Here is a 57671-nt window from a genome sequence, read left to right as displayed (position 1 = left end):
GTATATAACCTTTATCTGTCTGGTGCCTGAATTCATGACAATGGCATGGCAAACGCCATTCTACTTCGGCGGTACATCAATTTTGATTATCGTTGTTGTTATCATGGACTTTATGGCACAAGTACAGACTCACCTGATGTCTCATCAGTATGATTCTGTGCTGAAAAAAGCGAACCTTAAAGGCTATGGTCGATAAGGTCAGTTTACGGAGTTGAGCAATGAAAGTACGTGCTTCCGTTAAGAAAATATGCCGTAACTGTAAAGTTATTAAACGTGCTGGTGTAGTACGCGTAATTTGCAGTGAGCCTAAGCATAAGCAAAGGCAAGGTTAAGTAAACAGCGTGCAGGCTGAGTTTTCTCGGCCTGTGTTTTTAGTAGTGATTTGGTCTTCGTTTGAGTATCCTTACGGGCTCTTCAAACAGATGATTACCAAATTCGAATATAGGAGATGTGTTAGTGGCCCGTATTGCTGGCATTAACGTCCCTGATCATAAACATGCAGTTATTGGTTTAACAGCTATTTATGGCATAGGTAAGACTCGCTCTAAGGCTATCTTAGCAGCGACTGGTATCGCCGAGACCACAAAAATCGGTGAACTTTCAGACGAAACTCTTGACGTATTGCGTGATGCAGTTGGCAAGTACACCGTTGAAGGTGATCTTCGTCGTGAAGTTACTTTAAATATCAAGCGCCTAATGGACCTTGGTTGTTATCGTGGCCTACGTCACCGTCGCTCTTTACCACTACGTGGTCAAAGAACTAAGACTAACGCGCGTACCCGTAAGGGTCCTCGTAAGCCTATTAAGCGATAAGGGGATAGTATTATGGCTAAGACACCAATTCGTCGTAAAAAGGTTAAAAAACAAGTTGCTGATGGTATGGCTCATGTTCATGCTTCTTTCAACAACACTATTGTAACGATTACCGATCGTCAAGGTAATGCACTATCATGGGCTACTGCCGGTGGTTCAGGTTTCCGTGGTTCACGTAAATCTACTCCATTTGCTGCTCAGGTTGCTGCAGAGCGTGCAGGTACTGCTGCTCAAGAATACGGTTTAAAAAATCTAGAAGTTTTCATCAAAGGTCCAGGTCCAGGTCGTGAATCTGCTGTACGTGCTTTGAATGCTGCTGGCTACCGTATTACCAACATTACTGACGTGACGCCAATACCACATAATGGTTGTCGTCCACCGAAGAAACGTCGCGTTTAACAATAGGTTAGGAGAAATAACATGGCAAGATATTTGGGCCCTAAGCTCAAGCTGAGTCGTCGTGAAGGCACTGACCTGTTCCTTAAGAGCGGCGTAAGAGCTATCGACTCTAAGTGTAAACTTGAGACTGCACCTGGTCAGCATGGCGCTCGTAAAGGTCGCTTATCTGATTACGGTTTACAATTACGTGAAAAGCAAAAAGTACGTCGTATCTACGGTGTATTAGAAAAGCAATTCCGTAACTACTACAAAGAAGCTGCTCGCCTTAAAGGTAATACAGGTGAAAACTTGTTACAGCTATTAGAGCAACGTTTAGACAATGTTGTATATCGCATGGGTTTTGCTAGTACACGTGCAGAAGCACGTCAGTTAGTAAGCCATAAAGCGATTTTAGTTAATGGTCGTGTTGTGAATGTTCCTTCATACGTAATTACTCCAGAAGATACTGTTGTAATCCGTGAGAAGTCTAAAACACAAGCACGTATCATCGCTGCTCTAGAGTTGGCTGAGCAACGTGAAAAGCCGACTTGGGTTGAAGTTGACGGTAAGAAATTGGAAGGCAGCTTTAAGCGTCTACCTGAGCGTTCAGATCTGTCTGCGGACATTAATGAACAACTAATCGTCGAACTTTACTCTAAGTAAAGTTAAGAGTTAAGAGAGGATAAAATGCAGGGTTCTGTTACAGAATTTCTAAAACCAAGGTTAGTCGATATCGACGCTATCAACCCAACACGTTCTAAAATAGTTTTAGAACCACTTGAGCGTGGCTTCGGTCACACTTTGGGTAATGCCTTACGCCGTATACTGCTTTCATCTATGCCTGGATGTGCAGTAACTGAAGTTGAAATCGACGGTGTATTGCATGAGTACAGCGCGAAAGAAGGCGTTCAAGAAGACATCATTGAAATACTACTAAACCTAAAAGGTTTAGCAGTAACGTTAGAAGGCAAAGATGAAGTTTTTCTGACCCTGGCTAAATCTGGTGTAGGCCCTGTGACTGCGTCAGATATTCAGCACGATGGCGATGTAACAATTGCTAACCCAGATCATGTTATTTGTAATTTAACAACAAATAACAGCGAGATCAGCATGCGTATTCGTGTTGAACGTGGTCGTGGTTATGTGCCGGCATCTAGTCGTTTATCCTCTGATGACGATGAGCGTCCAATTGGTAGATTGTTGCTTGATGCATCATTTAGCCCAGTTGAACGTATTGCGTACTCGGTTGAATCAGCTCGAGTTGAGCAACGTACAGATTTAGACAAGTTAATCATTGATATGGAAACAAACGGCACTTTAGATCCAGAAGAAGCGATCCGCCGTGCGTCTACTATCTTAGCTGAGCAATTAGATGCATTCGTAGATTTACGTGATGTAACTGAGCCAGAAGAGAAAGAAGAGAAGCCAGAATTCGATCCTATTCTACTTCGTCCAGTTGATGATCTTGAACTAACAGTACGCTCAGCAAATTGTTTGAAAGCCGAGCAAATTCAATATATCGGTGATTTAGTTCAGCGCACTGAAGTTGAGCTTCTTAAAACGCCTAATTTAGGTAAGAAGTCTCTAACTGAAATTAAAGACGTGCTAGCTTCACGTGGACTTTCTCTAGGCATGCGCCTAGAAAATTGGCCACCTGCAAGTTTAGCTGAATAATCTAAATCACTATATTAGTTTAGTTAGAAGGATAGGGTCATGCGCCATCGTAAGAGTGGTCGTCAATTAAACCGTAACAGTAGCCATCGTAAAGCGATGTTTAGCAATATGGCAGGTTCTTTGGTGAAACATGAAATCATCAAAACTACTTTGCCTAAAGCGAAAGAGTTACGTCGTGTAATTGAACCTTTAATCACACTGGCTAAGACTGACAGTGTAGCAAATCGCCGTTTAGCGTTTGCTCGCACGCGTGATAATGAAGTTGTTGGTAAGTTATTCAGTGAAATCGGTCCACGTAACGCGGATCGTCCAGGTGGTTACACTCGTATTCTTAAGTGTGGCTTCCGTACTGGTGATAATGCACCAATGGCTTATATTGAACTAGTTGGTCGCCCAGCGACTAGCGAAGCAGTTCAAGAAGACGCACAGTCTGCAGAGTAAGTCTTAAAGAAACCTAAAAGCCGAGCTTATGCTCGGCTTTTTCTTGCCAAAAATTTGTTAATCTATATGAATCAGTAATTACCTTCTATATATGATCATTTACGAGTACTGACTCATAGATTCTAAATTGATAAATTGTTTTAACACCTGCTTTAATATCCCTACCTAGTTAAGGATTATCTTCACTATATATTGTTCGTTTATAGCTACTATATAATACAGCTGCAAAACTTAGATTATCCAGTAGAGCGGCTCCTACGAAGTTTATATTTATAAATCTGCTTATAAGACATAACGTGTACTCATTTATCTATATACCTAATATTAAGAATCTCATAGGTTAAGTATTACGACCTAAGTAAACTTATTTCTTAATATTATAAAACTATGATTAAGCATAGCTCGATCAATTCAATTTTTGCCTTTCGATTACTTTAAATGATTTTAAGTAATACGCGTCTTCTCATATTGGTTAGTTATTCAGCATAGATAATCCAAATATGTCTTTATTCATTAGTAGTTGCCATAATTTTCATTTCAAATAGCTCTATAAATCTCTTAACGATAGTAGTTTAGTTGTGTTTTTGAGCGTTTAGCTCAAATACCCAGCGAACAGCAGTTTATTTCAAGTTTTCTTTAAAAAACAGTTGATCTGTTTTCGGATCTCCCTATAATGCGACCCCACTGAGACGAGAACTACTTAGAGAGTTAAATAAAACTTCGGTTTTAAATCTTCCAAAAAGAAAGTTTAAAACAAAGTATTGACTCGAAAAATAAAGGATGTATTATACGCATCCCTTGAGACGCTAAAGCGAATCAAAACGTTCTTTAACAATATAAAGCAATCATCTGTGTGGGCACTCGTACAGATTGAGTTCTAACAGCCAAACTGCTTACTCTTTATGGGTAATTAGCGAGGCAAACAAATTAGAGTCTCAATTGAAAACTGAGTGACCAACAGAAGTAACTTATTTATAAGTTGCTTCGGCACAGTCAATTCAATATCGAAAGATATTAAAATAAATTCAGAATTCATTGAGCTGTCGAAAGACATAAAACTTTTTAATTGAAGAGTTTGATCATGGCTCAGATTGAACGCTGGCGGCAGGCCTAACACATGCAAGTCGAGCGGTAACAGAGAGAAGCTTGCTTCTTTGCTGACGAGCGGCGGACGGGTGAGTAATGCTTGGGAACATGCCTTGAGGTGGGGGACAACAGTTGGAAACGACTGCTAATACCGCATAATGTCTACGGACCAAAGGGGGCTTCGGCTCTCGCCTTTAGATTGGCCCAAGTGGGATTAGCTAGTTGGTGAGGTAATGGCTCACCAAGGCGACGATCCCTAGCTGGTTTGAGAGGATGATCAGCCACACTGGGACTGAGACACGGCCCAGACTCCTACGGGAGGCAGCAGTGGGGAATATTGCACAATGGGCGCAAGCCTGATGCAGCCATGCCGCGTGTGTGAAGAAGGCCTTCGGGTTGTAAAGCACTTTCAGTCAGGAGGAAAGGTTAACGGTTAATACCCGTTAGCTGTGACGTTACTGACAGAAGAAGCACCGGCTAACTCCGTGCCAGCAGCCGCGGTAATACGGAGGGTGCGAGCGTTAATCGGAATTACTGGGCGTAAAGCGTACGCAGGCGGTTTGTTAAGCGAGATGTGAAAGCCCCGGGCTCAACCTGGGAACTGCATTTCGAACTGGCAAACTAGAGTGTGATAGAGGGTGGTAGAATTTCAGGTGTAGCGGTGAAATGCGTAGAGATCTGAAGGAATACCGATGGCGAAGGCAGCCACCTGGGTCAACACTGACGCTCATGTACGAAAGCGTGGGGAGCAAACGGGATTAGATACCCCGGTAGTCCACGCCGTAAACGATGTCTACTAGAAGCTCGGAGCCTCGGTTCTGTTTTTCAAAGCTAACGCATTAAGTAGACCGCCTGGGGAGTACGGCCGCAAGGTTAAAACTCAAATGAATTGACGGGGGCCCGCACAAGCGGTGGAGCATGTGGTTTAATTCGATGCAACGCGAAGAACCTTACCTACACTTGACATACAGAGAACTTACCAGAGATGGTTTGGTGCCTTCGGGAACTCTGATACAGGTGCTGCATGGCTGTCGTCAGCTCGTGTTGTGAGATGTTGGGTTAAGTCCCGCAACGAGCGCAACCCCTATCCTTAGTTGCTAGCAGGTAATGCTGAGAACTCTAAGGAGACTGCCGGTGATAAACCGGAGGAAGGTGGGGACGACGTCAAGTCATCATGGCCCTTACGTGTAGGGCTACACACGTGCTACAATGGCGCATACAGAGTGCTGCGAACCTGCGAAGGTAAGCGAATCACTTAAAGTGCGTCGTAGTCCGGATTGGAGTCTGCAACTCGACTCCATGAAGTCGGAATCGCTAGTAATCGCGTATCAGAATGACGCGGTGAATACGTTCCCGGGCCTTGTACACACCGCCCGTCACACCATGGGAGTGGGTTGCTCCAGAAGTAGATAGTCTAACCCTCGGGAGGACGTTTACCACGGAGTGATTCATGACTGGGGTGAAGTCGTAACAAGGTAGCCCTAGGGGAACCTGGGGCTGGATCACCTCCTTATACGATTTAGAACTTATTTGTTCGTAGTGTCCACACAGATGATTGTTAATTAGTGCTTGTCCTTCGGGATAACTAATTAATATGCTCTTTAAAAATTTGGAAAAGCTGATAATAAAATTCTGATAGATACATTGTATTTATCAAGAGTTTTCAAAAGTAAAAAAAAGAATGGTAGCAGTACCATTCAGTGCCATTTAATTAACTCTTATGAGTTGATTGATTGGTATCTACTTTAGTATTCAATATTGACTTCTGGCGAAGTTAAACTGTCACACAACAAAGACCCGTTTGGGTTGTATGGTTAAGTGACTAAGCGTACACGGTGGATGCCTTGGCAGTTGGAGGCGATGAAGGACGTATTAACTTGCGATAAGCCTAGTCAAGCTAGTAAAAAGCACTTGAGACTAGGATTTCCGAATGGGGAAACCCACCTGCTTGCAGGTATCGTTAACTGAATACATAGGTTAACGAGGCGAACGCGGAGAACTGAAACATCTAAGTACCCGTAGGAAAAGAAATCAACCGAGATTCCGAAAGTAGCGGCGAGCGAAATCGGAACAGCCCTTAAGCTTATTATGTGTTAATGGAAGGCTGCTGGAAAGCACCACGATACAGGGTGATAGTCCCGTACATGAAAAGACATTTTAAGTGAAATCGAGTAGGTCGGAGCACGTGAAACTTTGACTGAATATAGGTGGACCATCATCTAAGGCTAAATACTCCCAACTGACCGATAGTGAACCAGTACCGTGAGGGAAAGGCGAAAAGAACCCCTGTGAGGGGAGTGAAATAGAACCTGAAACCGTGTACGTACAAGCAGTAGGAGCCCACGTGTTGGGTGACTGCGTACCTTTTGTATAATGGGTCAGCGACTTATATTTTGTAGCGAGGTTAACCGATTAGGGTAGCCGTAGGGAAACCGAGTCTTAACTGGGCGAATAGTTGCAAGGTATAGACCCGAAACCCGGTGATCTAGCCATGAGCAGGTTGAAGGTTGAGTAACATCAACTGGAGGACCGAACCCACTAACGTTGAAAAGTTAGGGGATGACTTGTGGTTAGGAGTGAAAGGCTAATCAAACCGGGAGATAGCTGGTTCTCCCCGAAATCTATTTAGGTAGAGCCTCGGACGAATACTTACGGGGGTAGAGCACTGTTAAGGCTAGGGGGTCATCCCGACTTACCAACCCTTTGCAAACTCCGAATACCGTAAAGTAATATCCGGGAGACACACGGCGGGTGCTAACGTCCGTCGTGAAGAGGGAAACAACCCAGACCGCCAGCTAAGGTCCCAAAGTCATAGTTAAGTGGGAAACGATGTGGAAAGGCCCAGACAGCCAGGAGGTTGGCTTAGAAGCAGCCATCCTTTAAAGAAAGCGTAATAGCTCACTGGTCGAGTCGGTCTGCGCGGAAGATGTAACGGGGCTAAACTATGCACCGAAGCTGCGGATTCATCTTAGGATGAGTGGTAGGGGAGCGTTCTGTAAGCCGTTGAAGGTGTACCGGGAGGTATGCTGGAGGTATCAGAAGTGCGAATGCTGACATGAGTAACGATAATGGGAGTGAAAAACTCCCACGCCGGAAGACCAAGGGTTCCTATCCCATGTTAATCAGGGTAGGGTAAGTCGACCCCTAAGGCGAGGCCGAAAGGCGTAGTCGATGGGAAACAGATTAATATTTCTGTACTCGATATAATTGCGATGGGGGGACGGAGCAGGCTAAGCAAGCATGGCGTTGGTAGTCCATGTGAAAGTGAGTAGGGCGTTTGTTTAGGTAAATCCGGACGAACATTAAACCTGAGACACGAGACGAGTCACTAAGGTGATGAAGTTGCTGATGCCATACTTCCAGGAAAAGCCTCTAAGCTTCAGATTATATGGAATCGTACCCCAAACCGACACAGGTGGTCAGGTAGAGAATACTAAGGCGCTTGAGAGAACTCGGGTGAAGGAACTAGGCAAAATCGTACCGTAACTTCGGGAGAAGGTACGCTCCTATCTGTGATGAGACTTGCTCTCTAAGCGGACGGGAGCCGCAGTGACCAGGTGGCTGGGACTGTTTATTAAAAACACAGCACTGTGCAAAATCGCAAGATGACGTATACGGTGTGACACCTGCCCGGTGCCGGAAGGTTAATTGATGGGGTTATCCTTAGGGAGAAGCTCTTGATCGAAGCCCCGGTAAACGGCGGCCGTAACTATAACGGTCCTAAGGTAGCGAAATTCCTTGTCGGGTAAGTTCCGACCTGCACGAATGGTGTAACCATGGCCACGCTGTCTCCACCCGAGACTCAGTGAAATTGAAATCGCAGTGAAGATGCTGTGTACCCGCGGCTAGACGGAAAGACCCCGTGAACCTTTACTACAGCTTGGCACTGAACATTGAACCTACATGTGTAGGATAGGTGGGAGACTTTGAAGATGAGACGCTAGTTTTGTTGGAGTCAACCTTGAAATACCACCCTTGTAGTTTTGATGTTCTAACGTTGGCCCCTGAATCGGGGTTACGGACAGTGCCTGGTGGGTAGTTTGACTGGGGCGGTCTCCTCCTAAAGAGTAACGGAGGAGCACGAAGGTTGGCTAAGTACGGTCGGACATCGTACGGTTAGTGTAATGGTAGAAGCCAGCTTAACTGCGAGACAGACACGTCGAGCAGGTACGAAAGTAGGTCATAGTGATCCGGTGGTTCTGAATGGAAGGGCCATCGCTCAACGGATAAAAGGTACTCCGGGGATAACAGGCTGATACCGCCCAAGAGTTCATATCGACGGCGGTGTTTGGCACCTCGATGTCGGCTCATCACATCCTGGGGCTGAAGTCGGTCCCAAGGGTATGGCTGTTCGCCATTTAAAGTGGTACGCGAGCTGGGTTTAGAACGTCGTGAGACAGTTCGGTCCCTATCTGCCGTGGGCGTTTGAGAATTGAGAGGGGTTGCTCCTAGTACGAGAGGACCGGAGTGAACGAACCGCTGGTGTTCGGGTTGTCATGCCAATGGCATTGCCCGGTAGCTACGTTCGGAACTGATAAGCGCTGAAAGCATCTAAGCGCGAAGCAGGCCTCGAGATGATTTCTCACTAGAGCTATAAGCTCTCTGAAGGGCCGTTGGAGACTACAACGTTGATAGGCAAGATGTGGAAGTGCTGTGAGGCATTAAGCTAACTTGTACTAATTACCCGTGAGGCTTAACCATACAACGCCAAACGCGTTTTATGTGACAGTTCAAGCAAGAAGTTAATATAACTAAAGTAGATATTACTGAAGAACGACTTAAAAAATATTATCAGATATTTTCCAAATTCAGTTAATTTGTAGTAATACGAATTAACGCCCTAATTTGCTTGGTAACAATAGCGTTTTGGACCCACCTGACCCCATGCCGAACTCAGTAGTGAAACGAAACAGCGCCGATGATAGTGTAGCATTTGCTATGTGAAAGTAGGACATTGCCAGGCTCCTAATTGTAGAAAGCCCGAATCTAACGATTCGGGCTTTTTTACGTCTGCAGAAAAGTAAAACTTAAGCTGGAAAGTACTAGGGATAATCTCGATATTGTGAAAGAGCGCAGTTTTAAGCTAGTGCGTAGTTAGATTTATTACCAAGCCATCTATTTATAAGCGCATCGACTTGTTTTGGGTGCTGTATTAGCATTTGCTGTGCTATTGGCCTGACTTGATTTAAAGTATGTTTGTCGCGGGTTAGATCGGCAATTTTAAATTCAGCTAAACCGGTTTGTTTAGTGCCGAGCACTTCACCCGGGCCGCGGATCTCTAAGTCTCGCTCGGCTATAACAAAACCATCGTTACTATCTCTTAACACGCCTAGGCGCTTTTGCGCTGTATGTGAGAGAGGTGCATGGTATAAAAGTACACAATGCGAAGCGGTAGCTCCACGCCCCACTCGACCACGTAGTTGGTGTAATTGTGCTAAACCTAAACGCTCAGGGTTTTCTATAATAATCAAACTGGCATTAGGTACATCTACTCCTACCTCAATGACTGTGGTTGCGACTAAAACATGAATATTACCAGCTTTAAACTCACTCATAATGGCTTGCTTTTCTGCAGCTTTCATTCGTCCATGTATAAGGCTTACGTTTAGCTCTGGTAAGGCTTCTTTTAATTGCAGCGCACTATCTTCGGCGGCTTGGCATTGCAGCACTTCTGATTCATCGATGAGCGTACATACCCAATAAACTTGCCTGCCTTGCTCATGGCAGGCTAATTTAACGCGCTTGATAATATCGCCTCGACGAGTGTCTGGTAATGCCACTGTTGTTATGGGTGTGCGACCCGGTGGTAATTCATCTATTACTGAGGTCTCTAAATCGGCATAAGCGGTCATTGCAAGTGTGCGAGGTATAGGTGTTGCTGTCATGACTAGTTGATGCGGGTAGCAGTCGCCAAAGCGGCCTTTTTCACGCAGTGATAATCGTTGATGAACACCAAAACGATGTTGTTCATCGATGATAATAAGCACGAGGTTATGAAACTTCACCTCGTCTTGAAATAGCGCATGGGTACCGACGATCATTTGCGCCTCACCGGAGGCTATCTTTTCAAGTGTAGTTACACGCTCTCTACCTTTAGTTTTACCGCCAAGCCAGGCAACTGTTATGCCTAATTGGTTAAACCAGTTATTAAAGTTAATCCCATGCTGCTCGGAGAGAATTTCGGTAGGAGCCATTAAAGCTACTTGAAAACCTTGTGCTATAGCAGTCAATGCACTTAATGCTGCTACTAATGTTTTACCTGAGCCAACATCGCCTTGTACTAAACGCATCATAGGATAGGGCTGTTGTAAATCACCTTTAATCTCGGCTACTACACGACTTTGTGCATTGGTTGGATCAAAAGGGAGTTGCGCTAAAAATTGGCTTTCTAGTGCGTTGTTAGAATCTAAGCTGACTGCTTTAACTTGTTGCCCTTGTTGGCGTATTTTTAACAAGCTGAGGTTTTGCGCTAGTAACTCTTCAAAAACGAGCCGCTGCTGAGCCGGATGGGTACCTTGTTCAAGTGCAATTACGTCTATGTCGTTAGGCGGGCGATGTAATAGTAGTAAGGCATCACTTAGCCCTAAATTAGAAGGTTGCCATTGCGCCGGAAGTAACTCTTCTACTGAATATTTTTGCAATAGATTAATAGCTTGATCGCTAAGTGCTCTAATTGATAATTGCTTTAAACCTTCTGTGGTTGAATAAACCGGAGTAAGCGTTGTCGCCGTAGGCTGCTCATTGGGTGTGTCGCTTATGCTATATTCCGGATGACTCATTTCAAAGCCTACACGGCCACGGCGAACTTCACCAAAACAACGTATTATTTTTCCTGCACTGAGGGCGTTTTTTTGTGCCGCGGTAAAATTAAAAAACCGTACTGTAAGTCTGCCGGTGCCATCGTTTATTTGGCAAACTAGCATGCGCCTTTTACCAAAAGTGATTTGGCTTGTTTCAATTGTTGCTTCCACGCTTACATGGCTGTGCAATGAAAGCTCGTTTATAGTATAAAGCCGGGTGCGGTCTTCATAGCGAAGAGGTAAATGAAACAGCATGTCTTGTACTGTAGAAATACCTAGCTTTAACAATCGCTCGGCCATTTTAGGGCCAACGCCTTTGAGTTCTGTTATTGGGTATTGGCTTAAGCTAGGTTTAGACAAGGTGGGCTCAAATCTTATTATTTGTAAGTGAGTTAAGTGTACTTATAGTGCGACGTGGCATCAAGCATGTTTTAAAGCTTGCCAAAACTGTTCATCAGCCACTATTTCACCGTGCTCATCGAGTGGTGGGTAGGGAAGCCTTTTTAGCTTACATTGCCGAGCAATAATAGGATGACACCCTTCAAAAAAAATGGGATGTTTAATTTCATCACTCAACATATTGCGATTATAAAGCCCTGCAAGTTCGCGCTGACGTTGTGCTTCAAAGAGTATTAATGCAGCAGCAACGGATACATTAAGTGATTGCACCATCCCTTGCATGGGTATAATAATGTTTTGATCAGCGTATTTTAAAGCTTGCTCTGAGATCCCCGTTTTTTCTTGGCCAACAATAATGGCGGTTGGCTTGGTGTAGTCTATTTCTCTAAAATCAACGGCATCGGTTGATAAGTGAGTTGCGAGTATTTGTATATCGGGATTACGAGCACGCATGGCTGTTGCCGCATCGTTAATATTTTTATGTAAATGTGTTTCCAGCCAGTTTTTACTACCACCAGAGGTATTATTAGTAAGCCATTTTTGATTTTCTGGCCATACGGCATGCACATGATGACAACCTACGGCGTCTGCACTTCTTACGATAGCGGAAAGGTTATGGTGTTTATGCACGTCCTCTAAACACACTGTTAGGTCAGTTTGTCGGCGCGAAAGTACGTCTGCGATTCTTTGATAGCGAGTTTGCTGCATGATTATCCTCTTTTTCAGTAATTATACGAGATTTTTAGTGTTAAGGCATTACTGTGCGGCTAATTGGGTTTTGTAGCGATATAAGAGTTTCTGTTGATTGAATAGCTTCAATTGCTTGTATTTTATTTATCAGTACATCTTGCAGATGATCGATTGAGCGAGTCATTACTTTGATAAAAATACTGTAGTTACCAGTGGTGTAATAAGCTTCAACAACTTCCTCTAGTGCTTCGAGTTTAATTAGAGTTTGCGGATAATCGCGGGCACTATTTAAGTTAATTCCAATAAAACAGCACACATCATAGCCCAGTTGCTTGGTGCTAATAGTTAATTGAGTTCCTGTGATGATCCCCGCTTGCTTCATTTTTTCAATACGAACATGAATTGTGCCGGCACTTACATTAAAACGTTTTGCTAATTCTGCGTAGGGTGTGCGTGCATTGGCCATTAATGCATGCAGAATCTGTTTATCGAGATTATCGATTTGATAATATTCCATTACTTTTACACTCTTTGATTGTTGAATCTTAATCTTTTATAGCATTTAATTGATGGTTTTAATACGTTAAAGCTATTTTTATTGTTGGTTATTGAATTAAATAATTAAATTGTTACGATAACCATATTGAAGCGTTATTTAAGACGCAATGAGTTACGAAAGTACAATAACTGGGAATGAGGCCAATTATTATGAGTTCACTTTATGTGCAGCAGCAGCAGCAAATAAGTCAAGTTAAGCATTTTTTTTCACAGCAACTAGAGCAGCAATTAGGATTAATAGAAGTACAAGCTCCTATACTTGCTCGAGTGGGCGATGGCACTCAAGACAACTTAAGTGGCCATGAAAATGCGGTAGCTGTAAATATAAAAGCTATTCCAGATAGCCGTTACGAAGTAGTGCACTCACTTGCAAAGTGGAAACGTAAAACATTAGGAGATCATAGCTTTTCTCATGGTGAAGGCATTTATACACAAATGAAGGCGTTACGCCCAGATGAAGACTCGTTGAGTCCTATTCACTCAGTATATGTTGATCAATGGGATTGGGAAAAGGTGATCTGCCAAGATAGCGAGCGCACACTAACTACACTTAAAAAAACAGTTGAAGCAATCTATACCGGTATTAAAAAAACGGAACAATTTGTTAGCGATAAATTTGGTATTACACCATTTTTGCCAAGCAGTATTACATTTGTACATAGCGAAGAGGTGCGAGAAATGTACCCAAATTTTAGTGCTAAGCAACGAGAAAAAGCGATTGCACAAGAGTACGGGGCGGTATTTTTAATTGGCATTGGTGGTAAATTGAGTGATGGTAAAATTCATGATGTAAGAGCACCAGACTACGATGACTGGTCAACGCCAACCTGTGACAAATACGCAGGATTAAATGGTGATATTTTAGTGTGGAACCCATTATTAGAAGACGCATTTGAGCTATCTTCAATGGGGATCCGCGTTAGTCCAGATGTGTTGCAAAAACAATTAAGTATGACGAGTGACGAAGACCGTTTAGAGTTTGATTGGCATAAGGCATTAATACAAAATAAATTTCCGCAAACAATTGGTGGCGGTATTGGTCAATCTCGTCTTGTTATGTTGTTATTACAAAAACCACATATTGGCCAAGTACAAGTGAGTGCATGGCCGCAGCACACTCATGCTGCATTCGATGGCTTGTTATAAATAATAAAGCCAATTAGCATAACTGCTTGGGTAATTTAACAAATTTAAATAGCCCCTTAGTTAAGTAGGTTGATTTAATGAGTGCTTCAAAAGCACTCATTTTTAATGTGTTTTAAATTCTACCTCAATTTTATTATTTTGTAGCTTTACACTACACGGAGGATAAGTGCGCGTTGTTTTGAGTACTTTATCAAAAATATGTATCACTACCCCTGAATGTAAAACACTGTTAACTGCTAAATTGGCATTATTCAATAAATCATGTAAATTATTTTCTAAATTTGATAAACGCTTTTCTAACTGCTCGGCTTGTTGGCAGTAATGCTGTTGAGTTGCGCCAATTTTTCCAATAAGTATATTCTTTTTTTCTATATCCTTAAGTAAATCGGCTTTTTCTAATGCGGCTTGTAAGGTATCAAGTTGTTTATCGGTATTTGCCAAGTCTTGAAAGCAATTATCGGTATCAGCAGTAATTTCGGCCCCTGATGCAGCTAAGTTAATGACCATTTTTGCCCCCGACTCATTGCCTATTTCCCCAGCAATAAGGGTTGTTGCATTGAGCACTTCTCCGCCAAATATCCTACCCTTGGGGGGCTCTGCTTGACCAACCTGCAGTACATTAACAGCCTTTATTGAGCAGTGACTTGCTTGGCGTTCAATGATTATATTAGTTGCTTCAAGGTAGCTATATTGTGCGTGTGAAATATAGATGTCACCTTTACAGTTGAGTGTGCAAGAGAGTGATTTATCTTCAGGTTTATAATAGCCAATAATGCCTTGTTTTACGGTAATGTTACCATCGGCTGTTAACTGTGCAGACTCAACAGTACCAAAAATAGTAATATCACCTTTAGCCTTTACTCGCATACCTGGCTCAATGTTGCCACTAACAATAACACTGCCATTAAAATCAATATGACCACTTTTTACTGTAACTTCCGATATGGTAAAAATATCATCAACACGCATGCCATTATTTATTTCAACCGGTACACCAGCAATAGTAGAGACAAGTTCAAGTGGGTTAGATTTTGATATTTCAGTGCCTTCACCAGAAACTAAAGAAAGTATCTCGCCTGATTTAGCTGGGAGTAAGTCGCCAAGTACATTAAACCCTTCTTTACCTGGCGTGGCTGGTTGCTGGCGAATAAGTGTTTCGCCTGGGCTTACACTGGCTAATTTACCAAAGTCGCGCATATCAACACTGCCATCGTCTTTTAGTTTTGGTGTTTTTAGACGATCTTTAAGTGTTTTTACTAAAGTATTAAATTTAGTATCTTGGCCATCAATAGGTAATCTACCTTTAGCCAAAATACCTTTAGTTGAGCTTCCGGCAGGCATTTCAAATTGTTTTTGCAGGAGTTTTTCTAAAAAAGCTTGTTTATAGCCTCTTGCTACTCGCGCTTTTACCAGCTGCATTTTTGCATCATCTAAACTAAGAGCATTACCGCCTTGAGCCAGTGTTAATTCGCCAATAGCGAGCATTTTGTCATCACTAATAGTCACGCTTAATGTTGCATCGTGCTTAGTTGCTACTACTAAAATAGGCTCAGGGTTTTTACTTTTAAAAAAGTTATTAATAGAGTCATAATCTATTTTACAATCACAAAAATTCGATTCTTCAAGTGCTTCAATTATAAAAGCGGCAGAAGGAGGCGAGTGCTTACCGATATCAAGTAACACATTTCCATTATGAGCAAGCTTAAACACTAGTTAATCCTTTTTACTATCAAAGTTAAGTTTGTTTATGTGACAGAATAATAGAGTGCTAGAAATTTACTTTTGAGTCAAGAATTGAGGATAATAATGCGCAGGAAGTAGCAAAATAAGAGCTATAGTTTTGGCTATAGCTCTTAGAGTAAGTTAGTTAGTTGAAGGTAACTCCATAATTCCATCAATTTCAACTTGTACATTTTTAGGCAAAGCTCTTACACCAATGGCTGCACGGGCAGGATATGGTTTTTTAAAGTATTGGCTCATTACTTCGTTAACTATTGCAAAGTTAGATAAGTCGGTAAGGTAAATATTCACTTTTACTAAGTCTTGAATTTGACCACCGGCTTCTTCACATACCGCAGCAATATTTTTAAATACTTGGTGTGTTTGCTGCGCAAAGTCTTCTGATATGACTTCCATCGTCTCAGGTACTAAGGGTATTTGACCAGATAAATAAACAGCAGTGCCTACTTTAACTGCTTGGCTATAAGTGCCAATTGCAGCAGGTGCTTTGTCGGTAGAGATAAATGCTTTATTCATGTGTTTCCTATTTTACTTTTTACGATAGACTTTTTGCACATCAGGCATCACACGAATGCGGCGCATAATATTAGCAACATGGATACGGTTTTTAACGGTAATCCCTAAATCTATCACGTATAAATTACTTTCTTTTTCATCGGTGGCAATTTCTACAATATTAGCTTGTGTTGTTGCAACCACATTAGTTAACTTAGCGAGTGCACCTTGGTGGTTAATAATTTCAACACGTAAAGCCGCAATATATTCTTTTTCAGGGTTGTCATCCCATTTAACCACTAAGTATTTAGAGCGATCATTTTCCCACCCACGAATGTTTTTACATTCTTGGCGATGAACTGTTAGTCCTTTACCTTGGCTTATGTGGGCAGTAATAGCATCACCAGGAACAGGGCGGCAGCATTTAGAGTAGTTAACCAGCATGCCTTCAGTACCAATAATGGTTGCCTTAGCTTGCTTGGCAATATTGGCTACATCACTATCCTCGTTTTGCAATAAGCGTTTTGCAATTAGCATACTCATTAAATTGCCAGAACCAATCTCAACTAATAGTGCCTGTACTGTAGTGAGCTCATGCTCTTTAAGTACTCTGTCGATATTTTCTTGGGCAATGCTGTCGAGTTTACTTTCACCCAATGCAGAGTCGAGTAAACGTCGGCCTAAAAGGAGTGCTTCTTCGTGATGCTGACTTTTAAGGTAATTACGAACCCCTAAGCGCGCTTTACCTGTAACAATAAAGTTTAGCCAAGTTGCATTAGGGTGAGCACCAGAGCTAGTAATTATTTCTATCGTTTGCCCTGTATCAATTGGTTTACTTAACGGGTAAGGTTTGCGATTAACACGTGCGCCAACACAAGTATGGCCCACGTCAGTATGTACTGCATAAGCAAAATCGACCGCTGTTGCCCCCATAGGTAGCTCAATAATACGACCATCGGGTGTAAATACGTAAATTTCTTCAGGGAATAATTCAGTTTTTACGTTTTCAACAAATTCAAACGACGAGCCAGCGCTTTGCTGTAACTCTAACAAGCTTTGCATCCACTGGCGTGCACGTTGCTGTGCAGTACTTCCAGCACCACCATCATTTGCTTTTTTATACATCCAATGTGCAGCAACCCCTTTGTCTGCCATATGATCCATGTCATGGGTACGGATCTGAATTTCAACCGGAATCCCATGGGGACCCACTAAAGAGGTATGTAAAGACTGGTAGCCATTGGTTTTTGGCACGGCAATATAATCTTTAAAGCGTGTTTCAATTGGTTTATATAAGTTATGTGCTACGCCTAAAACGCGATAACAGATATCCATAGATTCAACCGCTATTCTAAACGCATAAATATCCATTACTTCATTAAATAACAGCTCTTTATTAAGCATTTTTTTATAAATACTATAAATATGCTTTTCGCGGCCAGACACAGTTGCTTTTATTCCTGATTGCTCAAGACGCATTTCTATTTCGTTTTGAATGTTAGAAATAACTTCCTTGCGATTACCTCGCGCTTTAGCAACTTCAGATTTAAGTGCACGATGACGCATCGGATATAAAGCCTGAAAACCTAAATCTTCTAGCTCATTTTTAATATCATGAATACCTAAACGATTGGCAATTGGTGCATAAATTTCTAATGTTTCGCGGGCAATACGGCGACGCTTATCAGGGCGAAGTGAGCCTAATGTGCGCATATTGTGCGTACGGTCGGCAAGCTTGATTAAAATAACCCGAATATCTTGGGTCATTGCCATAATCATTTTGCGGTAATTCTCAGCTTGGAATTCTTTTTTATCTTTAAAGCTAAGTTTATCGAGCTTACTTACCCCTTCAACTAACTCAGCAACAGTATCACCAAAAATTTCAGCTAAGTCTTGCTGGCTAAAATTCGTATCTTCAATAACATCATGCATCAACGCAGCCATAAGTGTTTCATGGTCAAGATGCATACTTGCAAGAATTTGGCTTACTTCAACAGGGTGAGTAATGTAGGGCTCGCCACTTGAACGAGTTTGTCCTTCATGGGCCTCTCGGGCTACCACATAGGCTTTTTGCACCAGCTCAACGTCGGCGGCTGGCAAGTATTCTGAAATTTTCTTTTTAAGACCTTCAAAAAGATACATTCACACTCCAATGTTCTTGTGAAGCAAATAGGAAACGGTAAGTTAAGAATATACGATGAAAAGACAGGATTGCCAACGGCTAGTGAAGAAATACTGCGCCGTTGGCTAAAATCAGACCGGGAGGTCGATTATTGGTTGCCACCAACAATAGCAGCAACAGCAGCTAGTTCAGCTGCTTCTTGATGTTGTTGCTCTTCACGATCAATAACGTCCATTGATGAGCTATCTACCAAACCTAATTCAATTTCACGTAAAGCAATTACCGTAGGCTTATCGTTTTCAGGGTCTACTAGTGGTCTTTTACCACCAACAGCAATTTGACGGGCACGACGGGCCGCAACTAAAATTAAGTCAAAACGATTACCAATTGCATCTACTGCATCTTCAACTGTTACGCGGGCCATCTCAGCACTCCAAAATAATTTAAAAGCAAAGGCGTAGTTTACTGCAAGCAGCCTGTTTCGCCAATAGCCAGTGGTTAATTTTTATCTGTTTTACTTGCTTAATAGCAATATAAGCAAAGCTTACATTATTTAAGTAAGCTATTTAGTAAGCTTTGATGACGAACGCTTTGCATTTTTAATGTTAAACGCTGCGCCATAACAATTGTTTCTATGTCGGTTAGTGCAGTATCAAAGTCATCATTAACAATTACAAAGTCGTATTCGTTGTAATGTGATGTTTCTGATTGCGCTTGTGCCATACGCCCAGCAATAATTTCTTGCGAGTCTTGGCCGCGGTTATTCAAACGTTGCTCTAGCTCTGCCTTTGAAGGCGGTAAAATAAAAATAGTTTGTACACTAGGCATAATTTTACGCACTTGCTGCGCACCTTGCCAATCAATATCTAAAAACACATCAATACCAGCATCTAATTGCGACTCAATAGCTTGTTTTGATGTGCCATAGTAGTTATCAAACACTTGCGCCCATTCAAAAAAGTCATCTTTAGTTATGAGTGCTTTAAATTCATCGGTTGATACAAAATGGTAATGCACACCATTTTCTTCACCAGGGCGTTTAGCGCGAGTCGTGTGTGATACAGATACCTTCATATCAGTATGCTTTTTCAATAACGCATTAATTAAGCTTGATTTACCAGCCCCCGATGGTGCCGATAAAATAAATAAGTTTCCGCGAGTTTGAGCCATGTTTTTCTCTATCTAAAATAAATAGGCTTGGGTTATGAATAAACCAAGCCTTTAATAACACTATTGTACTTTAATTAACTCTTAGTGCTCAAGTTTAAGGCTTGAACGTTAAAGTATTACTCAATATTCTGGATCTGCTCACGCATTTGTTCAATCAGTACTTTTAGCTCTACAGCGGCAGTAGTAATGTCACTATTGATAGACTTAGATGCTAATGTGTTTGCTTCGCGGTTAAACTCTTGCATCATAAAGTCTAAACGGCGACCACATGCTCCGCCTTTTGTAAGAATTTTTTTGGTTTCTTTAACATGCGACTTTAAGCGATCTAATTCTTCAGCCACATCTTGCTTTTGTGCTAAATAAATAAGCTCTTGTTCAAGGCGTGATTCGTCAATATTAGCTGTTAAGTCTTCGAGTTTTTGCGCTAACTTTTCGCGCTGCCATTTGGCAATTTCAGGCATGTGCGTTTCTACAATCTCTACTTGCTCTAAAATAGCTTCCAGGCGAGTAGCTATCATCTCTTGTAGGTTTTCACCTTCATCACCACGTGCAGATTTAAAATCTTCTACTACTTGGTCAAAGCCTGCAATAAGAGCAGTATTCACACTATCCATATCAAGCTCTTGTGCTTCCATAACACCAGGCCAGCGTAGTATATCAACTGGGTTAATGTCACCATCACTGTGTTGTTGTACCCACTTAGCACTATTTATTAGCTGCTCTGCAAGTGCTTCATTAATTGATAGCTCGCCAATATGCGCAGGGTTTGCTACAAACTTTAAGAAAACTTCAACTTTACCGCGTTGTAAATGTTTACGTAAGCGCTCACGAATTACTGGCTCCATGCCACGAAATTGCTCTGGTGCACGAATAAATGTTTCAAGGTAGCGCTGGTTCACTGAACGAACTTCCCAAGTGCCGGTGCCCCAATCGCCTTTTATTTCGCGACGCGCGTAAGCAGTCATACTGTGGATCATGGATAGTTTCCTAAAATTAATAAATACAATATTACAATGATTATACCGTAACACTGCTTAAGCTCTAGGGAAAATTTAATAGACTGAATATTTTACAATCAGCATGGCATCTACACCGACATGCACTTATAATGTCGCAAATTCTGAATTAAGGGGATCGTCAATGCGTCCAAGCGAAAGAACAGCTAACCAAATTAGACCTGTTACATTTACACGTAATTATACTTTGCATGCAGAAGGCTCAGTACTTGTTGAGTTTGGTAATACCAAGGTGCTTTGTACTGCCACAGTTGAATCGGGTGTACCTCGTTTTATGAAAGGCCAAGGTAAAGGTTGGATCAATGCAGAATACGGTATGTTACCGCGTGCAACGCACACTCGTAATGCCCGTGAAGCGGCGCGTGGAAAGCAGGGCGGTCGTACTATGGAAATTCAACGCTTAATTGCGCGTGCACTTCGTGCTGCTGTTGATTTAAAAGCACTTGGCGAAAACACGATTACTATTGATTGCGATGTTATTCAAGCTGATGGCGGAACACGTACCGCATCTATTAGTGGTGCCTGTGTTGCATTAGTTGACGCACTTACGCATATGCGCGCTAAAGGGATGATTAATTCAAACCCACTTAAATACATGATTGCAGCAATTTCGGTAGGCATCTATAAAGGCCAAGCCATAAGCGATCTAGAGTACATAGAAGATTCAGCAGCAGAAACCGATATGAATGTAATTTTGACCGAAACCGGCAAAATTATCGAAATTCAAGGAACAGCCGAAGGTGAACCGTTTTCGTTCGATGAACTTGATGAGTTACTTACATTAGCTAAGCACTCTATTCGTGAAATTATCGACGTACAAAAACAAGCATTAGCATAAACGCAAAGGATCACCGTACATGAAAGATTATCAAATAGAGTTTATTGAATTCGCTTTAGAAAAACAGGTATTAAAGTTTGGTGAATTTACTTTAAAGTCGGGCCGCACTAGCCCGTACTTTTTTAATGCTGGCTTATTTAATACAGGGCGTGATTTAGCACGCTTAGGCCGTTTTTACGCTGCAGCATTAGAAGACGCAGCCATTGAGTACGATGTATTATTTGGTCCTGCTTATAAAGGTATTCCTATTGCAACGACAACCGCTGTTGCTTTAGCAGATCATTACAATAAAGATGTACCTTATTGTTTTAATCGTAAAGAGAAAAAAGCACACGGTGAGGGTGGCACATTAGTAGGCTCTGAACTTAAAGGTAAAATCATGCTAGTAGATGATGTAATTACCGCCGGCACTGCTATTCGTGAGTCGATGGAAATAATTGCTGAGAATGGCGCAGACCTAAGCGGCGTTTTAATAGCATTAGATCGCCAAGAAAAAGGTAAAGCCGAGTTATCAGCGATTCAAGAAGTTGAACGCGACTTTAATACTAAAGTAATCTCTATTGTAAAATTAGCAGATCTTATTAGCTACCTTGAAGCTCAAGGTACGATGGACGAACATTTAGCTTCAGTTAAAGCTTACCGCGACCAATACGGTGTAGCGTAAATAAAAGCCTCGCAATGCGGGGCTTTATTTTGACCTTCATTCATAGGGTTTATTAATGAAAGATGTATTAAAACCAAATGGCCTCGGTCTCAAGCGTATTTTTAAAGCTAGTTATTGCTCGTACCTTGGCTTTAAAGCAGCATTTAAAGAAGAAGTTGCATTTAGACAAGAGCTACTCCTGTGCCTTATTTTATTACCAGTATCATTTTGGTTAGCATCGTCATTACTTCATTGGGCACTACTTGTTAGTTCGCTACTGATTATGCTTATAGTCGAATTACTAAACTCCGCAATTGAAGCCCTAACCGATCGGGTAAGCACAGAGCGGCATGTATTATCAGGTAGAGCCAAAGATATGGGATCTGCTGCAGTAACACTTGCATTGACGATCGTCGTGATCCTCTGGGGCATTAGCCTTTATATAAAGATCGTTTAACCATACTTTTAAAGTGAGAAGGTATAAAAACACCTTTAGTTGTTAATAGTTTGCTAGTTATGTTGTGTTTTTAACGTGTTTAGCTCAAATACTCAGCGAACAGCAGTTTATTTCAAGTTTTCTTTAAAAAACAGTTGATCTGTTTTCGGATCTCCCTATAATGCGACCCCACTGAGAAGGGAAACGCCAACGCATAGCGAGGCACGAACTACTTAGAGAGTTAAATAAAACTTCGGTTTTAAATTGTCGAAAGAAAGTTTAAAACAAAGTGTTGACTCGAAAAATAAAGGATGTATTATACGCATCCCTTGAGACGCTAAAGCGACTCAAAACGTTCTTTAACAATATAAAGCAATCATCTGTGTGGGCACTCGTACAGATTGAGTTCTAACAGCCAAACTGCTTACTCTTTATGGGTAATTAGCGAGGCAAACAAATTAGAGTCTCAATTGAAACTGAGTGACCATATGTTATTAAAAGATTCAGCCTTGAGCTGTTTTGATTTTACTTTTTTTAAAAGTGAAAATAATAACGCACAGTCAATTCGTTTTTGGCAACAAAAACAAAAAATTCAGAATTCATTGAGCTGTCGAAAGACATAAAACTTTTTAATTGAAGAGTTTGATCATGGCTCAGATTGAACGCTGGCGGCAGGCCTAACACATGCAAGTCGAGCGGTAACAGAGAGAAGCTTGCTTCTTTGCTGACGAGCGGCGGACGGGTGAGTAATGCTTGGGAACATGCCTTGAGGTGGGGGACAACAGTTGGAAACGACTGCTAATACCGCATAATGTCTACGGACCAAAGGGGGCTTCGGCTCTCGCCTTTAGATTGGCCCAAGTGGGATTAGCTAGTTGGTGAGGTAATGGCTCACCAAGGCGACGATCCCTAGCTGGTTTGAGAGGATGATCAGCCACACTGGGACTGAGACACGGCCCAGACTCCTACGGGAGGCAGCAGTGGGGAATATTGCACAATGGGCGCAAGCCTGATGCAGCCATGCCGCGTGTGTGAAGAAGGCCTTCGGGTTGTAAAGCACTTTCAGTCAGGAGGAAAGCGTGGTGGTTAATACCCATCATGTGTGACGTTACTGACAGAAGAAGCACCGGCTAACTCCGTGCCAGCAGCCGCGGTAATACGGAGGGTGCGAGCGTTAATCGGAATTACTGGGCGTAAAGCGTACGCAGGCGGTTTGTTAAGCGAGATGTGAAAGCCCCGGGCTCAACCTGGGAACTGCATTTCGAACTGGCAAACTAGAGTGTGATAGAGGGTGGTAGAATTTCAGGTGTAGCGGTGAAATGCGTAGAGATCTGAAGGAATACCGATGGCGAAGGCAGCCACCTGGGTCAACACTGACGCTCATGTACGAAAGCGTGGGGAGCAAACGGGATTAGATACCCCGGTAGTCCACGCCGTAAACGATGTCTACTAGAAGCTCGGAGCCTCGGTTCTGTTTTTCAAAGCTAACGCATTAAGTAGACCGCCTGGGGAGTACGGCCGCAAGGTTAAAACTCAAATGAATTGACGGGGGCCCGCACAAGCGGTGGAGCATGTGGTTTAATTCGATGCAACGCGAAGAACCTTACCTACACTTGACATACAGAGAACTTACCAGAGATGGTTTGGTGCCTTCGGGAACTCTGATACAGGTGCTGCATGGCTGTCGTCAGCTCGTGTTGTGAGATGTTGGGTTAAGTCCCGCAACGAGCGCAACCCCTATCCTTAGTTGCTAGCAGGTAATGCTGAGAACTCTAAGGAGACTGCCGGTGATAAACCGGAGGAAGGTGGGGACGACGTCAAGTCATCATGGCCCTTACGTGTAGGGCTACACACGTGCTACAATGGCGCATACAGAGTGCTGCGAACCTGCGAAGGTAAGCGAATCACTTAAAGTGCGTCGTAGTCCGGATTGGAGTCTGCAACTCGACTCCATGAAGTCGGAATCGCTAGTAATCGCGTATCAGAATGACGCGGTGAATACGTTCCCGGGCCTTGTACACACCGCCCGTCACACCATGGGAGTGGGTTGCTCCAGAAGTAGATAGTCTAACCCTCGGGAGGACGTTTACCACGGAGTGATTCATGACTGGGGTGAAGTCGTAACAAGGTAGCCCTAGGGGAACCTGGGGCTGGATCACCTCCTTATACGATTTAGAACTTATTTGTTCGTAGTGTCCACACAGATGATTGTTAATTGTAAAGAGAACAACACTTATTGTTTGGGTCTGTAGCTCAGCTGGTTAGAGCGCACCCCTGATAAGGGTGAGGTCGGTAGTTCAAATCTACTCAGACCCACCACTTTACTCCCATACATCGTTATGGAATATCTCGTTTAGTAAACTAAACGTCGATTTCCCACGCCTTGCCTGGAAGCAAAGTCGGTATACAAACAGTAAGACCAGCATATGTGGGGCTATAGCTCAGCTGGGAGAGCGCCTGCCTTGCACGCAGGAGGTCAGCAGTTCGATCCTGCTTAGCTCCACCACTTTACTTCTTAAAAATAAATATTCTTTATCGGGTCATAAACGACCTGAGAATGAAGTGTGTTTAATTTTGAGAAGTTTTTATTTCTCTTGCTCTTTAAAAATTTGGAAAAGCTGATAATAAAATTCTGATAGATACATTGTATTTATCAAGAGTTTTCAAAAGTAAAAAAAAGAATGGTAGCAGTACCATTCAGTGCCATTTAGTTAACTCTTATGAGTTGATTGATTGGTATCTACTTTAGTATTCAATATTGACTTCTGGCGAAGTTAAACTGTCACACAACAAAGACCCGTTTGGGTTGTATGGTTAAGTGACTAAGCGTACACGGTGGATGCCTTGGCAGTTGGAGGCGATGAAGGACGTATTAACTTGCGATAAGCCTAGTCAAGCTAGTAAAAAGCACTTGAGACTAGGATTTCCGAATGGGGAAACCCACCTGCTTGCAGGTATCGTTAACTGAATACATAGGTTAACGAGGCGAACGCGGAGAACTGAAACATCTAAGTACCCGTAGGAAAAGAAATCAACCGAGATTCCGAAAGTAGCGGCGAGCGAAATCGGAACAGCCCTTAAGCTTATTATGTGTTAATGGAAGGCTGCTGGAAAGCGCCACGATACAGGGTGATAGTCCCGTACATGAAAAGACATTTTAAGTGAAATCGAGTAGGTCGGAGCACGTGAAACTTTGACTGAATATAGGTGGACCATCATCTAAGGCTAAATACTCCCAACTGACCGATAGTGAACCAGTACCGTGAGGGAAAGGCGAAAAGAACCCCTGTGAGGGGAGTGAAATAGAACCTGAAACCGTGTACGTACAAGCAGTAGGAGCCCACTTGTTGGGTGACTGCGTACCTTTTGTATAATGGGTCAGCGACTTATATTTTGTAGCGAGGTTAACCGATTAGGGTAGCCGTAGGGAAACCGAGTCTTAACTGGGCGAATAGTTGCAAGGTATAGACCCGAAACCCGGTGATCTAGCCATGAGCAGGTTGAAGGTTGAGTAACATCAACTGGAGGACCGAACCCACTAACGTTGAAAAGTTAGGGGATGACTTGTGGTTAGGAGTGAAAGGCTAATCAAACCGGGAGATAGCTGGTTCTCCCCGAAATCTATTTAGGTAGAGCCTCGGACGAATACTTACGGGGGTAGAGCACTGTTAAGGCTAGGGGGTCATCCCGACTTACCAACCCTTTGCAAACTCCGAATACCGTAAAGTAATATCCGGGAGACACACGGCGGGTGCTAACGTCCGTCGTGAAGAGGGAAACAACCCAGACCGCCAGCTAAGGTCCCAAAGTCATAGTTAAGTGGGAAACGATGTGGAAAGGCCCAGACAGCCAGGAGGTTGGCTTAGAAGCAGCCATCCTTTAAAGAAAGCGTAATAGCTCACTGGTCGAGTCGGTCTGCGCGGAAGATGTAACGGGGCTAAACTATGCACCGAAGCTGCGGATTCATCTTAGGATGAGTGGTAGGGGAGCGTTCTGTAAGCCGTTGAAGGTGTACCGGGAGGTATGCTGGAGGTATCAGAAGTGCGAATGCTGACATGAGTAACGATAATGGGAGTGAAAAACTCCCACGCCGGAAGACCAAGGGTTCCTATCCCATGTTAATCAGGGTAGGGTAAGTCGACCCCTAAGGCGAGGCCGAAAGGCGTAGTCGATGGGAAACAGATTAATATTTCTGTACTCGATATAATTGCGATGGGGGGACGGAGCAGGCTAAGCAAGCATGGCGTTGGTAGTCCATGTGAAAGTGAGTAGGGCGTTTGTTTAGGTAAATCCGGACGAACATTAAACCTGAGACACGAGACGAGTCACTAAGGTGATGAAGTTGCTGATGCCATACTTCCAGGAAAAGCCTCTAAGCTTCAGATTATATGGAATCGTACCCCAAACCGACACAGGTGGTCAGGTAGAGAATACTAAGGCGCTTGAGAGAACTCGGGTGAAGGAACTAGGCAAAATCGTACCGTAACTTCGGGAGAAGGTACGCTCCTATCTGTGATGAGACTTGCTCTCTAAGCGGACGGGAGCCGCAGTGACCAGGTGGCTGGGACTGTTTATTAAAAACACAGCACTGTGCAAAATCGCAAGATGACGTATACGGTGTGACACCTGCCCGGTGCCGGAAGGTTAATTGATGGGGTTATCCTTAGGGAGAAGCTCTTGATCGAAGCCCCGGTAAACGGCGGCCGTAACTATAACGGTCCTAAGGTAGCGAAATTCCTTGTCGGGTAAGTTCCGACCTGCACGAATGGTGTAACCATGGCCACGCTGTCTCCACCCGAGACTCAGTGAAATTGAAATCGCAGTGAAGATGCTGTGTACCCGCGGCTAGACGGAAAGACCCCGTGAACCTTTACTACAGCTTGGCACTGAACATTGAACCTACATGTGTAGGATAGGTGGGAGACTTTGAAGCAGCGACGCTAGTTGTTGTGGAGTCAACCTTGAAATACCACCCTTGTAGTTTTGATGTTCTAACGTTGGCCCCTGAATCGGGGTTACGGACAGTGCCTGGTGGGTAGTTTGACTGGGGCGGTCTCCTCCTAAAGAGTAACGGAGGAGCACGAAGGTTGGCTAAGTACGGTCGGACATCGTACGGTTAGTGTAATGGTAGAAGCCAGCTTAACTGCGAGACAGACACGTCGAGCAGGTACGAAAGTAGGTCATAGTGATCCGGTGGTTCTGAATGGAAGGGCCATCGCTCAACGGATAAAAGGTACTCCGGGGATAACAGGCTGATACCGCCCAAGAGTTCATATCGACGGCGGTGTTTGGCACCTCGATGTCGGCTCATCACATCCTGGGGCTGAAGTCGGTCCCAAGGGTATGGCTGTTCGCCATTTAAAGTGGTACGCGAGCTGGGTTTAGAACGTCGTGAGACAGTTCGGTCCCTATCTGCCGTGGGCGTTTGAGAATTGAGAGGGGTTGCTCCTAGTACGAGAGGACCGGAGTGAACGAACCGCTGGTGTTCGGGTTGTCATGCCAATGGCATTGCCCGGTAGCTACGTTCGGAACTGATAAGCGCTGAAAGCATCTAAGCGCGAAGCAGGCCTCGAGATGATTTCTCACTAGAGCTATAAGCTCTCTGAAGGGCCGTTGGAGACTACAACGTTGATAGGCAAGATGTGGAAGTGCTGTGAGGCATTAAGCTAACTTGTACTAATTACCCGTGAGGCTTAACCATACAACGCCAAACGCGTTTTATGTGACAGTTCAAGCAAGAAGTTAATATAACTAAAGTAGATATTACTGAAGAACGACTTAAAAAATATTATCAGATATTTTCCAAATTCAGTTAATTTGTAGTAATACGAATTAACGTCCTAATTTGCTTGGTAACAATAGCGTTTTGGACCCACCTGATCCCATGCCGAACTCAGTAGTGAAACGAAACAGCGCCGATGATAGTGTAGCATTTGCTATGTGAAAGTAGGACATTGCCAGGCTCCTAATTGTAGAAAGCCCGAATCTAACGATTCGGGCTTTTTTACGTCTGCAGGAAAGTGAAATCTGGGTATAAATACGCTACAAATAATATCAATACTGCGAATGAGATTAAACCTAACTTGTGAGTATGATTGAATTGATAATGTAGTTATTCTTTTTTTATCACTAAATACAGCATGTAGTCGTAGTTACTGTTGATAACTTTCGCTAATTTTTGATCTTATTATTTGCTATAATCGTTTTATAAATAGCCTGTATAGCCGTATTGAGAGATCAGCACAATGGAATTTGAACAAGATAGCACTTTAACCCTTCCTTTATTTCTTTTTGATGACACTTTAAGTGACAGAGATTTAGAACAGCCTGACTTTGAAATTTCATTGCCACTAGATGACGAATTACTGACTCAACTATGTCAAAACCCTAGTGAAGATAGCAGTATTGCAATTAGTGTTGTGAGCTATCAGCTAACTATAATTAATCCTGAGCTGGCAGGTATTGCAGGGCAACAGCATGATGCACAATTAACTTTAACCCGCGGGCCATTACTAAGTGCAGTACTAATTACAGCAGATCAACAAACTTTTGTTTCTCCACAAATGGATATGATGCCTACGTTTGATTTAGGCGATGAGGACGAATGATGAGAAAAGTTGTAATAAGTACGCTAATACTGATTATTTTAAGTGGTTGTGCATATTTAGGTAATGCTCATTACAATGATTTATTTGGCCCTGAGCAAACACAAGATCGTATGGTTTCACATAGTACAATTGAGGGGGCTGATTTTTTACAAAATGTAAAGCCCGTGCTTGATACCCGCTGTGTAGTTTGCCACGGCTGCTACGATGCGCCATGTCAGCTTAAGCTTTCATCTCCCGAAGGGATTGACCGAGGTTTAAGTAAAGAGCTGGTTTATGATGGCATGCGTTTATCAGCCACTACACCGAGCCGTTTGTTATTTGACGCTGACAATACTCAGCAATGGCGAGATAAAAATTTTTCGCCAGTGTTAAATGAGCGCGAGCAAAGCTTAGAAGCAAACTTAGCCGGCAGTGTGTTATTTAATAGCTTAGTGTTAAAGCAAAGCGCTCCGCTACCCGCTAATGAAGTATTAGATGATGAGTTTGATTTTTCGTTAAGTCGCTCGCAAACCTGTGCCACTATGGGAGAGTTTGATAGGTTAGCGGATGATCAACCGCATGCTGGAATGCCTTACGGTTTACCAGGCGTATCGCGTGAGGAGTTTAAGCACTTACAAAATTGGCTGAAAAATGGCGGCAAAATGGCCAATATTGCACCACCAACAGCGTTCGAGCTACAGCAAATTAAGCGTTGGGAAGCATTTTTAAATCAAGATAGTTTAAAGTATCAGCTTTCTGCGCGTTATATTTACGAGCATTGGTTTTTGGCAAATATCTATTTCACTCCACAAAACACGCAAACCTTTTTTAAATTAGTGCGCTCAAGTACACCACCCGGTGAAGAAATTAAACTCATTAGCACACGTCGTCCTTATGATGATCCTAATGTTGAACGTGTTTACTATAGAATGATGCATGAACGCTCAACTATTTTATCAAAAACACATTTGCCACTTAAATTAAATGATGAAAAGCTAACGCGTTTATATCAGCAGTTTATAGAGCCTGAATATACGGTAGCGAGCATGCCAAGCTATGAGCCAAAGGCTGCCTCTAATCCTTTTAAAACCTATGAAGTGATTCCAATCGACTCAAAATATCAGTTTATGCTTGATGAAGCTGAGTTAATAATTATGGGCTTTATTAAAGGGCCGGTTTGTCGTGGGCAAATTGCACTTAACGTCATAAATGATCATTTTTGGGTTGCATTTGCTGATCCTAAAAAAGTGGCTACTCCTGCTGTAGGCGAGATGCTGATTCAGCACGAAGATGCGCTTGAGCTACCTGCCGCTGAAGAAAGTAACGCATTAGCGATTAAAAGCTGGATTAAATATTCGGTGCGCGAAAAACGTTACTTAAAAGCTAAAGTTGAGTTGGCTAATGAGCTGTTTAAAAATGGCGATCACTTAACCACTAATTTATTATGGAAAGGTGATGGTGTTAATAAAAATGCAGCGTTAACTGTGTTTCGTCACTCAGACAGTGCCACAGTAGTGAAAGGCTTAATTGGTCAAGAGCCTAAAACTATGTGGGTGCTTGATTATGCTTTATTTGAGCGCATTCATTACTTATTAGTTGCTGGATTTGATGTGTACGGCAATGTAGGGCACCAACTGGTTACTCGTTTATATATGGATTTTTTACGTTTAGAGGGGGAGGGTAACTTTCTTGGTCTATTACCTGAAGATAAACGAGAGCAAATTAAAAGTAGTTGGTATCGTAAGTCACCACCTAGCTTATCTAAGTTCTTTAAAAATAACGAAGAGTTTAGCCAGCCTAGTGGAATAGTTTATAAAACGGATGATCCGCAACATGAGCTTTATGGCTTAATTAAAACGGCGTTATCGCCCGTACTTAGCGAGCATTACGATTACACTAGCGTACCAGAGCCATTAGCAAGTGTTAATACTATGCCAGTTAAGGCAATTAACTTATTGCCACCAGTGTCTTATGTATTGGTTAAACAAACAGATAATAGCCATAAAGCGTATACTATTATTCATCATAACGCGCATTACAATATTTCTAGCTTACTTAACGAAGATGGTCAGCGAGCTTTTGAAGAAGATACTGTCACTCTAGTCCCTGGTTTTATAGGTGATTATCCAAGTGCTATTTGGTATTTAAATAATCAACAGCAAGTTGCAGCATTTGCAGAGCAGTTACCACTGATGCAAATTGAAGCTGATTATCGTGCGTTAAAATCTAAGTTTGGTATTCGCCGTACTCATCCACAATTTTGGCAGTACAGCGATATTTTACATCAGGCTGCTAAGCAGTATCGTGGTGTTGAATACGGTATGTTTGACTATAATCGCTTAGAAAATCGCTAGTTTTAATGAACTAAACGAAAGCCCAGCACTAAGTTGCTGGGCTTTTTATTGCTTGCTGTTTATTACTTGAAATAATTTACAGCGCAGAAAATAGCGGTTGCTTCGAAGTTTAACTTTGCGGTAGTTTAAATTAAGTAGAATAAATAATAAGAGTAAGCAGTGCAGTCAATTCAGCTTCAAGCATTTAGTGGCTATTTACTAAGCCAAGGGCAAAGTCGCTATCATATTAATAACCTAAGTTGGCAGGTTAACCAAGGCGAGCATTGGTTGTTACTTGGCGCTAATGGTGCCGGTAAGTCGGCTATTACTGCTGCGTTAGCTGGCGAAGCTAAACACAGTAGTGGTGAGCGCCGTTGCAATATAGATACTGTGCAATTAGTTTCATCTGATGCGCAAAAACAGCTTATTAATAAAGAACTAAAAAATGACAAACAAAGCTCAGTGAAAGAGCTGTTACTGGGTACAGCCAATTATGATACTGAGTTGGCGCAGCGTTTAATTAATATATTAGACTTTGAAAAATTACTAGAGCGTCATTTTAGGGAGCTTTCAACCGGAGAAACGCGAAAGTTATTATTAATTAAAGCGCTGAGTTCGCGTCCTAATTTAGTGGTGCTTGATGAGCCCTTTGACGGGCTTGATGTAGAGTCGAGTGCTGCGCTTAATATGATTTTGGCGCAGCTAAGTGAGTATATTAGTTTTGTGTTTGTAGTGAATCGTGTAGACGAAATCCCCTCTTTTATTAGTCATTATGGTTATGTAAATCAAGGATGTTTACAGCATGTTTTAGCACACCCAAATGCAGAGCAAATAGCCGACTTACTCAAGTTACTGCACTTAGAGCACAGCCAACTGAATATTCCAGAGCGAGATAGCGCACAAGTTCAAGGAGTGTTTACGGGTAATACTTTGGTAAAGCTAAGCCAAGCAAGCGTAAGTTATAGTGGTTTGAGTATTTTTACAGGGCTTGATTGGACTATTAATAAACATCAGCACTGGCAGCTAAGTGGTAAAAATGGCTCAGGTAAAACCTGTTTATTAAACTTAATTACTGGCGATAATCCGCAGTGTTATAGCAACAATATTGAAGTGTTTGGCTTTAAGCGCGGCACAGGGGAGAGTATTTGGGATATAAAGCAACATATTGGCTTTATATCGAATGCGCTACACATGGATTATAGGGTAAGTATATCGGCATTAAATACTATTATTTCTGGCTTTTACGACAGTATAGGTTTGTATCAAACCCCAAGTGACACACAAATTAATATTGGCAAACAATGGCTCGCGTTAATAGGTTTGGACGAGCAATATAATACCTCGTTTACTCAGTTATCGTATGGCGATCAGCGGTTATTACTTATTGCTCGCGCTATGGTTAAGCACCCAACCTTGCTTATTTTAGACGAGCCCTGTTTAGGGTTAGATGAGGCAAACCGACAGCGAGTACTATTATTGATTGAAAAAATATGTGCAGCAGGCAGTAGCACAGTAATTTATGTAAACCATCATGCGGCGGATAAAATTAAAGGGATAGAGAATTACTTAAAAATGGAAGATTTTAAGCCGTAAGAATAATGTGAGCCACTATTTGGCAGGCTCACATTGTTGTTAGTATTAGCTAAGGTTACAGGCGAGTAACGTTAAAGCCTTTATCTTTTAATTGTTTAAGTAAGCCGTGTTGTTCAGGTAAGTGCAGTGCGCCTACAGCAATAAATAGTTGCTCGTTTACTAAGCGCGGTGTTAGTTGTTTAATCCAGTTATTGTTGCGGTTAATGAGCATTACTTGCTCACTAATTTCACCGTAATTACTATCATCAAAACTAGTATTGTAATAATTGGTTAGAGTTTGCATATCGCCATTTTTCCAAGCATCAACTAGCTTAATAAAGTAGGTGTTAATGTCGGCAAGCTGCTCAAAGGTTTCTGCAATCATTTCATTACTTAATAATTCCATACCATCAAACATTTGTAGTTGTTGTTCAAGAGTCTCCAGCTCCCCTACTTTAATATCTTCACTTTTGGCGTAAGCGAGTACTTGCTTATCAATGCCTGTTTTATCTGAATAACCGGCATTTTGAAACTCAATTTGCATCATAGTTACCATTACTGCCCATGGCTTTAAGCCATTAAACATAGCTACATCAATCGACTTTTTGGCAAAATAATCCTTAAGTTTATTGTAATTTTCTGCAGAGAGCTCAGTTTGTAATGTTTTACCGTTGCCTAGCATCATAAATGGCATAGAGCGCTGTTGCATTTGCAGTGGCGTTAGTTTGCTTATATCTACCTCTACAATAACTTGAGAGCTTGCATCAATTGCATCAGTTACATTTTTTGGCAGGCCTTGCATGCTGGCGTCGCCTACGTGCACAGTGCCAAATAAATAGGAATTAACTCCGTTTTTTTCTATTTGGTATAACGCAGGAGCTGCATAGCTGTTAAGGCTAAATGTTATAAGTAACGCCACAATAAAAAAGTGGCTAATACGGAGCAGAGCGTTCATGGTTTATCCTTAAAATCTCGAAAATAAGTAGTGCAAATACTAACCTAAATTTACCCGGTGGGTAACGTTAATATAAACGTTAGCGTATTGTTTTCGGTATTACTAGCCGTAATAGTAAAGCCATTTAAGTTACATAAGCTTTGCACAATAGATAATCCTAAACCGTGACGCTGGTTATTAGTTCTAGCTGAATCTAGCTGATAAAGCGGGTCGAAAATAGCTTGTAATTGTTGTTCGCTCAATGCTGTAGCCACTTTATTACTTAATGAAATAATAATGGATTTTGGATTACTTACAGCACTTAATTCGATGTTGTGCTGCGTTAAACCATAAAATAACGCGTTATCTATTAAATTACATAAAATAGTATTAAGGCTAAACTCGTCAGCAATAATGGTTACATTATTTGCAATAGTATTATTTATACGGGTGGCAATATTAGGGTGTTTAAAGGTTAGCTCGTTAATTGTTTGCTTGACCAAATTATTTAAAACGATAGTTTGCGCGTTTAATTCTATGCTGCTAGTTGAGCGCTGCAATAAGAGCAGGTTGTTTACAATGGTTTTCATACGTTCAGAAATACTTAGTACGTCACTGGTATAGGTATCGCTAATACGCTTGTCATCTGGGTATTTAAGTGCGACCTCAGATAAGCTTATTAGCTCTGCAATGGGAGTTTTAAGCTCGTGGGCTATATCGCTGGTAAGGCGTTTTTCATTACTGTAAAGCTGCTGATTAGTAGTAATGAATTTATTGAGCTCATTGCGTATAGGCTCTAACTCTTCAACTTTAAAGTCGCTTTCTATAGTTTGTGCCACACCTGTAATATCAAGGCGTTTTATTTGCTCGTTTAGGCTATGTAGCGGAAACAGCCCTTTATTTACAATGCGTGTAACCAAGTAGCGCACGGCAAATACACCAATCACACAGGTGAGAATAAACACTACATCAATAATGATCAGTACTTTATTAAGCTCGGCCGTTGGGGCTGCTATTGCTAGGGTCATACTGTTAATAGTGGCAGATGCGTTGGTATTTCTAATATCTTGTTTAGCAACAAAGTGGCTTATAAGTACTCGGCCGCTTTGCTCGTTAGGTAGGTCGTAATCAATTATTTTAGATTCGTTTATCGGTAGTTCTAAAAAAGGCAGTTGAGTGTTTTTATACAGCTGTAACGATTGAGAACGCTCAAACACCTCGCTGCCATGCCATAATTGATAAAATTCACTGGCGTCGGCTTGTTCGTATTCCGACATGAATTTACCCGAAAATTCAAACTCAACTGTACCGTTGTCATCTTCTACTAAGGTTTTTAAGTAATTGGCTTTATTAGTAAGGGACTGATTGAACTGATCTTCCACCCAAGTATCAACACTTAAATCAACAGTTAAAAATATGGTGAATAATATAACGGAGATCACCGCGCTAATATTATTCACGAGTTTACGTTTTATTGAGTGACTTTTACTTTGTTGTTGCGACATAACCAAATCCACGTTTATTTTTTATAGGGAGTTCGCCATCAAACTGTCTTACTTTTTTACGTATGGTTGATATATGTGCTTCAAGCGCATTTTTAGAGAGCATATCGAACTGACCGACCACAGCTTCACTTATAAGCTCCAGCCCTAATACTCGCTCGGGGGCATTAAATAAGCATTCTATTATTTTGTATTCATTGCGAGTGAGTTCAATAGCATGTTGCTGGTAGTGAAGTGTTTTAAGCGAAAGATCTAATACGCAGTCACCTACAGTAAGCGTATTTTGTTGGTTTTGCAGTGAACCACGGCGAAGTAGCGCAAGCACGCGAGCGTGAAGTTCTTCAAACGAAAACGGCTTAGTTAAGTAGTCATCAGCCCCTTTCATAAGGCCATTTATTTTATCTTGAGGCTCACTTCGAGCAGATAAAATAAGCACACGGCTTTGGCTATTACTGCTGCGCAGTGCTTGCAAAATACTCATACCATCAACACTGGGTAGCATTAAATCAAGTAATATCAAGTCGTAGTTTCCACTAAGTGCCATGCTCAATCCTTCTGAGCCATCACCGGTTTCATCTACGGTAAAACCAAGGTTGCTAAGGCCAACTTGTAGGCTGCGCCTGAGTGCTTCTGAGTCTTCAATAACGAGAATGTTCATCTTTGCTCGATTTGTAAAAATAGCCTTGTTACTTTAACAAGGCTTTATTATCAAGTCACTTTGTTAATGATACCAACCATTTGTATAAGCTAAGTTACCTAGGTTGGCATGGGCTAGGGCTTTTTTTATCAGTTGCTCATCGTTTTCACATGGCACAAGCTGATTATTACTATACGTATAGGTGGTTGCTGGTTTTTGCGGTTGTAGCACCACCACTTTATTATCGTGCATGTAGGCAAAGTTTTTGTCGTATTGCATCATTGCACGTTGTTTGTTGTTAATTGGTTTTGATAAATCATGACCTATCATAGGGTGTTTGCCACTTACGCCAATTAAAGATAGCAAAGTAACGGGAATATCGAGTTGGCTGGCTAGTTGATTATCGCGTTTATGGGCAATGTCTTTACCAAAAATAACCGCCGGAATTCTAAAGTGATCAATTGGCACCAAGCTAGCACCTGATACACGCGAGTCGTGATCGGCTATTACAATAAATACTGTATCGTCCCAGTAGCTCGACTTTTTAGCTTTTTCGATAAATGTACCTAGCGCGTAGTCAGCGTATTTTGCCGCATTATTGCGGGTTTGTTTTTGTTTGTCGTACAGGGTTATTTTATCGTCAGGAAATTCATACGGGCTATGGTTGGAGCTGGAAAATATAAGACTTAAAAAGGGTTTATTTTGTTTTTTAAGTTTAGTGAGTTCAATATCAGCTTGGTCGTATAAGTCTTCGTCTGATGCGCCCCACGAGCCATTAAAGTCTATTTTATTAAAGTTATTGGTATCTACAATATCTTTAAAGCCATTACCTAAAAAGAAGCTTCGCATGTTATCAAAGTGGCTTTCGCCGCCATAAATAAATTGGGTGTTATAATTTTGCTTCGCTAAAAAGTCAGCGATAGTAAAAAAGTCACGTTGTGATTTATCAAGTTTAACAACCGCACGCGAAGGTGTGGGCGTAAAGCCTGTAATTACCGCTTCAATACCACGAACCGAGCGCGTGCCAGTGGCATATAAATTATCAAACCCCCAACCTTGCTGATAAAGTGCGTCAATATTAGGTGTAAGCGGTAAACCACCAAGTGTGCCTACGTAACGTGCGCCTAAGCTTTCTTGTAAAATAATCACCAGATTTTTTGGTTTACCTGTATTGCTTGCAGTATGAAACGTTTTTGTAGGTGCGGTTGAATCGCTAAATGAGGCCTGCGTATTTTGCATATTACTGCGTACAATGCTGAGCAGTTCATCTGCTGGCATTTTTCCGTAATAGTCTTGGCTTGATTGCTCGTTAGAGAGCTGCTTAACCGCAAACGCTACGCTATAAAGTGAGTTAAGGGTTAAGTCGTTAAGTAAGTGATCGGTCGAAAATGACACCATGGCTGGGTTAAGCGGTCTGTGCCCTAATGAATTACGCGCACCTAAAATAGTTAAGCACACTAAAACGAGTGCTAAAATTGATTGATTTAACCTTGTTAGTGACGACCTACTTTGCCATTGATGGCTAAATACTTTACCTGCAAATTTGCAGCTTAAAATAAGTGCTGCAATAGCAATAAGCACTTCTAATTTATAGCCCGAAAAAATCATTTTTGAAACTTCTTTAGGATAAATTAAATACTCTATAAATAAGCGGTTTGGGCGCAAGTCATACTCGTTTATAAACGTAGGGGTAATCACTTCAAAAAAAACGAGTAAAGCAGATATAACCACTAAGTAGATTTTAATTAGGCTGCGTACTTTATTTTGCCAACCTACGCTTTGCATAAGTAAAGTAAGTAGTAATGCGGGCATAATAAGGTAGCTTAATGTGGCTATATCAACTCTTAAGCCACCTACAAATATAGAAAACCACGCATGCGATCCAAATACACGTTCGCCTTGCCATACACTTAAACTAAAGCGAGCAAGTGTTAAAAAGCTAAGGGCTAAAACAGCAAATACAACAAAAATCCATACCGGTCCAAGTGTATTTTTTACCTGAGGTATTACTTTAAATATTAACCTCGTTATTTTAGGTATAAAATTTAGCTTTAAGCCCATAACACAGCCCACCAAATAAGTGCGGCAATTAACATGGCTACAAATACACTGGCAGAGGCTATATCTTTAGCTAGCCCCGAAAGCTCATGGTATTCGCTGCCAATCCTATCAACTACAACCTCAACTGCTGTATTTACTAGCTCAGCAAACAATACAAAAAGCAGGCTGGCTATAAGCAGTAATTTGTCGCTTAGTGCAATTTCTTGTAGCCACACAAACACACCAAGTAACGAAAATAGTGCCAGCTCTTGTTGAAACGCAGCTTCAAATCGACTCATCCATTTTAAGCCGTTAAAAGAATGGCTTAAGGTAAAAATAAGGCGCATTAAGCCTTGGCGTTTTATAACGGTTTTATTGCTCATAGTTGTACTTCGCTTGGTGTTGTTTGGCAGCTAGCAAGTAGATCAAGCGATGCCTGATACGTTTTGCTGTTAATGCCAATTAAATTTAAAAGGGTGTGAAAAATATTGTTGTGTGAGCGTGCAGCACTGGTGTCTAAATTAGCTAAGCAGGTATTGGTAATGCGCTGATTATGCTCATCAGCCCACATATAAAGTGGTACGTGGGTTTGTGTGCTAGGCGCAAAGCTATACGGGAAACCATGTAAATAAGCACCACCCTCACCAAGTGATTCACCATGATCTGACACATATAAAAATTGTTTATCTATATTGTTTGGTAGCGCTTTTAATTGCTCAATTACTTGGGCGTTAACAAAGTCGCTGTACGCAATGGTGTTGTCGTAGGTATTCACTAGTTGTTCGGCAGAGCAGTTTTGAATGTCGCTTCTGTCGCAAGTTGGGGTAAATTGCTTAAATTGTTTAGGGTAGCGTTTAAAATAGGTTGGCCCGTGTGAGCCCATCATATGTAGCACAATCACGGTATTAGCTTGGGTTAAATTAGCCAGTTTGTGTTTAAGTGGAGCCAATAGCGCTTCATCAAAGCAGTACTTACCATCACACAAGGTGGATTTTTCTGTAGGTATGTCGATAGTAACTACTCGCGTACATACGTCTTTACAACCGCTGTTGTTATCAACCCAGAGTACATCACTGCCTGCGTGCTGGGCCAAATCAATTAGGTTTTGCTGGCTGTCGGCTTCGAGTCGGTCAAAATTTGTTTGTGTTTGCAACGAGAACATACAGGGCACAGATACCGCTGTAGCCGTGCCGCAAGACGCCACATTATTAAAGTAAGTAACGCCGTGTTTTTGGGTGTAAAGATTGGTGTTACGTTTATAACCTTGATAAGCAAAGTTTTCTGCTCGTGCAGTTTCACCAACCACTATCACGGTTACGCTGCTGGTATTAGGCGCAATTAGGCTAGGTGCTGCATCTATATTCTTAAATTCCATATCGGTATACAGCAGCTGATCGCGCATATATTTATAGCCGCTAGAGAGATACTGAAATGGAATAATTTCTTTTTTCAAAATGCGGTTATTGCGGCCCGTTGCAGCATAGTCGGCATAAAAGTTTGTAACCACCAATGCAATAAGCGCCAAACATGCTACTACTAGCTTTATGCGGCTAAGTACTTCTTGGTGAGGACGGGTAAAGTGTATTTTTATTTTACTTAAAACAAAAACAGGCAAGGCACAAAACAGCAGTAAAAAGCCAATAAGCTGCGGATTTAAATAGCTTAAGGCTTCACTTGAATCAGTTTCGAAGGTGTTTTGGATCATGGAATAATCAAACACCACGCCATAATTTAAGGTGCCGTAAAGTGCTGCACTGGAAATAACCAGTAAAAAGTAATTAAGGGGTTTTAATAGCCACCTAACCGACACCATCGAAAAAAATATAATTAGCAGGCAGAGCAGTAATAGCGGTACTGAAAACAAAAATAGCCACGAAAAAGAAGCTAAAGAAGTAATGGCGCTAAAAGAGCCATGAATGAATGGAATATTTATAACCAAGCAATAGTAGCAGGCAATCATTATTACAAAAGCATTGGCGCTACAGTGAATGTAAAACCGTTTACCACGATTAGGTTTTTGCTGTGTAGATGTAGGGCTAAGTGAGTGCATATTTAGGCTCGTTTAAAATAACAACGCCATGTTATGCAACAACACTTAAGAATTACTTAAGAGAAGCTGCGCATTTCCTGAGGGGGTAAAATAAATTAATTCTCGGGGTATTATTAAAAATTAATCAAACCATAAAAAGGGCATATTAGAATAGGGAATTTATAGCGATTAACTATTCACATAAAAAAACCACAGCAGATAATTAAAGTGAATATTAAAACCACTTAAATTGCTTATTTGTCTTTTATTTGAATTGAATTTGATGTTGACTTAAGGGGCTCTGCGCGGTATTAATATAAAAAGAGAGCAAAGGAATAACCTTTGCGATAATTTAACAACATTTGGTATTAATTACATGCTTGCAAACGCACTAAACCTAGTCCTGATTATTATCGTGGTGATTATTCCCGCGAGGGCTTCGTAGTGCTTTAAAAAACTTAAGCATTTAAAAGCCCTCCGCACTTAACCGTTCGGGGGGCTTTTTGGTTTTAGCGGCAAAATATGTGATTGAATTGTCACTGAGGAATGAGGGTTTTATTAATGACAGGCGCAGAATTAACAATAGATTTATTAGCCAAACACGGTGTAAAAGAAGTATTTGGCTACCCAGGCGGAGCTATTATGCCAATTTACGATGCTTTGTATGGCGCGCCAGTCAAGCACTACCTTACTCGGCATGAGCAAGGTGCAGGCTTTGCGGCAGTAGGCTTTGCTCGTAGTACGGGTAAATTAGGAGTGTGTTTTGCAACGTCAGGCCCTGGTGCCACTAACTTAATTACCGCTCTTGCCGATGCGATGATGGACTCAGTGCCATTATTAGCAATTACCGGGCAAGTACCTACTGCAGCGATTGGTTCAGATGCCTTTCAGGAGATAGATGTATTAGGTATGTCGCTGTCGTGTACTAAGCACAGTTACATGGTAGAGCGAGCCGAAGATTTAGCCGAAATACTGCAAGAGGCCATGCACTTAGCGCAAAGCGGTCGCCCAGGACCGGTACTCGTAGATATTCCAAAAGACATTCAAATGGCGCAAGTGCCATTTCAGCCTTGGCTAGCAGCCGATGAGTACTTACCAGAGCTAGATTTAAAGCAAGTTGCTATTGCCAATCAATTACTTAGTGAGGCTAAACAGCCAGTGGCTTATGTAGGTGGTGGAGTCCAATCAGCAGATGCACAAGCCCAGTTGATGCAGTTTTTAAATAAAACCCACATGCCAGCGGTTGCTACTCTAAAAGCGCTGGGCAGTGTGTTACCCGATTACGAGTATTACTTAGGTATGCTAGGTATGCATGGCGGCCAAGCAGCTAACTTAGCGGTGCAAGAATGTGATGTACTAGTGTGCATTGGGGCGCGGTTTGATGACCGTGTTACCGGCAACTTAGCTAAGTTTGCTGCAAACGCTAAAGTAATTCATTTAGATATAGACGCCGCAGAAGTCGGTAAGCGTAAACCAGCTAAAGCTTCTTTAATTGCTGACTTAAAAACGTCCTTACCTGCACTAGAGTGCTTTGTAACCCCGCAAGCATGGTGCGATCATAACAAATCAATGATGGTTAAATATGCATGGCGTTACGACTATCCGGGCGACAAGGTATTTGCACCTTATTTACTTAATCAACTAAGCCAACGTATGCCTAAAACGGGCGTAGTGTGCTGCGATGTAGGTCAGCACCAAATGTGGGTGGCCCAGCATATGAAATTTAATCATCCCAGTAATCACTTAAGTAGTGGTGGTGCAGGCACTATGGGCTTTGGTTTACCTGCGGCAATTGGTGCGCAAGTAGCTCGCCCCGATGACTTTGTTATTACGGTATCGGGTGATGGTTCCATCATGATGAACATTCAAGAGTTGGCAACAATTCGTCGTAATAATTTACCAGTAAAAATACTTATTTTAGATAACCAACGCTTAGGCATGGTACGTCAATGGCAGGAGCTGTTTTTTGAAGAGCGCTACTCAGAAACCGATCTTTCAGATAATCCTGACTTTGTGCAGCTAGCAGCGGTATTTGGTATACCAGGGCAAACCATAACCCATGCTAACCAAGTTGACGATGCAATAACCGCACTGGTTAACAGTAAAGGTCCATACATAGTACATGCCTGCATTGATAATCAAGAAAATGTATGGCCGCTAGTACCGCCAGGTGCAGCTAACGATCAAATGATGACGGGGAAAGCACAATGAAACATAGTTTAACAATCGCCTTAAAAAATCAAAGTATTGCTGTAGAGCGTTTTTTACGCGTAGTACGTCATCGTGGTTTTGACTTAACCCATTTTCAACTCAATATAGACGATGGCCAATACCATGTAACCATGACGGTAGACAGCGATAAGCCAATTCACTTATTAACCAGCCAGCTAAATAAGCTGGTGGATGTAAAAGCCGTTACTTTACAAAATTTACAGCAACAAGCGGTTTAAGTGTGCGTGCAGTAAACAATTACAGAGTGGGTTAATAAACTTACTCAATAACTAAGAATGAGGAATGCTTGCTTATAAAGCAGCAAAACAGAGGTAACCATGGCAAAATTAAGAAGTGCAACAACAACCGAAGGTCGAAAACGTGCAGGTGCTCGTGCATTATGGCGTGCAACAGGAATGACAGATAGCGATTTCGGAAAGCCGATTATTGCGGTTGTAAACTCATTTACACAATTTGTACCTGGGCATGTGCACCTTAATCAGCTGAGTGAACTGATGGGCGAAACCATTACCGCTGCGGGCGGCGTGCCAAAAGAATTTAACACCATAGCGATAGATGATGGTATTGCTATGGGCCATGGTGGCATGCTGTATTCACTGCCATCACGCGACCTAATTGCCGACTCGGTTGAGTACATGGTTAATGGCCACTGCGCCGATGCGATGATCTGTATTTCAAACTGCGACAAAATTACCCCAGGAATGATGCTTGCAGCGCTGCGTTTAAATATTCCGGTTATATTTGTATCGGGTGGCCCGATGGAAGCCGGTAAAACTAAACTTGCTAATATCGATATTAAACTCGATTTGGTAGACGCCATGGTTAAAGGGGCAGATGAGTCGGTAAGTGATGCAGATTCAGAGCAAGTGGAGCGCTCAGCATGTCCTACCTGTGGTTCGTGTTCAGGCATGTTTACTGCCAACTCTATGAACTGTTTACTTGAAGCCATTGGTTTAGCACTACCGGGTAACGGCACTACGCTAGCAACCCACAAGGACCGTAAACAGCTTTATGTTGAAGCGGGCGCACGCATTGTTGATTTGTGCCGCGAGTATTACCAAAAAGATAACCAAGAAGTACTGCCACGCGCGATTGCCAACAAAACAGCCTTTATGAACGCCATGGTAGTAGATATAGCCATGGGCGGCTCGTCAAACACGGTATTGCATTTACTTGCTGCGGCGCAAGAGGCAGGTGTTGATTTTGATATGTCGCACATTGATGCACTATCTCGTAAAACGCCCTTTTTATGTAAAGTAGCACCCGCTACGCCAGAATATCATATTGAAGATGTACACCGCGCTGGTGGCATGATGGCCATTGTACGTGAACTGGGTAAAGCAGGCTTAGTTGATATGTCGGTAAATCATGTTGCTGGGTCAACAATGGCTGAGCTTGTTAAAAAGTGGGATGCAACAGACCCAACTAACGAAGCCGCTCGCAAATTTTATCGTGCAGGCCCTGCGGGTATTCGCACTACTAAAGCAATGAGCCAAGAATGCCGTTGGGATGAGGGCGATAACGACCGCGAACATGGTTGCATTCGTAGTGTTGAACACGCTTTTCGTCAAGATGGCGGTTTAGCCGTATTGTCGGGCAATTTAGCGGTTGATGGCTGTGTTGTAAAGAGTGCGGGTGTGGTTGATGACATGCTACATTTTGAAGGCACTGCCGTGGTGTATGAGTCGCAAGATGATTCGGTAGAAGGTATTTTAAACGGCGAAGTAAAAGCCGGTGATGTAGTGGTTATTCGTTATGAAGGGCCAAAAGGCGGGCCTGGAATGCAAGAAATGCTCTATCCAACCAGTTACTTAAAATCAAAGGGCTTAGCAGAAAAATGTGCCTTGATCACCGATGGTCGTTTTTCTGGCGGCACATCGGGCTTATCAATTGGCCATGTATCACCAGAAGCTGCTAGTGGTGGCGCAATTGCCTACGTTGAAAACGGCGATAAAATAATTATTGATATTGCTACTCGCGAAATTACTTTAGCGCTTAGCGATGCAGAGCTCGAAGCACGTAAACAAAAACAATTAGCGCGTGGCAAGCAGGCTTATAAACCGCTTGATCGTCAGCGTTATGTATCATCTGCGCTTAAAGCGTATGCGCTACTTGCCACCAGTGCCGATAAAGGTGCAGTGCGCGATTTAGCCAAACTAGAGGCGCTTAGTTAATTATGGTTTCTCAAGAACTCGATTATTTTCGTGCAATTATTCAAGCAAACATGGAGCCGCTAGCTAAAGTAACTGAAGTTAGCAAAATGGCTGAGCTCAGTACTAAGCTGGGCAACCATGTGTGGCTAAAACGCGAAGACCAGCAGCCGGTGTACTCATTTAAATTACGCGGTGCATTTAATAAACTTAACAAACTGCCTAAAGGCTCAGTGGTTATTACTGCATCTGCAGGAAATCATGCTCAAGGTGTGGCGCTGAGTGCCTCACATTTAGGGCATCAGGCAACTATAGTTATGCCAGTAACCACCCCAGAAATAAAAGTAAGTGCAGTGCGTGCACTTGGTGGTGAAGTGGTATTACATGGTCATCATTTTGATGCCGCTAAAGCCCATGCGCTAGAACTTACAGAGCAACGCAACGGTATATTTGTCCCGCCATTTGACGACCCAGACGTAATTGTAGGCCAAGGCACAGTAGCCCGTGAGCTAATGCAGCAGTTAAACGAGCTTGATGCGGTATTTATTCCCGTTGGCGGCGGCGGTTTACTTGCTGGTATGGCGGTATATATAAAATCACTGCGCCCAGATATAAAAGTAATAGGGGTAGAAGCCGACGAAAGTGCCTGCTTACAAGCCGCACTAAAAGCGGGTAAACCAGTAGAGCTTGATAGAGTTGGTAGTTTTGCCGATGGTGTGGCGGTTAAAATTATTGGCACTGAAACGTTTAGATTAGCGCAAAAATTTTGCGACGAAGTCGTTACCGTAAGCAGTGATGAGATATGCGCCGCCATGCAAGATATTTTTGTATCTACGCGCGCCATTGCCGAGCCTTCAGGCGCGCTTGCCACTGCCGGGCTGAAAAAGTGGAGTCAGCAATCGGGGTTAAAAGGACTGCATTTAGCTGCGGTGCTTTCGGGGGCTAATTTAAATTTTGATCGCTTACGTTATGTAGCAGAGCGCACCGCACTTGGCGAAAAAAACGAAGCGCTATTAGCCGTTACCATTAATGAAGAAAAAGGCAGTTTTAAACAGTTTTGTGCCTCGTTAGGTGGGCGTGCTATTACCGAGTTTAACTATCGCTATGCAGGCCCCGGCGATGCGCAAATATTTGTAGGTATTGCGCTACGCCAAGGGTTACAAGAGCTAGAAGAGTTAAAGCAAGATCTAACCAATAACAACTACCAATTTTGCGACCTATCGGATAATGAACTCGCTAAGTTACATGTGCGTTATATGGTTGGAGGTAAAGCACCAGAGCAATTACATGAGCGTTTATTGCAGTTTGAGTTTCCTGAATACCCGGGTGCATTAGCACGCTTTTTAGATACCTTAGGTAGTAATTGGAATATTACCTTATTTCATTATCGTAATCATGGTGGCTCTACAGGTAATGTATTAGCAGGTTTTGCAATTGAACCAAGTCAATTTGATCTGTTTAACGAGCACTTAAATCGCTTAGGCTATAGCGTACAAGATGAAACAAATAATCCATGTTTTACCCAGTTTTTAACCTCGCAGCCTCAGGGCAAAAACGTCGATAAACTTGCTTCGGCATAACCCTCTTTATTAGCAAGCATCTCGTTGAGGTGCTTGCTTTATCATGTTTTTTACATATTATTATCAATAAATAATAATATGCTTTGAGGGGAACTCGTTGCTAATTAAAGGACTAATCATTGTTTTGGGGCTTTTTTGTTGCCAGTTACAGGCGCAAGAACCGGTTACATTACAATTAAAATGGACTCATCAATTTCAATTTGCCGGCTATTATATGGCCAAGCACAAAGGCTTTTATAAAGAGGTCGGGCTGGATGTAAATATACTCCCTGCCAATTTAAGTATGCCCGACAGTTTTGATGCAGTAGCACGAGGTGAGGTGCAGTTTGGCATTGGTCACTCTGGTGTTTTACAGCAACGCATTGCCGGTAAACCTTTAGTGGCAATGGCTGCTATATTGCAGTTTTCCCCTTATTGCTGGATGGTTAAAGACAGCTCTGATATTTTTCATGCACGAGACTTTATTACTAAACGAGTCACTACCAGCGGTAAAAGAGAGAATACTGAGTTATTAATTATGCTCCAGCGCAGTGGTATTAATACTGACCGTTTAGCGCATTATGAAGGTGATAATCCGACCCGCGCATGGGTTGATAATAAAGTAGATGCAATGCAAGTGTATGTAACCGACCTACCTTATTACATGGCGCAACAAGGAATCGCTCACAGACTCATTTGTCCACAAAGGTACGGCATGGATCTGTACGCCGATATTTTGTTTACCAGCCAAAGTATGCTAGAAAACCACCCGCAAACAGTAGAAAGCTTTTATCAGGCAAGCCTTAAAGGTTGGCGTTATGCAATGATGAATATGGATGAAGCGATAGCAGTAACTCATCAATACGCACCGCATAAAAGCCCCCATCAGCTAGCTTATGAAGCCGAGGTATTAAAAGGTTATGTTACAGTACCCAGTACTCACCTAGGTAATATGTCGATAGCAAAGTGGCGCTTAATAGCTGATTTATATGGTATTGAGCAAAGTGATTTTGACAAAGTAAAAGCTAGTTTTATATATAAGTATCAGGAGCCCGAAAGATTAAAGCTTTCATGGATGTTACTGGCAGCAATTATTATCAGCATTATTTCTATCCCGCTGTATTTACGTTTAATCTTCAAAAAATAACCACTTAATGACAGTGGGTTGAGCTGCTATAATTAATTGTGTTTATTTATTTTAAGTTGATATGACCTTAGCTGAGCAGTTTTCTGCACTTGATTCTCTCCTCATGCGTAATCGCCAATATTGGCAATGCACCGCATTTGATTTTGATACATTACCTTGGCCTGAGCTACAAGGGCCTTTAAATAATTTAACGGATGAACAAGTTGCCCAACTAGATGGCAATGAAGAGCAGTTATATCAATTTTTTGAGCCGCATATTGAGCAACTTGAACAGCTGGTAAATTTGTGTGAATTACCAACAGCGAACTTAACGCGCAGTGAGTATCCGTTTTGGCTTAGTAACGGTATTAAAGGGCGGAAATTTCAGCAGGTGCAAGATTTTGTATCGGCTTTACCAAGTAGTACCAAGCCTGTTTTAGAATGGTGCGCGGGTAAAGGACACCTCGGGCGTATGCTAGCGTTTAATGGTGCTAAAAGCGTGCACAGTATAGAGCTGCAATCGCAGTTATGTGAGCAAGGGCAACACAGTGCAAAGCAGCAAGGCTTAGCTATGCATTTTAGCCAAGCTGATGTACTAAGCGATGATATTACTGATTTTTTTAAAGCCGATATGCACGCAGTAGCTCTACATGCTTGCGGCGGTTTACATCAAGCTTTTATGCAGCAGGCCAGTGTAGCTAAAGTCTCTAACATTAGTTTCTCTCCTTGTTGTTATCATTTATTTACTCCAGATAATTACCTAGCAATGAGTACGCTTGCACAGCAAAGTCCTCTTAACTTAACCCATCGCGACTTAAAGCTCGCACTTCAAGAAATGGTAACCGCGCCTTCACGCATAGTTAAAGTGCGTAACACTGAAGTTGCATGGCGGCTCGGGTTTGATGCCCTGCGAAAATCGATTACTAATGAGCAACATTACGTCAGTGTGCCGTCGGTTAACAAGGCGGTATTTTCAGATTCATTTAAATCATTTTGTGCATGGGCTGCAGACAAAAAGTCGTTAAAGTTAACGCAAGAAATTGATTATAATAAATTTTTACTTATTGGGCAGGCCAGAATGAAAGTAACTGACCGTGTTGAACTGGTTCGACATGTGTTCAGAAGAGCAATAGAAGTTTGGCTTGTGCTCGATCGTGCTTTATATTTACAGCAACAAGGCTATCAAGTCAGTATTAAAACGTTTTGCGCAAAGCAGTTAACACCGCGCAATATTTTGATCTTGGCAAATTATCCGTCTTCGAACTGAAAAGAGATGCAATGAGAAAGCTAAAAAATTTATTCGACAATAATAAACGTTGGGCAGATCGCACCAGTAAAGCAGATCCTGACTTTTTTAAAATATTATCAATGCAGCAAAATCCAGAGTACTTATGGATTGGTTGCTCCGACTCTCGTGTGCCAGCCAATCAAATTGTAGATTTACTCCCCGGTGAGCTATTTGTACATCGTAACGTAGCAAACGTGGTTGTACATACAGATCATAACTGTTTATCGGTAATGCAATATGCTGTTGAAGTATTAAAAGTTAAACACATTATGGTGGTGGGGCATTATGGTTGTGGTGGTGTACAAGCAGTACTAGATGAAGCCCGCTTTGGCTTTATTGATAATTGGCTGCGCCATGTTGGTGATGTAAAAGAAAAACACCTGGAGCAATTAAATGCAGTGCCTGAAAAAGAGCGTTTAAGCCGTTTAATAGAGCTTAATGTAATTGAGCAGGTACGTAATGTAGCGCGTACTAATATAGTACAAGACGCATGGGCACGTGGACAAAATTTATCGATTCACGGTTGGGTTTACGGCCTAGAAAATGGCCACCTACATGACCTAGAGTCAGTAGTGACTTGTGCATCAGAAGAAGCCGACACTTATAAAAAAGCCGTGCAACATGTGTTTTCAAAACTTGGCCATGGATAATTAACGCGATGACAAAAACGGCGGTGATCATAGGTGCAACAGGGTTAGTAGGAAATGAGTTATTAAAAAAGTTACTACAAAGCGCCTATTTTTCTAATGTGATTGCCTTAAGCCGCCGCGCGTTAAGCATGCGTCATCCAAAACTCGTTAATCATATAATTGAGTTTGATGAGTTAACTCAATACGCTGCACTATTTAAAGGCGATGTGTTTTTTTCTTGCTTAGGTACTACTAAAAAGCAAGCCGGCTCAATTGCGGCGCAGCGAAGAGTTGATTTCAATTATCAATTTATTGCCGCGCAATTAGCCGCAAGTAATAGTGTGCAACATTACTGCTTGGTGTCATCAAGTGGTGCAAATGCGCACAGCACTAGCCCTTATTTAAAAATGAAGGGGCAACTAGAGCAGCAGATTAAGCAACTGCCTTTTGCACGGATCAGTATTTTTCAGCCGTCGTTATTATTAGGCAACCGTAAGCAGTTTAGAGTAGCTGAGAAAATAGGCAGTGTTATTTTACCTATTATGACTTGTCTGCCACTTTTAAAACGCTATAAACCAATAACTGGGGAGCAAGTAGCGCAAAAAATGCTGGTTGTGAGTTGCGCGCAGCAGAGCAATTTAGCTTACTATGTACTTGATGAGCTATTTCATTAGCACTATTACAAAACAAAAAAAGCAGCCAAGGCTGCTTTTTTACTTTAAGCGCATTTATTATTCAGCATCTGGCTGAATGCTAAGTTGTTGTTCTAACAGTGCAACTTTAGCTTCAAGTTCGGTTAGCTTTTCGCGTGTACGGATCAGTACTTGGCTTTGTACATCAAACTCTTCACGACTTACAAAGTCCATCTCAGCAAGCTTGTTTTGTAAAACTTGTTTGGTTTTACCTTCGAGTGTATCGGCTAAGTTTTTTACGCCTTGTGGCATATTACTAGTGATTTGCTTTGCAATTTCTTCAAGTTTTGCTGGATTAATCATGTTCGTCCCTTGGCAGTTGCCCAGAATTTATAATAACTAATATTACCTTATAGCCAGTGTATTTAACACAGGTTGATCTTTATCTAATTAATTAGTGCAATTGCTATGCTCGCTGTAATGGTTACGTTAAAATTGCCCGTCTTTTAAAATCTCTTTGGTCGTTATGAAACTCAATCCTAAACAAGATGAAGCGGTAAAATATATTAGTGGGCCATGCTTAGTGCTTGCTGGAGCTGGCTCTGGTAAAACGCGTGTTATTACTAATAAAATCGCATATTTAGTGAAAAAGTGTGAGTATAAAGCGCGGAATATTGCCGCGGTTACTTTTACCAATAAAGCCGCTAAAGAGATGCGTGAGCGTGTTTTGCAAACACTTGGCAAGCAAGATGCCAAAGGGCTTTGGGTATCTACATTTCATACGCTGGGTTTAGAAATTATCAAAAAAGAGCTTAGTACACTGGGCTTTAAGCCGGGTTTTTCGCTATTTGACGATCAAGATACCAACCAGTTATTAAATGATTTAACCGAAGACGAACTTAAAAATGATAAAGACCTACTCAAGCTATTAAAAATGGCAATAGGTAGCTGGAAAAACGAATTAATTTTACCAGAGCAAGCAATCCGCGAAGCGCAAGAGCCACAAAAAGCATTATTTGCACAGCTTTATGGGCGTTATCAAAACCAGTTACGTGCATACAATGCACTAGACTTTGACGACTTAATAATGATCCCTACTTTGCTCCTTACTAATAATGCCACTTCCCGGGTGCGCTGGCAGCAACGCTTTAAATACTTGCTGGTGGATGAGTACCAAGATACCAATACCAGCCAATACCAACTTGTTAAGCTGTTAGTAGGTGAGCGCGCCCGTTTTACTGTGGTAGGCGATGACGATCAATCAATTTACTCATGGCGCGGTGCGCGTCCGCAAAACTTAGTGTTATTAAGTAAAGACTTCCCCGGGCTTAGACTTATTAAGCTGGAGCAAAACTATCGTAGTGCAGGGCGTATTCTTAAAGCGGCTAATATATTAATTGCCAACAATCCGCACGACATTGAAAAAAAGCTGTTTAGTGAGCTCGGTTATGGTGAGCCAATAAAAGTAATTGGTTGTCGTGATGAAGAGCATGAGTCTGAGCGCGTAGTGGCTGAAATTATTTCGCATAAGTTTATGAAACGCACTAGCTACAAAGATTACGCTATTTTATATCGTGGTAATCATCAAGCGCGAGGCTTTGAAAAATCGTTAATGAGTAACCGTATTCCATACAAAATTAGCGGTGGTATGTCGTTTTTCTCGCGCTCAGAAATTAAAGATATTATGGCCTATTTACGACTGTTGGTTAATCAAGACGATGACAATGCATTTTTACGTATAGTAAATACGCCACGGCGCGAAATAGGCACGGTGACACTCGAAAAGCTGGGCACGCTCGCAAACGAAAAGCACATGAGTTTATTTGCTACCTGTTTTGATAATGACCTAGGTTATAGACTAAAAGGGCGTGGTTTGAACGCACTTACTGGGTTTGCACGTTGGGTTGTGGAGCTATCTGACAACGCGGTGCGCGGTGATACCCTAGAAGCGGTTAAAGATTTAGTACGTAACATTAACTACGAAGCGTATTTATACGAGTCATCACCCAGTGCCAAAGCGGCTGAAATGCGGATGAAAAACGTATCGGAGTTATATCGGTGGATCACCGATATGCTAACCGGCGACGCCGATAACGAACCCATGACTTTGGCCGAAGTAGTGAGCAAACTTACATTACGCGATATGTTAGAGCGTAACGAAGAAGAAGATGAAGCCGACGCGGTGCAGTTATCAACCTTGCATGCATCAAAAGGACTAGAGTATCCGTACGTGTTTATGGTGGGCATGGAAGAGGGCTTGTTACCGCATCAGGTAAGTATTGATGAGGACAACGTAGATGAAGAGCGTCGCCTTGCGTATGTTGGGATCACCCGAGCTCAACAAGAACTCACCTTAACCTATGCCAAAATACGTCGTCAATTTGGCGAAACATCACAAACAGAGCTCAGTCGTTTTGTGCAAGAGCTACCACAAGATGATTTAGCATTCGAGAATAAAAAAGCACCTAATAGCCAAGCCGAGCGAATGGAAAAAGGTCAGGCGCGTGTAGCTAATTTACGCGCTATGCTTAAAAAACCTGAATAAATTGGTTAACGTTGCAGTGATTCAGAGTGACTAATTGAGGGCTGCAAACTACTGTTAAGTGCAGACTGTTTACCGATAAAAAACCCTAGGCCATGTTTATCTAATAGGGCTCTAAAATTTAATATAGCAGGGCCTTTTGCTATTACTTTAGTGTTTTTAATTTTAGTAATGGCAAGTACGCCCTGCAGTTGTAGGTCGTAGCTGGCTTGCTGCAAAATACGCTTACTAAACGTCGAGCTAAGTAATAGGTAGTCAAAATCAATTTCGCTAAGTAAGTTAAGCTCGCATTTATCTTTAGCAAAATTATTTAAACCAATAGAGTAGCCGTTTAAAGATAATAGCTTTAAATTTTCAATTTGTGTTGCACTAGCATAGCGTATTTCTTGCTCGTCAAAGAGTAAGCAAAGTTGTGTTTTGTTTTCGCATTGGCTCAAAGCATCAGTAAATAAATCAAATTCAGGATGGGCCAATAACAAACCAGAGCAAGGTAGTAAGCCGACGTTTAAATTAGCGTTACTTGTTTGCGTGTATGCTTGTTGTAGTAGCTGAAGTTCGACATTAAGATGTTGCTCTTTATCGCAGGCAAACTTTTTTAGAATATCAAAACTGGTATAGCCTAATATAGGGTGCTCGCCAAATGCTTCTAGCAATGACTCAGACTGGCAATTTTCATCAAGAGTAATGATCTCAGAGCTTCTAAAGTTCATCGGTAGTTGTTCAAGGTAATGCAGTACTGGTGATTGCTGCTCTGGTATTGCTTGCGTTAATAGCGGGTGGAATAGCTCATAGCGGTTTCTACCTGAGTTTTTAGCGTAGTACATAGCGGCATCGGCATCACGAATTATTTCATCCGTATTTTTATAGCTTTGGTTAGAGTAAGTTATACCAATACTTGCACCACTTTGCAGCGACGAACCTTTAAAACAAAATGGTTCTGCCATTAAGTTAATGATTCTATTTGCAACATCTTCAGCTTGTTGAGGCTCGGTTAAATGAGTCAATAAAATTACAAACTCATCTCCCCCTAAGCGCGCTAATAAGTCGTGCTCGCGAATACACTGCGAAAATAGCTTACTCACGCTAATTAAAAACTGATCCCCGGCATGATGACCAAGCTGGTCGTTAATATTTTTAAACTTATCTAAATCAATAAATAATACGGCAAAATGTTGCTCTACAAAGCGATGATACTCTTGCAGGGTTTTTTCAAGTTGAGTTAAAAATAAGCTTCGGTTAGCTAAACCGGTCAGCGAGTCGTGGTGCGCGTCGTGATAAAGCTGCTGCTCTATTTTTTTTCGCTCATCAATTTGCATCTGTAAATGTAGATTAGCTTGGCGTAACTCTTTGGTTTTTTCGTCAACCCGAAACTCAAGCTCCTGATGACTCTTTTTAAGTGCGATGTTAGCTAATTTTGTTTGTAATACTGTAGCAATTTGATGGGATACAAAGGTGATGAGTTCGCAATCATCTTGGCTAAAAATATGTTTATTGTTATACGCTTGGCAAACAATTAAACCAATAACACCTTGTGATGTTTTTAATGGTGCGCCAAGCCAACTAGTAGCCATTTGCTTTTCAGGCACAGGCGAAGTGCGTTGTACTGTGCCATCTTGTATAAGAGTTTTAGCTCTATCGAGTTGAATAAGCTGAGTTTCTTCGGTGCTGATTACCAGCTCACTATAGCCTTTAGCAAAACGTCTCGATTGGGGGTTCTTTTTAAATTCATCTACGTAATAAGGAAAACTTAGCCAGCCAGAATCCTTGTTATAAAGTGCAATATAAAGGTTATCTGCATAGGTTATCGACTTTATAATTTCATGCAGCTGTAAATATACATCATCAATGTTTTTAGTTTGAGTGGCGAGCTCTGATATTTTAAATAAAATTTGTTGGCGTTGTAGGGCTCGTTTACGTTGTTCAACTTCTACATTCAGCGCAGCGTTACTTTGCGTAAGTGCTTGGGTGCGAATTTTAACTTCGGCTTCGAGTTGCTCGCGCTTTTTTACTCGCTCTATTGCGGTAGCTAAGTACAGCGACATAACCTCAAGTAATTGTATTTGTTGAGGGCTATATCCTTGTGCCGTGTCGTAACTTTGTGCTGCAAGTACGCCTATAATGCTTTTTTCTTGATATACCGGCACGCCAATCCAATGCTCAGCAGGCGTACCTAAAGCTTTAAATAAACCATTATTAGCAGCATCTTGCATTTGTTGCTTAGAAAAGTAGGTTGTTTTACCTTGTTTAAATACATAACCGGTTGCACCTTCGTTAAAACTATTATGCTGATTAAGGGCAACAGCAAGACCATCTTTTTCATCTGAAAAATAAGAAAGTTCTAATAAGTTTGTGTGTCTGTTAGAAAGTACAACATAAAAACTTTTGCTTGGTACGTACTTTTGCAAAATATCGTGGATAGCGGGATAGAGTAAGGAAAGTTCTGCAACCGTGCTGGCTTGCTCTGATAATAGGATCAGGGCATTTTGTAGATGATGTGCATGCTTGTACTTTTTAAGTAGCGCTTTCAGGCGTTTATTTTGATGCGCTAAGTTACTAGGTACTGTTAATTTATCTTCCAATGATGTTAACCAGCTGTGTTTTTATTGTATACTAATTGCGCTTATAATTTCATTTTTAATTATTAGCGTCAAGTATATATTCGTTAAATTAGCGGTTAAAAGTTGATAAAAAACATTAAAAAAGGCTTACCATAGGTAAACCTTTTTATTTACTGATCTTTAGTAGGTTTTTACTTAGTTGTCATAAAGTTAATTGCGGCACTAATTTCGTCTTCAGAACAATCCATACAAGTACCTTTTGGCGGCATTGCATTAAAACCATTCAGTGCGTGATCGAGTAATACATCTTTACCTTTAGCAAGGCGAGGTGACCAGTCATCAGCCGATTTAGGTGCGCCTAACGCGCCAGTACCGTGACACGCAAAACATGAAGCTTGATATACTTGCTCGCCAGAACGTGGGCCAGTAGGGGCTGCAGGAGCGGCCACTTTGTCACCTTCAAGGTATACAGCACCAATCGGTGCGAGACGTTTTTTGATTGCATCGGCAGTCATAGAGTTATCATATGGCTGTGCGTATGCGGTGGTTGCTAGCATTAGTAATGCTGCAGCTGATAGTTTTTTCATTTTGCCTTGCCCACTTCAATTTGAACGTGATCAATCACGATTGTAAATGACGGAATTTAAAACAATTATAACTCCCCTAAGCAATTTATAAAATGCTCAGAGTAGATTTTATTGATTAAATCGACCAAAGATTGTGTTAACTCAATAAAAACAGCAGTTTACTTAATAGTTAAACAGAGTAACTGTTATTCTAAGTTACAAAAATCTAAATAGATCATATTGATCAAAAATCAGCTTAGTGCGAGTACTTTACTCACCAGTTTAGCTATTCCAGCATCGGCATCGAGTATAGATTGTGCCAGCATATAGGCTGGTGTTGTTACTAGCTTATACTGCTGATCTACAACAATATCATCTACTGCGCAGGTTACATGCTGAGCACCTAGGGTATTAAGTGCATTAGCTGTGTCATTATCATTACCTATAGTTAGGTGTGCCTGCTGATAAATAAAAGGAATTAAGTTAGGAGCAATACACATATAGCCCGCCGCTTTATTAGTATTGGCAAACGCTTTACAGGCATTTAACACGTCAGCATTAATACTTGCCTGTGGCCCTTTTATAGCAAAGTCAGATAGATTTTTTGCAGCACCAAAACCACCCGGTACAATTAAAGCATCAAACTGTGTAACGTCCAGATCAGTAATGGCTTTTACTTCGCCGCGAGCAATACGCGCTGCTTCTACAAGTACATTACGATTATCGGTGGTTTCTTCACCAGTGAGGTGATTAATGGTGTGATGCTGCGCTATATCGGGTGCAAAGCACTGATAACTTGCGCCATTTTTTGCTATGTGTAATAAAGTCAAAACGGCTTCATTAATTTCACTACCATCATAAACGCCACAACCGGCTAAAATTACTGCAACTTTTTTCATTTTTTATCTGCTCCGTTTAAGTCGGCAAACTAAAATTTAGTTCGATAGATTAGGATCTGTTAACCTTTGCGGATTAAAATTTATTCAAACTAGGAGCGATTTGATCGCGGCGCGAGGTTTGTAACCTAGTGGGCTCGATAACTGCTCCTGCGTTATTCTACTGGCTTACATCTATGTGTAAATAAGTAAAAACCAAGCAAAGCTTTTGCATCTTGCTCACGCCCCTAGATAGAACCCTTCGGGCAGCGCATGTTTGGCATTAATGCTGTGTTATCGCCTATTTATGGGGAATAACCACACCACATAGGCTCTGCCTTGCCTAAATACCAAACACACTGCTGCAAATTCAATCTTGAAAGATCAACAGACCTTCAAGTTTAACATGGCAAAAATAATCTGTTTGAAAAATTATTTGTATAGTTATTGTTCGCTAAGCGAGTGAACATAGGGTATATGCCATTTGGTGATCAACTACAGTGAAAAAAATTATAAAGGATCGCTATGATCTTTGATCCATTATGCTAGAATGCTCGTCCAGTTATTTAAATGGATGCAAATAATGACAATGACTAACAGCGGATGTAACGGTTAAAACTTTTTTCCACATTGGTAAAAAAATAATAAAAAAAGAACCTCGTATTATCTTTTTTAGTAAAAACAACCAGTTAACTTTATTTCTAAGCGTTTTTTAATGCTTTGGAAGAATGGCCTGTGGCTGTTATCTACAAAGTTATCCACAGTTTGTTCTGAATTAATCAACATCAGTAGTATTAATTCGCAGTCGTTTTATTCACTGCCTTATGGCATGCTTATAATTATCTTACTTTTTGTATTTAGGATCCAAATTCACCATGGCTCAGATCCCCGAAAACCCACTTATTTTAGTTGATGGCTCTTCATATTTATTTCGTGCTTATCATTCACCGCCACATTTAACTAACTCAAAAGGTGAGGCGACAGGAGCGATATATGGTGTGATCAACATGCTAAAAAGTTTGATCAGACAATATGATCCCTCGCATATGGTGGTTATATTTGACGCTAAAGGCAAAACCTTTAGAAATGATATGTATAGCGAATATAAAGCGAATCGTCCGCCAATGCCGGATGACTTACGCACGCAAATAGCGCCAATCCACCGTATTATTAAGGCAATGGGTTTTCCGCTTATTAGCATTGAAGGTGTTGAAGCCGACGATGTAATTGGGACGTTTGCGCGCATAGCGTCAGAGCAAAAGCGCCACGTACTGGTTTCTACCGGCGATAAAGATATGGCGCAGCTGGTAAATGAACATGTAACGCTTATAAACACCATGACCGACAGTATCTCGGATCCTGTTACTGTGGTTGAAAAATTTGGTGTGGGCCCAGAACTTATTATCGATTATTTAGCTTTAATGGGCGATAAAGT

The 57671-nt window shown here is 41.7% G+C and carries 43 protein-coding genes, 2 tRNA genes and 6 rRNA genes (2 of these 51 cut by a window edge); 32 read left to right on the top strand and 19 right to left on the bottom strand.

The window, feature by feature from the left end; genetic code table 11:
• The 10 genes from secY to rrf (PTRA_RS14565) all read left to right on the top strand — a co-directional run.
• A protein-coding gene (secY, locus tag PTRA_RS14610) for a preprotein translocase subunit SecY (protein ID WP_058374325.1) crosses the window boundary here: on the top strand, positions 1-196 show its 3' portion. 1133 nt of this gene lie to the left of the window's left edge; the window shows 196 of its 1329 coding nt (coding positions 1134-1329); the start codon falls outside the window, past its left edge; the stop codon is at positions 194-196.
• Positions 197-218: 22 nt separating this feature from the next.
• Entirely contained in the window at positions 219-332 is a 114-nt protein-coding gene (rpmJ, locus tag PTRA_RS14605) for a 50S ribosomal protein L36 (protein ID WP_002959476.1), read from the top strand.
• A 124-nt stretch (positions 333-456) separates the two neighbouring features.
• Complete coding sequence (rpsM, locus tag PTRA_RS14600; protein WP_006794252.1) at positions 457-813, top strand: 30S ribosomal protein S13; 357 nt, start codon at positions 457-459, stop codon at positions 811-813.
• Positions 814-825: 12 nt separating this feature from the next.
• Entirely contained in the window at positions 826-1212 is a 387-nt protein-coding gene (rpsK, locus tag PTRA_RS14595; protein WP_002959471.1) for a 30S ribosomal protein S11, read from the top strand.
• A 21-nt stretch (positions 1213-1233) separates the two neighbouring features.
• Positions 1234-1854: a 30S ribosomal protein S4 gene (gene rpsD, locus PTRA_RS14590; protein ID WP_058374324.1), complete on the top strand. Its 621-nt coding sequence runs from the start codon at positions 1234-1236 to the stop codon at positions 1852-1854.
• Positions 1855-1878: 24 nt separating this feature from the next.
• The gene (locus PTRA_RS14585) at positions 1879-2865 is read left to right on the top strand and encodes a DNA-directed RNA polymerase subunit alpha (RefSeq protein ID WP_011329437.1); all 987 of its coding nucleotides are present in this window, start codon (positions 1879-1881) and stop codon (positions 2863-2865) included.
• A gap of 39 nt (positions 2866-2904) precedes the next feature.
• Positions 2905-3306: a 50S ribosomal protein L17 gene (gene rplQ / locus PTRA_RS14580; RefSeq protein WP_002959450.1), complete on the top strand. Its 402-nt coding sequence runs from the start codon at positions 2905-2907 to the stop codon at positions 3304-3306.
• A gap of 1063 nt (positions 3307-4369) precedes the next feature.
• Positions 4370-5905 (top strand): 16S ribosomal RNA (locus tag PTRA_RS14575).
• Positions 5906-6204: 299 nt separating this feature from the next.
• Positions 6205-9093 (top strand): 23S ribosomal RNA (locus PTRA_RS14570).
• Between the two features lie 147 nt (positions 9094-9240).
• A 5S ribosomal RNA gene (gene rrf / locus PTRA_RS14565) occupies positions 9241-9355 on the top strand.
• Together the 16S, 23S and 5S rRNA genes form the textbook arrangement of a ribosomal RNA operon.
• Before the next feature lie 115 nt (positions 9356-9470).
• Here rrf (PTRA_RS14565) and recG read toward each other — a convergent pair.
• Genes recG through asnC form a run of 3 tightly spaced genes read right to left on the bottom strand, consistent with a single transcriptional unit; the run spans position 9471 to position 12798 of the window.
• Complete coding sequence (recG, locus tag PTRA_RS14560; protein ID WP_058374323.1) at positions 9471-11552, bottom strand: ATP-dependent DNA helicase RecG; 2082 nt, start codon at positions 11550-11552, stop codon at positions 9471-9473.
• A gap of 60 nt (positions 11553-11612) precedes the next feature.
• Positions 11613-12299, bottom strand: coding sequence for a tRNA (guanosine(18)-2'-O)-methyltransferase TrmH (gene trmH / locus PTRA_RS14555; RefSeq protein ID WP_058374322.1), 687 nt, complete (start codon positions 12297-12299; stop codon positions 11613-11615).
• A gap of 40 nt (positions 12300-12339) precedes the next feature.
• Positions 12340-12798, bottom strand: coding sequence for a transcriptional regulator AsnC (asnC, locus tag PTRA_RS14550; RefSeq protein ID WP_058374321.1), 459 nt, complete (start codon positions 12796-12798; stop codon positions 12340-12342).
• Between the two features lie 191 nt (positions 12799-12989).
• Here asnC and asnA point away from each other — a divergent pair, with 191 nt between their 5' ends.
• Positions 12990-13985, top strand: a complete 996-nt coding sequence (gene asnA, locus PTRA_RS14545) for an aspartate--ammonia ligase (protein WP_058374320.1) — start codon at positions 12990-12992, stop codon at positions 13983-13985.
• Between the two features lie 102 nt (positions 13986-14087).
• Here asnA and PTRA_RS14540 read toward each other — a convergent pair whose 3' ends face one another.
• From PTRA_RS14540 to PTRA_RS14515, 6 genes are all read right to left on the bottom strand, one after another.
• Positions 14088-15695: a DUF342 domain-containing protein gene (locus PTRA_RS14540; RefSeq protein ID WP_058374319.1), complete on the bottom strand. Its 1608-nt coding sequence runs from the start codon at positions 15693-15695 to the stop codon at positions 14088-14090.
• A gap of 153 nt (positions 15696-15848) precedes the next feature.
• Positions 15849-16241 carry a RidA family protein gene (locus tag PTRA_RS14535; protein WP_011329431.1) on the bottom strand — a complete coding sequence of 131 codons (393 nt, stop codon included), beginning with the start codon at positions 16239-16241 and terminating at the stop codon, positions 15849-15851.
• Between the two features lie 12 nt (positions 16242-16253).
• Entirely contained in the window at positions 16254-18362 is a 2109-nt protein-coding gene (spoT, locus tag PTRA_RS14530) for a bifunctional GTP diphosphokinase/guanosine-3',5'-bis pyrophosphate 3'-pyrophosphohydrolase (protein WP_058374318.1), read from the bottom strand.
• Between the two features lie 128 nt (positions 18363-18490).
• Positions 18491-18766 (bottom strand): DNA-directed RNA polymerase subunit omega, encoded by a 276-nt coding sequence (rpoZ, locus tag PTRA_RS14525; RefSeq protein WP_011329429.1) that lies wholly within the window; start codon positions 18764-18766, stop codon positions 18491-18493.
• Positions 18767-18891: 125 nt separating this feature from the next.
• Positions 18892-19512, bottom strand: coding sequence for a guanylate kinase (gene gmk, locus PTRA_RS14520; RefSeq protein ID WP_011329428.1), 621 nt, complete (start codon positions 19510-19512; stop codon positions 18892-18894).
• A 116-nt stretch (positions 19513-19628) separates the two neighbouring features.
• The gene (locus PTRA_RS14515) at positions 19629-20489 is read right to left on the bottom strand and encodes a YicC/YloC family endoribonuclease (RefSeq protein WP_058374317.1); all 861 of its coding nucleotides are present in this window, start codon (positions 20487-20489) and stop codon (positions 19629-19631) included.
• A gap of 163 nt (positions 20490-20652) precedes the next feature.
• Here PTRA_RS14515 and rph point away from each other — a divergent pair, with 163 nt between their 5' ends.
• The 11 genes from rph (at position 20653) to PTRA_RS14455 (ending at position 32958) form a co-directional block, all read left to right on the top strand.
• The gene (gene rph / locus PTRA_RS14510) at positions 20653-21366 is read left to right on the top strand and encodes a ribonuclease PH (RefSeq protein ID WP_011329426.1); all 714 of its coding nucleotides are present in this window, start codon (positions 20653-20655) and stop codon (positions 21364-21366) included.
• A 19-nt stretch (positions 21367-21385) separates the two neighbouring features.
• Complete coding sequence (gene pyrE, locus PTRA_RS14505) at positions 21386-22030, top strand: orotate phosphoribosyltransferase (protein ID WP_058374316.1); 645 nt, start codon at positions 21386-21388, stop codon at positions 22028-22030.
• A 55-nt stretch (positions 22031-22085) separates the two neighbouring features.
• Entirely contained in the window at positions 22086-22466 is a 381-nt protein-coding gene (locus PTRA_RS14500) for a diacylglycerol kinase (RefSeq protein ID WP_058374315.1), read from the top strand.
• 609 nt (positions 22467-23075) lie between these two features.
• Positions 23076-24611 (top strand): 16S ribosomal RNA (locus PTRA_RS14490).
• Positions 24612-24687: 76 nt separating this feature from the next.
• Positions 24688-24764, top strand: a tRNA-Ile gene (locus PTRA_RS14485).
• Positions 24765-24875: 111 nt separating this feature from the next.
• Positions 24876-24951, top strand: a tRNA-Ala gene (locus PTRA_RS14480).
• 306 nt (positions 24952-25257) lie between these two features.
• Positions 25258-28146 (top strand): 23S ribosomal RNA (locus PTRA_RS14475).
• A 147-nt stretch (positions 28147-28293) separates the two neighbouring features.
• Positions 28294-28408: ribosomal RNA gene (rrf, locus tag PTRA_RS14470) — 5S ribosomal RNA — on the top strand.
• A 282-nt stretch (positions 28409-28690) separates the two neighbouring features.
• A complete protein-coding gene (locus tag PTRA_RS14465) occupies positions 28691-29053 on the top strand; it encodes a hypothetical protein (RefSeq protein ID WP_058374314.1) in 363 nt (120 codons plus the stop codon).
• Entirely contained in the window at positions 29053-31386 is a 2334-nt protein-coding gene (locus tag PTRA_RS14460; RefSeq protein WP_058374313.1) for a fatty acid cis/trans isomerase, read from the top strand. The genes PTRA_RS14465 and PTRA_RS14460 overlap by 1 nt, the downstream gene beginning before the upstream one ends.
• Before the next feature lie 159 nt (positions 31387-31545).
• On the top strand, positions 31546-32958 hold the full coding sequence (locus tag PTRA_RS14455) for an ATP-binding cassette domain-containing protein (protein WP_058374312.1): 1413 nt from the start codon (positions 31546-31548) through the stop codon (positions 32956-32958).
• A gap of 55 nt (positions 32959-33013) precedes the next feature.
• Here the strand turns inward: PTRA_RS14455 and PTRA_RS14450 are convergent, their stop codons facing one another.
• The 6 genes from PTRA_RS14450 to PTRA_RS14425 all read right to left on the bottom strand — a co-directional run bounded on the left by PTRA_RS14450 (position 33014) and on the right by PTRA_RS14425 (position 40100).
• Positions 33014-33892 (bottom strand): TraB/GumN family protein, encoded by an 879-nt coding sequence (locus PTRA_RS14450; RefSeq protein ID WP_058374311.1) that lies wholly within the window; start codon positions 33890-33892, stop codon positions 33014-33016.
• A 50-nt stretch (positions 33893-33942) separates the two neighbouring features.
• Entirely contained in the window at positions 33943-35376 is a 1434-nt protein-coding gene (locus tag PTRA_RS14445; protein WP_058374310.1) for a sensor histidine kinase, read from the bottom strand.
• Positions 35357-36031 carry a response regulator transcription factor gene (locus PTRA_RS14440; RefSeq protein ID WP_058374309.1) on the bottom strand — a complete coding sequence of 225 codons (675 nt, stop codon included), beginning with the start codon at positions 36029-36031 and terminating at the stop codon, positions 35357-35359. Before PTRA_RS14440 ends, PTRA_RS14445 begins: the two co-directional genes overlap by 20 nt.
• A gap of 63 nt (positions 36032-36094) precedes the next feature.
• Positions 36095-38071: an LTA synthase family protein gene (locus PTRA_RS14435; RefSeq protein WP_058374308.1), complete on the bottom strand. Its 1977-nt coding sequence runs from the start codon at positions 38069-38071 to the stop codon at positions 36095-36097.
• Positions 38062-38433 (bottom strand): diacylglycerol kinase, encoded by a 372-nt coding sequence (locus PTRA_RS14430; RefSeq protein WP_058374307.1) that lies wholly within the window; start codon positions 38431-38433, stop codon positions 38062-38064. Before PTRA_RS14430 ends, PTRA_RS14435 begins: the two co-directional genes overlap by 10 nt.
• Positions 38430-40100, bottom strand: coding sequence for a phosphoethanolamine transferase (locus PTRA_RS14425; protein ID WP_058374306.1), 1671 nt, complete (start codon positions 40098-40100; stop codon positions 38430-38432). Before PTRA_RS14425 ends, PTRA_RS14430 begins: the two co-directional genes overlap by 4 nt.
• A 540-nt stretch (positions 40101-40640) precedes the next feature.
• Here PTRA_RS14425 and ilvG point away from each other — a divergent pair.
• The 8 genes from ilvG (at position 40641) to PTRA_RS14385 (ending at position 49737) form a co-directional block, all read left to right on the top strand.
• The gene (gene ilvG, locus PTRA_RS14420) at positions 40641-42290 is read left to right on the top strand and encodes an acetolactate synthase 2 catalytic subunit (RefSeq protein ID WP_058374305.1); all 1650 of its coding nucleotides are present in this window, start codon (positions 40641-40643) and stop codon (positions 42288-42290) included.
• Positions 42287-42529: an acetolactate synthase 2 small subunit gene (gene ilvM, locus PTRA_RS14415; RefSeq protein WP_058374304.1), complete on the top strand. Its 243-nt coding sequence runs from the start codon at positions 42287-42289 to the stop codon at positions 42527-42529. Before ilvG ends, ilvM begins: the two co-directional genes overlap by 4 nt.
• A gap of 99 nt (positions 42530-42628) precedes the next feature.
• Complete coding sequence (gene ilvD, locus PTRA_RS14410) at positions 42629-44485, top strand: dihydroxy-acid dehydratase (protein ID WP_058374303.1); 1857 nt, start codon at positions 42629-42631, stop codon at positions 44483-44485.
• 2 nt (positions 44486-44487) lie between these two features.
• Positions 44488-46041 (top strand): threonine ammonia-lyase, biosynthetic, encoded by a 1554-nt coding sequence (gene ilvA, locus PTRA_RS14405; protein WP_058374302.1) that lies wholly within the window; start codon positions 44488-44490, stop codon positions 46039-46041.
• Positions 46042-46138: 97 nt separating this feature from the next.
• The gene (locus tag PTRA_RS14400; protein WP_058374301.1) at positions 46139-47167 is read left to right on the top strand and encodes an ABC transporter substrate-binding protein; all 1029 of its coding nucleotides are present in this window, start codon (positions 46139-46141) and stop codon (positions 47165-47167) included.
• Positions 47168-47228: 61 nt separating this feature from the next.
• On the top strand, positions 47229-48413 hold the full coding sequence (locus tag PTRA_RS14395; RefSeq protein WP_058374300.1) for a methyltransferase: 1185 nt from the start codon (positions 47229-47231) through the stop codon (positions 48411-48413).
• A gap of 11 nt (positions 48414-48424) precedes the next feature.
• On the top strand, positions 48425-49084 hold the full coding sequence (gene can / locus PTRA_RS14390; protein ID WP_058374299.1) for a carbonate dehydratase: 660 nt from the start codon (positions 48425-48427) through the stop codon (positions 49082-49084).
• 8 nt (positions 49085-49092) lie between these two features.
• On the top strand, positions 49093-49737 hold the full coding sequence (locus PTRA_RS14385; RefSeq protein WP_058374298.1) for an NAD-dependent epimerase/dehydratase family protein: 645 nt from the start codon (positions 49093-49095) through the stop codon (positions 49735-49737).
• A gap of 57 nt (positions 49738-49794) precedes the next feature.
• On the opposite strand, the gene ubiK is transcribed toward PTRA_RS14385, so the two are convergent.
• On the bottom strand, positions 49795-50058 hold the full coding sequence (ubiK, locus tag PTRA_RS14380) for a ubiquinone biosynthesis accessory factor UbiK (protein WP_058374297.1): 264 nt from the start codon (positions 50056-50058) through the stop codon (positions 49795-49797).
• Between the two features lie 163 nt (positions 50059-50221).
• Between ubiK and rep the strand changes: the two genes are divergently transcribed.
• Positions 50222-52240 (top strand): DNA helicase Rep, encoded by a 2019-nt coding sequence (gene rep / locus PTRA_RS14375; RefSeq protein ID WP_058374296.1) that lies wholly within the window; start codon positions 50222-50224, stop codon positions 52238-52240.
• Positions 52241-52245: 5 nt separating this feature from the next.
• Here rep and PTRA_RS14370 read toward each other — a convergent pair whose 3' ends face one another.
• The 3 genes from PTRA_RS14370 to elbB all read right to left on the bottom strand — a co-directional run bounded on the left by PTRA_RS14370 (position 52246) and on the right by elbB (position 56260).
• On the bottom strand, positions 52246-54816 hold the full coding sequence (locus PTRA_RS14370) for a bifunctional diguanylate cyclase/phosphodiesterase (RefSeq protein WP_058374295.1): 2571 nt from the start codon (positions 54814-54816) through the stop codon (positions 52246-52248).
• A 170-nt stretch (positions 54817-54986) separates the two neighbouring features.
• Positions 54987-55382, bottom strand: a complete 396-nt coding sequence (locus PTRA_RS14365) for a c-type cytochrome (RefSeq protein ID WP_058374294.1) — start codon at positions 55380-55382, stop codon at positions 54987-54989.
• Positions 55383-55612: 230 nt separating this feature from the next.
• Complete coding sequence (gene elbB, locus PTRA_RS14360; protein WP_058374293.1) at positions 55613-56260, bottom strand: isoprenoid biosynthesis glyoxalase ElbB; 648 nt, start codon at positions 56258-56260, stop codon at positions 55613-55615.
• An 851-nt stretch (positions 56261-57111) separates the two neighbouring features.
• Between elbB and polA the strand changes: the two genes are divergently transcribed.
• Positions 57112-57671 carry the 5' portion of a DNA polymerase I gene (polA, locus tag PTRA_RS14355; protein ID WP_058374292.1) on the top strand. The gene runs 2176 nt beyond the window's last position, so the window shows 560 of its 2736 coding nt (coding positions 1-560); it begins with the start codon at positions 57112-57114; its stop codon lies beyond the right edge, outside the window.

Source organism: Pseudoalteromonas translucida KMM 520 (assembly GCF_001465295.1).
Classification (GTDB): Bacteria; Pseudomonadota; Gammaproteobacteria; order Enterobacterales; family Alteromonadaceae; genus Pseudoalteromonas; species Pseudoalteromonas translucida.
Note: the sequence above shows the minus strand (reverse complement) of the source record. Positions and strands in the feature narration are given on the sequence as shown.

Coding starts and splice junctions, on each gene's coding strand:
- PTRA_RS14515 (WP_058374317.1), bottom strand. CDS start 20,489: ATGATCCACAGTATGACTGCTTACGCGCGTCGCGAAATAAAAGGCGAT.
- PTRA_RS14395 (WP_058374300.1), top strand. CDS start 47,229: ATGACCTTAGCTGAGCAGTTTTCTGCACTTGATTCTCTCCTCATGCGT.
- PTRA_RS14585 (WP_011329437.1), top strand. CDS start 1,879: ATGCAGGGTTCTGTTACAGAATTTCTAAAACCAAGGTTAGTCGATATC.
- rph (WP_011329426.1), top strand. CDS start 20,653: ATGCGTCCAAGCGAAAGAACAGCTAACCAAATTAGACCTGTTACATTT.
- rpoZ (WP_011329429.1), bottom strand. CDS start 18,766: ATGGCCCGCGTAACAGTTGAAGATGCAGTAGATGCAATTGGTAATCGT.
- PTRA_RS14365 (WP_058374294.1), bottom strand. CDS start 55,382: ATGAAAAAACTATCAGCTGCAGCATTACTAATGCTAGCAACCACCGCA.
- elbB (WP_058374293.1), bottom strand. CDS start 56,260: ATGAAAAAAGTTGCAGTAATTTTAGCCGGTTGTGGCGTTTATGATGGT.
- rep (WP_058374296.1), top strand. CDS start 50,222: ATGAAACTCAATCCTAAACAAGATGAAGCGGTAAAATATATTAGTGGG.
- ilvD (WP_058374303.1), top strand. CDS start 42,629: ATGGCAAAATTAAGAAGTGCAACAACAACCGAAGGTCGAAAACGTGCA.
- PTRA_RS14450 (WP_058374311.1), bottom strand. CDS start 33,892: ATGAACGCTCTGCTCCGTATTAGCCACTTTTTTATTGTGGCGTTACTT.
- rpsD (WP_058374324.1), top strand. CDS start 1,234: ATGGCAAGATATTTGGGCCCTAAGCTCAAGCTGAGTCGTCGTGAAGGC.
- rpsK (WP_002959471.1), top strand. CDS start 826: ATGGCTAAGACACCAATTCGTCGTAAAAAGGTTAAAAAACAAGTTGCT.
- PTRA_RS14445 (WP_058374310.1), bottom strand. CDS start 35,376: ATGTCGCAACAACAAAGTAAAAGTCACTCAATAAAACGTAAACTCGTG.
- spoT (WP_058374318.1), bottom strand. CDS start 18,362: ATGTATCTTTTTGAAGGTCTTAAAAAGAAAATTTCAGAATACTTGCCA.
- PTRA_RS14440 (WP_058374309.1), bottom strand. CDS start 36,031: ATGAACATTCTCGTTATTGAAGACTCAGAAGCACTCAGGCGCAGCCTA.
- asnA (WP_058374320.1), top strand. CDS start 12,990: ATGAGTTCACTTTATGTGCAGCAGCAGCAGCAAATAAGTCAAGTTAAG.
- gmk (WP_011329428.1), bottom strand. CDS start 19,512: ATGGCTCAAACTCGCGGAAACTTATTTATTTTATCGGCACCATCGGGG.
- PTRA_RS14465 (WP_058374314.1), top strand. CDS start 28,691: ATGGAATTTGAACAAGATAGCACTTTAACCCTTCCTTTATTTCTTTTT.
- PTRA_RS14435 (WP_058374308.1), bottom strand. CDS start 38,071: ATGGGCTTAAAGCTAAATTTTATACCTAAAATAACGAGGTTAATATTT.
- ilvG (WP_058374305.1), top strand. CDS start 40,641: ATGACAGGCGCAGAATTAACAATAGATTTATTAGCCAAACACGGTGTA.
- asnC (WP_058374321.1), bottom strand. CDS start 12,798: ATGGAATATTATCAAATCGATAATCTCGATAAACAGATTCTGCATGCA.
- can (WP_058374299.1), top strand. CDS start 48,425: ATGAGAAAGCTAAAAAATTTATTCGACAATAATAAACGTTGGGCAGAT.
- ubiK (WP_058374297.1), bottom strand. CDS start 50,058: ATGATTAATCCAGCAAAACTTGAAGAAATTGCAAAGCAAATCACTAGT.
- PTRA_RS14460 (WP_058374313.1), top strand. CDS start 29,053: ATGAGAAAAGTTGTAATAAGTACGCTAATACTGATTATTTTAAGTGGT.
- ilvM (WP_058374304.1), top strand. CDS start 42,287: ATGAAACATAGTTTAACAATCGCCTTAAAAAATCAAAGTATTGCTGTA.
- trmH (WP_058374322.1), bottom strand. CDS start 12,299: ATGCAGCAAACTCGCTATCAAAGAATCGCAGACGTACTTTCGCGCCGA.
- rplQ (WP_002959450.1), top strand. CDS start 2,905: ATGCGCCATCGTAAGAGTGGTCGTCAATTAAACCGTAACAGTAGCCAT.
- PTRA_RS14535 (WP_011329431.1), bottom strand. CDS start 16,241: ATGAATAAAGCATTTATCTCTACCGACAAAGCACCTGCTGCAATTGGC.
- pyrE (WP_058374316.1), top strand. CDS start 21,386: ATGAAAGATTATCAAATAGAGTTTATTGAATTCGCTTTAGAAAAACAG.
- ilvA (WP_058374302.1), top strand. CDS start 44,488: ATGGTTTCTCAAGAACTCGATTATTTTCGTGCAATTATTCAAGCAAAC.
- rpmJ (WP_002959476.1), top strand. CDS start 219: ATGAAAGTACGTGCTTCCGTTAAGAAAATATGCCGTAACTGTAAAGTT.
- PTRA_RS14425 (WP_058374306.1), bottom strand. CDS start 40,100: ATGCACTCACTTAGCCCTACATCTACACAGCAAAAACCTAATCGTGGT.
- PTRA_RS14385 (WP_058374298.1), top strand. CDS start 49,093: ATGACAAAAACGGCGGTGATCATAGGTGCAACAGGGTTAGTAGGAAAT.
- PTRA_RS14430 (WP_058374307.1), bottom strand. CDS start 38,433: ATGAGCAATAAAACCGTTATAAAACGCCAAGGCTTAATGCGCCTTATT.
- PTRA_RS14500 (WP_058374315.1), top strand. CDS start 22,086: ATGAAAGATGTATTAAAACCAAATGGCCTCGGTCTCAAGCGTATTTTT.